This is a genomic window from Massilimicrobiota sp. An134 (assembly GCF_002160815.1).
GTDB classification, from domain to species: Bacteria; Bacillota_I; Bacilli_A; order Erysipelotrichales; family Coprobacillaceae; genus Allocoprobacillus; species Allocoprobacillus merdigallinarum.
This window is the reverse complement of sequence record NZ_NFLH01000019.1, coordinates 1-46206: the sequence shown is the minus strand read 5'-3', so window position 1 is coordinate 46206 and position 46206 is coordinate 1. Positions and strand designations below refer to the sequence as shown.

Sequence of the window (46206 nt, the reverse complement as noted above, 5' to 3'; positions counted from 1 at the left end):
TCTTCACCTCGATATAAGTATAGCACTGATGAAAATATCATGTTTTATTTTAAAGGGCTTTAACACCGTTTTTATGGAGTTAAAATCAATTACCAACATTTAACTGAAGTTAAATTTTTTATAAAAAAGATTAGCAGTTACTAATGAATAAAAGTTTTAATTGAGATATCTTGATGATTTGGTAAAATTATTTTATAATATTTCAATCTCGTTAATTGTAATAAAATATCAAATATAATATATTAAATTGACAGGAACATTTAATAAAAATGAGTATGATGTCAGTCATATTCTTTTTAAAAAGAGAGTTTACAAAATTTTTTTAAAATAAATGAATAATTTTGTCACCTTGACACAAACTAATTGTGTCAGGAGGTGAAAGCAATGAACTCAAAAAATTCAAAAAATAGATTAGTTGTTCCTGGTGCTCAAAATGCAATTGATCAAATGAAATACGAAATCGCTAATGAATTTGGTGTTAATCTTGGACCTGATGCAACATCTCGTGCTAACGGATCTGTTGGTGGTGAAATCACTAAGAGATTAGTTGAAATGGGACAAAATCAGATGGCAGGTAGACAATCTCAAAATCGTTAAGCTATTATAAAAAATCCTAGTCATAATCTTTATTATGAGTAGGGTTTTTTCATTTTTGATAAAAAGTGTATTCGCTTTCAAATTTTTGTTGAGTTTATTCTACAATTTATGTACAATAAATATATGTTATGTATTGTAGGAGGAATAAAAATATGACAAAAATTATGGCAGTCAATGCAGGAAGTTCATCTTTAAAATTTCAATTATTTGAAATGCCTGAAGAAACAGTCATTACATCAGGAATTGTAGAAAGAATTGGGATGGATGATGGTATTTTTACAATAAAATATAATGGAGAAAAAAAGACAACGACATGTCCGATTCCTGATCATCAGGTCGCTGTAGAAATGCTTTTAAAAGCATTGGTTGATGAAGGAGTCGTGACAGAATTAAAAGAAATAGATGCTGTTGGACATCGTATTGTTCATGGTGGAGAATATTTTAGTGATAGTGCTGTTGTTGATGATGATGTTGTCGCAAAGGTTGAAGAACTTTGTGAATTAGCGCCTTTACATAATCCAGCACATCTAATTGGATATCGTGCATTTAAAGCAGAATTACCTAATGTACAGCATGTCTTTACTTTTGATACAGCTTTTCATCAAAGTTTAGATAAAGAAAGATATTTATATCCATTACCATTAGAATATTACACAGATTTAAAAGTGAGACGTTATGGAGCACATGGAACAAGCCATAAATATGTTTCTGAACAAGTGATTGATATGTTAGGAAATCCAACTGAATCACGTGTTATTGTTTGTCATTTAGGTAATGGTGCAAGTATTTCAGCAGTATTAAATGGAAAATGTATTGATACATCTATGGGATTCACACCACTTGCAGGAGTTATGATGGGAACACGTTGTGGAGATGTTGATCCATCTATTATGCCTTATTTATGCAAGAAATTAAATAAAACACCAGATGAAGTCTTAGAAATTTATAATAAGAAATCTGGTATGCTTGGTATTTCAGGAATTTCATCAGATTCTCGTGATATTGAAAATGCTTTATTTAAAGAAGGTGATGATAGAGCATTATTAACAAGTTTATTGTATGCAAGAATTGTTTCTAAATATATTGGAGCTTATTATGCTGAACTTGGTGGATGCGATGCGATTGCCTTTACAGCTGGTGTAGGTGAAAATGCAGCTTATTTAAGACGTTTGATTATTGATGATGTTTCAAAAGCTTTTGGTGTCTTCTTGGATGAAAAACTAAATGCTGTGAGAAGTGATGAAAATAGAGTGATTTCTCATCAGTTCTCACAAATTAAAGTTATGGTTATTCCAACAAATGAAGAAGTTATGATTGCAAGAGATACAGTCAGATTATTAGGGCTATAAGAGAGTTGAATGATCAACTCTTTTTTATTATGGTTATTTTGATATAGAAGAATAAATCTTTTATAAGTTCATATTTATGTGATAATATGGTATTATGATAAACAAAGGTGATGAGAAATGGATAAAATATTAAGAATTAGAAAAGAGTTTGATCAGGTTATTATATATAGACATGTGAATCCTGATTTAGATGCATTTGGTTCACAACTGGGAATGTATTGGACATTAAAATCAATCTATCCACAAAAAAATATTGTTTTAGCTGGTGAAATGAACAGTGATTTATTAAAGTATTATCCTTCTTTTGAAATGGGTGAAATCAAAAAAGGTTATACTTTAGGAATTGTTTTAGATACAGCCAATCGTGAACGTATTGATGGGGATATATCTGTGTGTGATCAGATACTAAAGATTGATCATCATATAGTTGTTGATTCATATGGTGATATTAATATTGAAGATGAAAAAGCATCTTCATGTAGTGAAATTGTGACTTTATTAATGAAACGTGGGAAAGCTCAAATCCCATTAGAAGCTGCCAATGCTTTGTATTTAGGAATTATTGGAGATAGCAATCGCTTTTTATATCATTCGACATCTCAAAAAACTTTTGAAGCAGCTTCTTATCTATTGGATATGGGAATTGATATTGAAAAATTATATCAGAAGCTTTATATGCGTACAAAACAGGATTTAGAAATTACAAAATTTATTTATAATCATTATCAGGAAGATGGTCATATAGCATGGTATTATTTGAGTGATGAAAATTTAAAAGCATTACAGATGAGTCGAGAACAAGGATCTTCTTATGTTAATGTGTTAGCTAATTTTGAAGAGTATGCTGTATGGATGGCTGTGACTCAAAATAAAAAAGACAACAACTATCGTGTAAGTATCAGAAGTCGTGGTATTCCTGTTAATGAAGTGGCAGCGCTTTTCCATGGTGGTGGACATGCTTATGCTGCTGGAGCAACCCTTCAATCATTAGATGAATTGGAAGAACTTATTGAAAAATTAAAGGAGAAAATCAATGGAAAATATATTTGAAAAGTTTTTTACAAGAATGACAGAAAATAGGCAACGTCAATTTTTTCAACAACGTCAGCCCCAAAAAGGCGGGACAATAAAGGCATTGGTCATTGTTTTGATTGTTTTTTTGATTGTTGAATACTTTGTTTTGATTCCTATTAATTTGAGATCGCCTGATTTTGTTTTCTTTTTCAGTATTCTGCTTGTTATTTTTATAGCATTAAGAAGTTTATTTCAGGCTTCATTTGATAAAGTAAATAAGATACTTAGTGTAGTGATTGCGTTATTGCTAGTTTATGTCTTTGCTGGACAATTAATCAGTTCACCTATCTTTTTTGCATCAAGTTATCAAAAACAATTAGATGTTGATAAAAATGCTGATTTCTATAAAGATAATCCTAAAGTGAATTATCAGTCAATTCCTGTTGTTGATAAAGAGAGTGCTGAACGTTTAGGAGATCGTAAAATGGGTGAAATTGTCGATTACGTTTCACAATTTGAAGTTGATAATGATTATGTTCAAATCAATTATCAGGATAAACCTTACAGAGTCACAACATTATCATATAGTGATTTGATTAAATGGTTTACGAATCATCGTGAGGGATTACCTGCCTATATTCGCGTAGATATGGTGACACAGGAAAGTGAAGTTGTTCGTTTAGATGAAGGAATGAAATACTCACATTCTGATTTATTCTTTAGAAATATTGATCGTCATTTACGTGTTCACTATCCAACTAAAATGTTTGAAACACCTTCATTTGAAATTGATGATGATGGACATCCATATTGGGTAGCACCGACTTATACTTATAAAATTGGTTTATTTGGTGGTAAAGATATCACAGGTGCAGTGTTAGTTGATGCTGTGAGTGGTGACTGTCAATATTATGATATTCAAGATGTTCCAACATGGATTGATCGTGTTTATCCTTCTGAATTGTTAATAGAACAGCTTAATAACTGGGGAAAATATACACACGGTTTCTTTAATACGATTTTCTCTCAAAAAGGTGTTTTAAAACCAACAGACGGATATAATTATATAGCTTTAAATGATGATGTTTATTTATATACAGGTTTAACATCAGTATCTAATGATGCTTCCAATGTAGGATTTGCATTGATTAATATGCGTACGAAAGAAGCCAAATATTATGCGATTAGTGGAGCAGAAGAATTTTCAGCAATGTCTTCTGCTGAAGGAAAAGTTACAGATTTAAAATATACGGCAACATTCCCTATTTTGATTAATGCTGGAGGAGAACCAACATATTTTATGTCTTTAAAAGATAGTGCAGGTCTTGTTAAAAAATATGCGTTTGTCAGTGTTGAAAATTATCAGATTGTTTCAGTTGGTGATAGCGTTGCCGAAGCAGAAAAAGAATATTATGCATTGTTGAAAGATAATGGTAAAACAAATGTTGATTATGATACAGAAAAATTAACAGCTGTTGTCAGTGATATTCATGAAGTTGTTGTTAATGGAAATTCACAATATTATTTCCAGCTTCAAGATTCGAATCAAGTCTTTATTGCACCTATTTCATTAAATGCTCAGTTGCCTTTTGTCAAAGCGGGTGATACAGTGACGATTGAATATGTCAATGATGAATCGACTTCACAAACTGTTTCTTCAATTACGATTCAATAAGGAGGAAGATTATGGGTGAATTATTTCAACGTTTAAAAATGTATGAACCTCTATTTGGGAAATGGAAAATAGATTTTATTGCCATCACTTATACAGATATGGCATGGGTCTATTTGAAAGATGATTATGGCAATGATGCTTTAATGAAAGTGAAAACTTTATTTTGCTTAGAAGAAGATGTGGAAAATGAAGTTTATGAATTGATGAATAAATATGACATCTTGGATTTTCCTGATTTAACACATTCACCTTATTTAGAAGAAGAACATTATTATATTGAAGATGGATCTGAAGTCAAAGGTGTTGATATCTGTTTGTTATCTAGATATTCACTAGAGGAAGATAACGATCAGCTTTTATCTACCAATGAATTGTTTCAATTAGGTCTACAATATATGAATGGACAGGATAGAGTTCAGGATGAATATCGTGCTTATCAATTGTTTGAAAAAGCAGCTTATCATTCACATGCCAAAGCTATTTGTTCACTTGGATATATGAATGAAGTGGGGTTAGGAACAAAAGTCAATAAGGAACAGGCAGTTGCTTTTTATCAGCAGGCTGCTGATTTAGGTGATAGTCTGGCAGCCTGTAATTATGCTTATTGCTGTTTAAAGGGGATAGGCTGTCAAAGCAACTTACAGCAGGCTTTTGAATATTTTGAAAAGTCTGCCCAAGATCAATATCCTCGAGCTGTTTATTATTTAGGAGAATGCTATTGCTTTGGTTATGGAACGCTCAAAGATGAAATGAAAGCTATGACTTATTATAAACAGGCAGTAGATTTAGGATATACACAAGCTAAATATAGCATTGGATATTGTTATGAATATGGTATAGGTGTCGCTAAAGATCTTGAAAAAGCTTTTTTATGGTATTTGGATGGTGCCAAAGATGGTCTGCCTGTTGCACAGGTTCAAGTTGGTTTTGCCTATGAAGTTGGTGAAGGTGTTAAACAGGATAGTGAACAGGCTGTGTATTGGTATCAGCAGGCTTCGTCACAAAATTATGCACCTGCTCATTGTTATCTGGCATATTGCTATGAAATGGGAATTGGAACTCCTGTTGACTTAAAAAAAGCAAAAGAACTGTATTTACTTAGTGCGAATATGGGATATCCTCGTGCTATGATGGCTTATGGACATATGATTGAAGATGAACATCCTGCATTAGCTTTGGATTATCTTAAGCGTAGTGCGGATTATGGCTATTATCCAGCTATCAATAAGTATGCCTATTATCTGGAAAAAGGAATAGGTATAGAAAAAAATGAAAAACTGGCATTTGAATATATTCAAAAAGCTGCCAATGATCAAGATGCTCAAGCGATGTGTACTTTAGGATACTACTATGAAATGGGCGTAGGAACAAAAAAAGATACAGCCAAAGCTTTTGAATATTATCGTCAATCTGCCAAGGCAGGTCATTTACATGGTATGACAAACTGGGGTTATTGTTATGAAGCTGGTATTGGAACTGAGCAGGATTTGTCAAAGGCTATAGAGATTTATCAACAAGCTGCTGATTTAGGTTATGATGTGGCGCAATGTAATTTAGGATATTGCTATGAAGTGGGAATTGGGGTAGAACCTGATTTACAAAAAGCCAAAACCTTTTATTTGTTAGCTGCAAAACAAGGACATTTAAGAGCTATGTGTAACTTGGCTTATTTATATGAACAGGGCGTTGACGGTCAACCTGATTATCAGGAAGCTAGAAAATGGTATGAGCAGGCTGCTCAATATCAATATCCTCGTGCACTTTGTTGTTTAGGTTATTTCTATGATGAAGGATTAGGCGTTGATGTTGATTTAGAAAAATCATTTGATTATTATCAACAGGCAGCTAATTTACATGATGGAGCCGCTTTGTGTACTTTAGGCTACTATTATGAAAACGGGATTGGCTGTCAAAAAGATGAACAACAGGCTGTAGAGTGTTATCAAAAATCGGCGGAATCTGGAAACTTGCGTGGTTTAACAAATTTAGGTTGCTGTTATGAACTCGGTATTGGTGTTGAAAAAGATTTATCTCAGGCTATTTCCTGTTATCAACAGGCAGCTGATTTAGGATTTGATGTTGCCCAATGGCGTTTAGGATACTGTTATGAAGATGGTATAGGTGTAGAACAGGATATGTCTAAGGCTATTCAATACTATCAGGAGGCTGCTAAACAAAATAATCCACGTGCTTTATGTGGCTTAGGTCTTATTTATGAAGAAGGTCGAGGAGTGCCGGTTGATTTAACGAAAGCTTTTGAATATTATCAACAAGGTGCACAACTGAATGATGAAGTCTGTCAATGTAATTTAGCTTTTTGTTATGAACATGGAATCGGTGTCGAGCAGGATTTTGCTCAGACCAAATATTATTATGAATTATCAGCTCAAAAAGGATATCCAAGAGCTTTATGTAATTTGGGTGTCATGTATGAACTGGGACTAGGATGTCAAAAGGATGAAGAAAAAGCTTTACAGCTTTATCATCAAAGTGCAAAGTTTAATTATTCGCCTGCCATTTGCAATGAAGCCTCATGTTATGAAAATGGTATAGGGACAAAGGTCGATTTATCACATGCTTTTGAATTATATTTAAAAGCAGCCAAAAATCAATGGGCTCGAGCTATGTATCATGTTGGTCGTTTCTATGAAGATGGCTTAGGAATTGAAGTGGACATAGAAAAAGCTGTACAATATTATGAATTGGCTGGTCAAAATGGTATAGCAGATGGATATGTCGAAATGGGGAGAATGTATGAATGGGGCATATTGAAACAATCTAATGATCAAGCTATAGAATATTATCAAAAGGCGCTTGATATGCAATCACCACGCGCTTATTATGCACTTGGAAATATGTATAAAGATGGAAAAGGTGTTCAACAGGATTATTCAAAAGCGATTGATTATTTTCAACATGCCGCCAAGATGAATCATGCTTCATCGCTTTATAATCTGGCTGTGCTATATGATTTTGAAGCTGGTAAAGAGTTTGAAGATAAACAAAAAGCAATCACCTATTATCAGCAGGCTGTTGATTGTGGACATGCAGGGGCCATGAATAATCTGGCAGTTTGTTATAAAGAAGGAGATGGCGTCAGCAAAGATTTAAAAAAGGCTTTTGAATTATTTTTAAAAGCTGCCAACCTTAATAATGGACACGCTTATCTCAATCTTGCGAGAGCATATACGTATGGACAAGGAACACAGGTTTCTTTAAAAGATGCTAAATACTGGTGTCAAAAAGCACTGGATGCTCATATTGAGGGTGCTAATGATTTAATGAAGGTGATTAAAAGAAAGTCATTTTTGCATCCTAAAAAGATAAAATAAGGACAACACAGATGTGTTGTTTTTATTATGGAATAAAGTTTGGTATATTTCATAAGGGAATAACAATAAATATAGGAATTCACGCATAATTATGATATAATTACAAAATGAATTGAGGTGGAAAGATTATGAAATCAAAGATTTTAATAGTTGATGATGAAGAACATATTAGAGAATTGATCCGTTTTTATTTAGATAAAGAGGGATTCTCAGTGGTTCAGGCTGCTAGTGGAGAGGAAGCTTTACATCTTTTAGAAAATGAATATATTGATTTAGCAATTGTTGATATTATGATGCCAGTGATGGATGGATTTCAATTGGTAGAGGAAATGAAGGAAATGAAAGACATTCCCGTTATTATGTTAACTGCCAAATCACAGTCAGCAGATAAATTAAGAGGTTTTTCATTAGGAATAGATGATTACGTGACAAAACCATTTGATCCTGATGAACTTTTAGCAAGAGTGAAAACAATTTTAAAAAGATATAGTATCAATAGTCAGAATATTGTGACTTTACATGATGTGGTTTTTGATGGTGATAAATATGAAATCAGATATAAAGATCAAACAATTCATTTGCCTTTAAAACAGTTTGAATTGGCCTTTGAATTAGCGAAAAATCCTAATCAGATTTTTACTCGTGAACAGTTAATTGAAAAAATTTGGGGAATGGATTATGATGGATTTGATCGTACTGTAGATGTTCATATTAAACGTATTCGTGAAAATTTAGGACATTTGCCTGGATTTAAAGTGGTGACAGTCAGGGGATTAGGATATAAGATTGAGGTTAAACCATGAAATCCATTTATGGGAAGCTGATTATTGGATTTTTAGTCAGTATTTTATTTAGTTTTTCAATTGCTGGATATTTTTCATTGCGTAAAAATGCAAATGAACTGGGGTTACTGGCTGTTGAAGAACTTAAAAATTCAACAGAACTTATAGAAGATTTTATTCAATTAATCGACCGAGATGATTTAGATAAAATATTACAGGGTTATGCCTCAACTTCAGAAGTGAGTTTTTATATTGAAAGTAATGGTCAAAAAAAGACTTATGGAAATATCAAAGGAGAACATCTCTCTCATGAAGAAACAGATGTTTTAAGAGAAAATATAGGACAAAGTATTATTTTACAAGATTCATCTATACGTATTTATGCAAAATCTTTTGAAGTCAAAAATCAAAATTATATTGTCTATGTTCAAAAAGATATGAGTAAAAGGGAAATGATTTTCCTGGATTCTGCTTTAATAGCTGTCTTTTGTATGCTTGTTGCTGGAAGTATCACATTTTTAGTCATTGCTGATATTATTGTTAAACCTATTTCACGTTTAACTAAAGCAACAAATGAATTATCAAAAGGAAATTATCGTGTTCGTGTTAATTATACTGGTAAGGATGAAATTGCACGTTTAAATCGCAGTTTTAATCAAATGGCTCAACAGCTTGCCAAGCAGGATGAAACACGTCAACAGTTCATATCTGATGTTTCACATGAGTTTCAAACGCCTTTAACGGCTATTCAAGGTTTTGCGACAATCTTAAAGAATGAAAAATTAACTGATGAGCAACGTCAAAAATATGCAGATATCATTTTATTTCATAGTAAACGTTTATCTACACTTTCTAAAAATATGTTACAGTTAACTTTATTGGAAGGTGAAGATGTTAAATTAGAAATCAGTGAGTTCTCGTTAATTGAACAGTTAAATCGTGTTATTGAAACACAAGATAATTTTGCGTTAAGTAAAAATATTGAAATAGAATTTGAAATACCTAAAAATGATATTCGTATTGAAGCAGATGAATCACGTTTAGAACAAGTGTGGATTAATTTGATCAACAATGCGATTAAATACACACAAGATAATGGAGTTGTCATGGTACATGTCAAGAAAACATCTAAAGAAGTGGAAGTCAGTATCGAGGATACGGGTGTTGGTATGAGCAAAGAAGCTATATCACATATTTTTGAACGTTTTTATCGTCAAGATAAATCACGAAGTGTAGAAGGCAATGGATTAGGGTTATCTATTGTAAAAAGAATTGTTGATTTACATAAGGGACGTATTGATGTTATATCAAGAGAAGAAGGAGGCAGTCGCTTTACCGTTCATTTGCCTCAGAATAAATCATTTCATATTAGTGAAAGACTTATAAAAAAAGAAAATCATGGTTAGAAAGGAATTGATTTATGTATTTAAAAAGAATTGAATTACATGGTTTTAAATCATTTGCCGATAAATCAGTCATTGAATTTCAACCAGGAATTACTGGGATAGTTGGTCCTAATGGTTGTGGAAAATCGAATATCAGCGATGCTGTCAGATGGGTATTAGGTGAACAGTCAGTGAAATCATTACGTGGTTCTAATATGTCCGATGTTATTTTTAATGGTAGTGAAGACCGTAAGGCACAAAATGTTGCTGAAGTGACACTTGTATTTGATAATGAAGATCGTTTTATGAATGTTGATTATAATGAAGTAGAAATAACAAGACGCTTATATCGTCAAAATAATGAGGCAGAATATTTAATTAATAAGGAACCATGTCGTTTAAAAGATATTGTTGATTTAATTATGGATACAGGTTTAGGAAGAGATTCACTTTCCATCATTTCACAGGGGAATATTTCTTCATTCGCTGATAGTAAGCCTGAAGAAAGAAGAGGAATGTTTGAAGAAGCGGCAGGTGTAGCGAAGTATAAAAAAAGAAAGCTTGAATCGATTCGAAAATTAGAAAGAACAAAGGATAATTTGGATCGTGTTGAAGATATTTGTTTGGAATTAGAAAAACAGATTTCACCATTAAAACGTCAAAAGGAAAAAGCTGAAATTTACTTGGATTTAAAAGAACAGTTACAGTCTATTGAAGTAAGTGTACTGGTAAAAGGAATTGAAACTTTATCTCAATCTTTACAGGATTTAAATCAATCTTTAGATTTACTGGATAAAGAAAAAGTGACAATTGAAGGACAAATCTTAATTAATGAACAACAAAATGAAAGCTTAAAGAAAAAGATGTTTGATTTGGATCAGGAAGTCAATGGACTTCAAGGCCAACTTTTAACAGCTATGAATAATGTTAATCAATTAGAAACACAAAAAGTTGAGATTGATGCTAATCGTAAACATATTTTAGAGACAACTAACAAAGAAGATTTACAGGCACGTATGGAACAGTTAAAAGCCATTTTACAAGATGCTATTAGTGAATATAATGATCGTGTTAATCGTTATAATGAAACAAAGGAAGAAAAATTAACTTTGGAAGCTTCTCAGGAAAAAAATCGTGCTCAGATGAATGCTTTAAGACAGGATATTGAAAATCTTAATTTAAAATTGCATCAAGACCGTCACCGTAGAGAGCAGCTGGTTGATTTGGTAGAAAACAAATCTGGGTATAGTTATGGTGTACGTTCTATTATAAAAGCTAAAGATTCCATGAATGGAATTGTAGGTGTACTTGGAGATTTATTGGAAACTCAAGAAGAATATGAAACAGCTTTAGCAGTTGCTTTAGGAAATGCAGTGCAGTTTATTGTGACTGATAGTGATGAAGATGCGAGACATGCTATTCATTTTTTAAAGAATAATAAATCAGGACGTGCAACATTTTTACCTATCACAACAATGAAGGAAAGACATTTGCGAGAAGAACATTTACTGGTATGTCAAAATACACAAGGATTTTTGGGTGTTATGAGTGATTTTGTGAGATATCCTGATAAAATTAAAACGATTGTTTTGAATCAATTAGGACATGTGATTGTAGCTGATACATTAGAAAATGCATCTCTTTTATCAAAAGCAACATATGCCAGATATAAAATTGTAACTTTGGCTGGTGAAGTCATCAATGTGGGTGGTTCATTAACTGGAGGAAGTTTTAAACAATCTTCATCACTTTTAACAAATAAACGTGAATTAGAATTGTTACAGGAAACCATTCGTCAAAGTGAACAAGATATCACAATGAAGAAAGCCAAACTTAATGAATTAGATAATTTAGCAAGAGAAATTTCTCATAATCTTCTACAAAAACAGATGTCATTTGCTAAATTGGAGTTGGTTGTCACAAATAAGAAAAGTGAATTACAGATTGCCAAAAGTGAATATGAAAGTTTAACACATCAAAGCGTTGAATTATCAGAGATTGAAAAAGGAACGCAAGATAATCAATTGCTTCAAGAGCTAAATGAAGCTAAAAAAAGAAGAGATCGTTTAACTGAAAGTATTCAGGCTAAGCGAGAATTGCGTATGAGTTTTGTTAATGAAAATGATCAGCTGGAAGATACTTTGAAAGTCACACGAGCTCATTTAAGACAAATTCAAAACGATATGACACAAAAGCAGGTTGATAAAGCCAAACAGGAAACAGAACTGCAAAATCATTTACAGCGTTTAAATGAAGAATATAAGATGACATATGAATTTGCCAGTGAAGAATATGCTCGTGATATTGATATGCAAAAATCCAAAGAAGAAGTACGTTTATTAAGACATCAGATTGATTCTTTGGGACATGTCAACTTACAGGCTATTGAAGATTATGAAGAAGTGTCTACACGTTATGAAACTTTAAATCACCAACGTTTAGATCTTATTCATGCTCAGGATAGTATTTTAAAAGCTATTGATGAAATGGATGAAATCATGGTTTCACGTTTTAGTGAAACATTTGAAAAGATTAATCATGAATTTAATATTGTGTTTAGAAATCTTTTTGGTGGTGGAAAAGCGGAATTGAAATATAGTGATCCTGATAATATTTTAGAAACAGGAATTGACATTGACGTACAGCCACCAGGAAAAGCAGTCCAGAATATTACTTTATTCTCGGGAGGAGAAAAAGCATTGATTGCCATCTCATGTCTATTTGCTATTTTACGTGTGCGACCAGTGCCAATGTGTATTTTAGACGAGGTTGAAGCCGCTTTGGATGTTGCGAATGTAGAACGTTTTGCCAAATATTTAAGAGAGTTTTCTCATCAGACACAATTTATTGTTGTCACTCATCGTGAGGGAACAATGGAAGAATGTGATTTGTTATATGGAGCTACTATGCAACAAAAAGGTGTGACAAAACTTGTGAGTGTGAAATTAAAGGATGCTATTGATTTGGCACAAACGGCATCATAGATGAAAAAATATTGACATATCATCAAGAAGTGTTATCTTTATGATATGTCAATCAGTTTGAGGAGGATGTTTATGGGCTTTTTTAGTAAAATCAAAGAAACATTAGTAGGAAAGTCAGCGAAACAAAATGATAAATATGTAGCTGGTTTGGATAAGTCTAATTCTTCATTTTCATCAAAAATTAATGAATTAGCAGCACGTTATCGTGAAATAGATGATGATTATTTTGAAGAACTGGAAAATATTTTGATTATGAGTGATGTTGGTGTCAATATGGTTATGACAATTGTAGATGAAATTAAAAAAGAAGTTCGTCTTCAAAACATCAAAGATCCTAAAGAAATTAATGAAATTATTATTGATAAGATGTTTGTCATTTATGCCAATGATTCCTATATGACTACAAAAATCAATTATGATGATGAAGATTTAACAGTTATTTTAATGATTGGTGTTAATGGTGCAGGGAAAACAACAACGATTGCTAAGTTGGCTCATATGATGCTAAATGAAGGTAAGACAGTCATGGTTGCTGCAGGTGATACTTTTAGAGCTGGGGCCATTGATCAGCTAGATGTCTGGGCTAAACGTCTAGGTATTGAATGTGTGAAAGGTAAAGAAGGTGGAGATCCGTCTTCAGTTGTCTTTGATGCTTTAAAACGTGCAAAAGAACAAAAAGTGGATGTTTTGATTTGTGATACAGCCGGACGTTTACAAAATAAAGTGAATCTCATGAACGAATTAGAAAAGATGAATCGTATCATAAAGCGTGTTGTACCACAGGGACCACAGGAAACTCTTTTGGTTATTGATGCGACAACAGGACAGAATGGAGTTTCACAGGCACAGGAATTTTCTAAAATCACAGATATTACAGGTCTTGTTTTAACAAAGATGGATGGAACTGCTAAAGGTGGTATTGTTTTATCTATTAAAGATGCTTTAAATATTCCAGTTAAATTTGTTGGTTTAGGTGAACAAATGGATGATTTACAGGAATTTGATCTTGAACAATATATCTATGGTTTATGCAAAGGATTATTGGAGAAATAATATGACATCACATTTAGAAAAGACACAACGTGTGAATTTGTTGATGGATTGTTATGGTGATTTATTGACAGATAAACAAAGACAATATTTATCGTTATATTATGAAGAAGATTTTTCTTTGTCTGAAATTGCTGAAGACCTGATGGTTTCTCGTAATGCTGTATATGATCAGCTAAAACGAGCAGTAGCTTCATTGGAAGAATATGAGTCAAAGCTTCATTTAATGGAAAAGCATATTGAGCGTATGGCTTTGATTCAAAAAATTGAAAATCAGCAAATTGATAATCAACAAATGCAAGATTATTTAGAAATGTTAAAGAAGATATAGGAGGATAAAATATGGCTTTTGAATCGCTTTCTGAAAGATTGCAGGAGAGTTTAAAAAAGATTAGAGGACAAGCAACTTTAACAGAAGAAAATATGGACGAGATGCTTCGAGAAATTAGATTGGCTTTATTAGAAGCAGACGTGAATTTTCAAGTTGTTAAAGAATTTATTGCGAATACGAAACAAAAAGCTTTGGGACAGGATGTCTTAGGTTCATTAAAACCTGGACAGGTCGTTGTCAAGATTGTTCATGATGAGTTGGTTGAATTATTAGGAACAACAGTCAGTGAACTAGATTTATCAAAAAAACCAACAGTTATTATGATGGTTGGATTGCAAGGTTCTGGGAAAACAACAACTTCTGGAAAGATTGCAAAATTATTATCTAAAAAATATAGTAAAAATCCATTATTGGTTGCGGCAGATATTTATCGTCCAGCTGCAGTTGATCAGTTAAAGACGCTTGGGGAACAATTAGATATTCCAGTCTTTGAAAAAGGAACAGATGTGAAAGCAGAACAAATTGTCAGTGAGGCTATGAATTATGCTTATGCGAATCATCATGATGTTGTTCTTATTGATACTGCTGGGCGTTTACATATTGATGAACCTTTAATGAATGAATTACAGAATATTAAAGATATTGTTCATCCTAGTGAAATCTTATTAGTTGTTGATGCTTTGACAGGACAAGACATTGTCAATGTTGCTCAATCATTCCATGATCATTTACAAATTACAGGTGCTGTTTTAACAAAATTAGATGGTGATTCACGAGGTGGGGGAGCACTATCTATTCGTCATATTACACATGTACCGATTAAGTTCATTGGGACTGGTGAAAAATTAGATGCGATTGATTTATTCTATCCAGATCGTATGGCAGATCGTATTTTAGGAATGGGTGATGTCGTTTCATTAGTTGAAAAAGTTCAAGATGTTTATGATGAAAAAGAAACAATGAAAACATTTGAACGTATGAAACGTGGTACTTTTGGTTTGGATGATATGCTTGAACAAATGCATCAAGTTAGAAAATTAGGACCTTTATCTGGTATTTTAAAGATGATTCCAGGTATGCCAAAAATGCCTCAAATCAATGATGAAGATACTGATAAAAAATTAAAATTAACAGAATCCATTATATATTCCATGACATTAGAAGAAAGACGTGATCCATCTATTTTAAATGCTAAACGTAAAGAAAGAATTGCAAAAGGATGTGGACGTAGTGTGGCTGATGTCAATCGTTTGATAAAACAGTTTGAAGCTTCTAAACAAATGATGAAACAGATGGGAAATTTAGATCCAACAACGGGTATGCCTACGCAAAGGCCACAAAATCGTATGAATTTTAATCCTAATCGTAAAAAGGAAAGACATAAGAAGAAAAAGAAAAGATAGCCAAAAGTCCTTATTGATGATATAATCAATAAGGCTTTTGCATGTTGTGAAGCTATGTAAAAAAATATAAAATAAAAGAATTTATACAGAAAGTATGATAGTATTATAGGAAAATAAATGATTGGAGATAGTAAAATGGATCAAAAACAAATTAAAGGATTAACTCATGGTGAAGTGCTACAACGTCAGCAACGTGGTGAAGTTAATCGACAACAAAAAACAATTAGTAAAAGTTATAGTCAGATATTTCGCGAAAATATTTGTACATTATTTAATTTATTAAATGTTTTAATTGCGATTGCTTTAGCGCTTGTTGGAGCTTGGTCAAATCTTGTTTTTATTGTGATTATCATTGCTAATGTCTGTATAGGAATTATTCAAGAGATACACGCTAAAAAGCTGGTTGATGAGTTATCATTGCTGATGATTCCTCATGTTAAAGTTTTAAGAGATCAGCAACAAGTGACAATTCATGTTGATGAAATCGTAATGGATGATATTATGATTTTAGAAGCAGGAGATCAGATTTGTTGTGACAGTGTTGTTATTGATGGTGAAATTGAAGCTAATGAATCTTTATTAACTGGAGAATCTGATCCTATTCATAAAAATCAAGAAAGTGATTTGCTTTCAGGAAGTAGTGTTATTAGTGGGAAATGTTATGCAAAAGTTATTCATGTTGGTGAAGATAACTATACATCACGTTTAACAAATGAAGTCAAAAAAGCAAAAGAATTACAATCAGAATTATTAAATTCAATGCGTAAAGTGACAAAAGTAACAAGTTTTATGATTGTTCCTTTAGGAATTATTTTATTTCTTGAAGCTTATTTTCTTAGACAAGATGCTTTGTCACAGGCTGTGATCAGTAGTTCTGCAGGTTTATTAGGAATGTTGCCAAAAGGGCTTGTTCTATTGATGAGTGTAAGTTTGGCAGCAGGGGTCACAAAACTTGCCAAGCAGAAAATTTTAATTCAGGATATTTATTCTTTAGAAACACTTGCTCATGTTGATACATTATGTTTGGATAAAACAGGAACAATAACAAATGGAAAAATGAAAGTTGAAAAGGTAGAGTTTTTATCTTCTTTATCATCTGATACATTTACAGAATATTTTGGTTCTTATTTGCATTATAGTGATGATAACAATGCAACTTATCAAGCGATATGTGATCATTTTACACTGAATGAAAAACATGTTCCAAGTCAAAAGGTTGCCTTTTCATCACAACGAAAATGGAGTGCCATGACATTTGATGATTATGGAAGTATTGTTATGGGAGCGCCTGAACGTTTAATGAAGAATCTTCCAGCATCTTTAATGCAGCAGATTGAAAATGGTAAACGTGTGATTATTATTGCCTATACTCAAAATAAGCTTGATGTTAAAGCTCCACTTCCTGAAGTGACACCCGTTTTGGCTATTGTTTTAACTGATATGATACGTAAAGATGTTGAAAAAACATTGCAGTATTTTGATAGTCAGGGTGTAGATGTGAAAGTTATTTCAGGAGATCATGTTTTGGCTGTCTCTAAGATTGCTCAAATGGCAGGATTGAAAAATTATGATAAGTATATTGATTTAAGTGAAGTTCAAAATAGTGAAAGTCAAATGGATGAACTTGTGAATCAATATTCAGTTTTTGGTAGAGTGACACCTCAACAGAAAAAATGGCTTGTTGAAGCATTAAAAAGACAAGGTCATACAGTCGCAATGACAGGTGATGGGGTGAATGATATGTTGGCTTTAAAAGAGGCAGATTGTAGTATTGCGATTGCTGAAGGGAGTGAAGCAGTTAAACAGTTATCTCAAATTGTTTTATTGAATTCAGAGTTTTCATGTTTGCCTGAAGTTGTTTTAGAAGGACGTCGAGTTGTTAATAACTTAACAAGAGTTGCTAGTGTTTTCTTTATTAAAACAATTTATTCTATTATTTTAACAATAGCATGTGCAATCTGTAATATTCCATTCCCATTTATTCCTATTCAAATTACTTTAATTGACTTTGCAATTGAAGCTTGGCCATCATTTTTAACATTGTTAGAACCACAAACACAAAAAATCAAAGGTCAGTTCTTACCAACAGTATTAAAAAATACATTCCCTCATGCTTGTGGTGTCTTATTATGTTTTTTACTTGTTTATACAGGTCGACCATTATTCCATATTCCTATGGAACAAAGTGTCACAATGATGTATTTGGCACTTGCATGTATAAGTATGCAGGCTGTCATTGTTTCAAGTTTCCCAATGACGAAATTACGTTTATTTGTCTGTGTAACTATGGTTTTAGGATTTATTTTGGCTATCCTTTTATTCCATCAATTATTACACATCACAATGCTTACATATTCTCAAATCATTCTCACAATCATTATTACTTGCATTGGATTACTCTTTAAAGAGGTTGTTAGACATATTATTGCTTTCAAAACAAAAGATGTTAAGTAAAAATACTTGACACATTTCAAATATATGTTATACTAGGAAAGCAAAATCAATAAATGGAGGAAAGATTATGGCAGTAAAAATTAGATTAAAAAGAATGGGTGCAAAAAAATCACCATTTTATAGAATTGTAGCGGCAGATTCAAGAATGCCTAGAGATGGACGTTTCTTAGAACAATTAGGAACTTATGATCCTAGACAAGATCCAGCTGTTGTCACAATCAAAGAAGAAGAAGTTTTAGCATGGTTAAATAAAGGTGCTCAACCTTCTGATACAGTAAGAAATATCTTAAGCCAAAAAGGTATTATGAAAAAATTTGCTGATTCAAAAGCAAAAAAATAAGCTGGTGATATAAAGTGGATTACGTCAAAACTTTACAGGAACTTGCAAGTGAACTTGTTATTGAAAAAGATAAATTAGAAGTCAGACAGATGCCTTCATTAGATGAAGATACAATCGTTTTATATGTCTATGCTTCAAAAAGTGATATTGCAAGATTAATCGGTAGAAAAGGAATGATGGCTAATTCTATACGTCAACTTATGTCTGTAAGTGGACGTTTAAATCATCAAAAATTAGACATCAAATTTGAATCTTATGGAGAATAGATGTGGTTCCACATCTATTTTTTATTCAAGGAGGACATTATGAATCAAGTCATTGTTGGAAAAATCGTGAATACACATGGCATTAAAGGAGAATTGAAAGTAAAAGCATCAACAGATTTTATTGAAGAAAGATTTCAAAAAGGGGCTACACTTTATCTGGAATATCAGGGCCAAACTATAGAAATGACAGTTGCTTCACACCGTTTTCATAAAGGACATGTGTTAGTGACTTTTGAAAACCACCGTGATATTAATTTAGTGGAAAAATATAAAGGATGTTTACTTTATGCTTGTAAAGATGAAAACTTATTAGGTGATGATGAATATTATGTCAGTGATATTATTGGCTGTCAGGTTTATAATGATGGTCAGTTGATTGGTGTTGTACAAGATGTTCAACTCTATGATCATCATGATATTTTAGTTGTTAAGGGAAAAGAAAAAATTATGATTCCTTATGTTGATGCTTTTATTGTTGATGAAGATATAGAAAATAAGCGTATAGACGTACATTTAATAGAGGGATTTTTATAATGAAAATTGATATTTTATCATTGTTTCCTGAAATGTTTAATGGTTTCTTAGAAACTTCTATTATCAAAAGAGCTATAGATGCACAGGTTGTGGAAGTTCACGTTCATGATTTTAGAGAATTTGCTGATAATAAACATAAAAAAGTAGACGATTATCCTTATGGTGGGGGACAAGGTATGGTTTTAATGTGTCAGCCTATTATTGATTGTTTAAAGACACTGACGACTCCTGACAGTCTTGTCATCTTAATGTCGCCACAGGGACAGACATTTCATCAGCAATTAAGTTATCAATTATCTTTAGAAAAACATTTGATTTTTATATGTGGACATTACGAAGGATTTGATGAACGTATTCGTGACTATGTGGATATGGAACTTTCCATTGGTGATTATGTCTTAACAGGTGGAGAACTTGCCAGTATGGTATGTTGTGATGCAATTATTCGTTTATTGGAAGGCGCTATTCGTGAATCTTCTCATGAAGATGATTCTTTTAGTCAAGGATTGTTAGAATATCCACAATACACACGTCCTTATGAATATGATGGAAACTGTGTTCCTGATGTTTTGATGAGTGGTCATCATGAAAAAATTAGACAATGGCGTTTGGAACAATCTTTAAAGAAAACTTATTTGAAACGCCCTGATTTGTTAAAAACTAGAAACTTTACTGATGAAGAATTAAAAATATTAGAAAAAATCACAAAAAAAGATTGATTTTTATAATAAAAAATGATAATATTTCTTAGTCTTTGGACGCAGAAGCTCCGCTGGTTAAATAACGTATGAACTTCGAAGATAAATTTTGTGAAGGAGGAAGTCATATCATGAATATGCAATTAGTACAAGAAATTACTAAAAAACAATTAAGAAACGACATTCCAGATTTCAAACCTGGAGATACTTTAAAAGTTTATGTAAAAATTCAAGAAGGAGATAAAACACGTATTCAGTTATTTGAAGGTGTTTGTATTGCTAGAAAAGGTGGAGGAATTTCTGAAACTTTTACTGTTAGAAAAATTTCTTACCAAGTTGGTGTAGAAAGAGTTTTCCCACTTCATTCACCAATCATTGATAGAATTGAAGTTGCTAAAATTGGTAAAGTACGTAGAGCTAAATTACATTACTTACGTGGATTATCAGGAAAAGCTGCAAGAATTAAAGAAATTCGTAAATAAAAAGTATGGGATGGTCCCATACTTTTTTTCTAGTCTTTTGAGCCTATTAAATGTATAATAAAAAGGTACATAGAAAAGGAGCGATGAGAATGAACAAAAAGAAACTCTATGTTTCTATTGTAGAAATTATAGTTGTGATTGCTGTGACTATCGGTATTTTTAAATTTGTTGTAATACCAGTAAGAATTGAAGGCATTTCAATGGAAAATACATTACATGATCATAGTATAGCTATGATTAATGCCATGGGAATTCAAGAAGATAATATCCATCGTTTTGATATTGTAGTGATTGATAGTCAGCAGCTTAATGAAAAGATTATTAAACGTGTTATAGGATTACCTAATGAAACAGTACGTTTTGAAAATGATGAATTATATATAAATGATGAGCTTGTTCAACAAGATTTTTTAGATCAGGATTTTGTTGAAGAATCAAAATTAACTTATAATGTTGAACAATTTACAGATGACTTTGAAGTCACTTTACAAGATGGTGAATATTTTGTGATGGGAGATAATCGTTTGCGTTCCACTGATTCTCGAGAGTTGGGACCATTTACTATTGATGATTTTGTTGGAATGAAAGGACTTGTGATCTATCCATTTACTCATATTCAATGGATTGATTAAAAAGGATGGTGATGAAAATGGCTAATCAAGGATCAAAAATGAATATTCATTGGTTTCCTGGACATATGGCTAAAGCCAGAAGAGAAATAACAGAAAAAATAAAAGTTATTGATATTGTCATTGAATTGGTAGATGCACGTGCTCCTTATTCATCAAAAAATCCAATGATTAATGAGATAACAAAAAATAAGCCTCGTCTTATTGTTTTAACAAAGAAGGATATGGCAGATGACCAGTATACCAAACAGTGGGTTCAATATTATGAAAAATGTGGCTATCAGGCTATGAGCGTGAATCTAAAGAATTTCAATGAATACCAGAAAGTTATTGAAAAATGCCGTGTTGTTTTGAAAGATAAAATGGAAAAGGAAAAAGCCAGAGGTCTCAAACCACGTGCTATTCGTGCTATGGTTTTGGGAATTCCAAATGTCGGGAAGTCAACTTTTATTAATAAACTGGCAAATCGTAAAGCTACAGTGACGGGAAATAAACCAGGTGTGACTAAGGCTCAACAAATTATTCGCATTGCTAAAGATTTTGAATTATTTGATACACCAGGTGTATTATGGCCAAAACTTGATGATGAACATGTGGCCAAAAATATAGCATTATTGGGATCAATCAAACAAAGTATTTTACCTTTAGATGATTTGTTTATTGAAGCTATGCGTTATTTGTCTAAGCATTATCCGGAACTTTTAAAAGAACGTTATCAATTAGAAATTGATGAAAATGATCCTGATTGGATTATTCATACATTTGATCATATTGCAAAAATAAGAAAAATAAAACCATTACGTGGGGAAACGGATTATGATCGTGTTATGGAACTTTTCTTTAGTGAAGTCAATGATGGTAGCATTGGAAAAATCACATGGGAGGATCCAACATGTGTGAACGACTAAAATATGAGCAAATGGCTTATGATTTAGGAAAACATTATATTGTGGGACTTGACGAAGCTGGTCGTGGTCCAATGGCTGGTCCATTGGTTGTAGGAGCTGTTATTTTCCCTCGAGATTATTATGATGAAAGAATTAATGATTCTAAAAAATTAACTGAAAAAAAACGTGAAGAACTTTATCGTATTATTATTGAAAATGCATTAGCTTATCAAATTGAAATTATTGATGTTGAAGATGTCGATCGTTTAAACGTTTATCAGGCTAGTAAAAAAGGAATGCTGGACGCTATTGAACATATATCTATTCGCCCAGATTATGCATTGACAGATGCTATGCCTTTAGGTGATAGTATTGAACATCAGTCTATTATAAAAGGGGATGGATTATCTTTAAGTATTGGTGCAGCGAGTATTTTGGCTAAAGTGACACGTGATCGTATCATGCAGGATTATGCTAAGATATACCCTGAATATGGTTTTGATAAGCATAAGGGTTATCCCACAAAGCAACATAAAGAAGCTCTCAAAAAATATGGTGTTACACCTATTCATAGACGTTCTTTTCAGCCAGTTATTGAAATGTTAAATCAACAATTAAGTTTATTTGATGAATAAAGACATCATCAGATTCTATGTTTTTACTACAAAGTAAAAAATATTAAAATTATTATATCTTACGTTCTGTGAAGTGCATTTTTCTCAATCCGTTGATCAAAGCAATCAATAGAAAAATTGATTGTTTTTTATTTTTTGAAAAAAATTCATGGAAAAAAAGAAAAATGACAATTTTTTGCGTATATAAATAATAGGAGGATAATTATATGGAAGAATTAGTATTGTATTTTTCTTTAAAGTATGAAGGGGATTTTCAAAAAATCTATAAAGCTTTAATGAATAAAGAAAGAGTTGATGAAGAATTAAAAGTAGAATTAATGAAAAGGATGAATTGTCGTTACATAACAATTTTTAGTGATGAATATCCAGAATTGCTGAAACAGATTAACTGTCCACCATTTGTTTTGTATTATTATGGGGATTTATCATTGTTGAAAACAAAAACGATTGGTGTTGTGGGAATGCGTAATATGAGTGAATATGGGAAACGAGCAACACATTTGTTTGTGAAAGATTTAGTTCAAAATGGGTATACCATTGTCAGTGGGATGGCAAGAGGTATTGATACTGTAGCTCATCAAAATGCAATTGCCTATGGTGGACGTACCATTGCTGTACTTGGAACAGGGATTGAATACTGTTATCCTAAAGAGAATAGACTATTATATGAGGAGCTGAAAGAACATCAGTTGGTATTAAGTGAATATCCTTTTTTAACTGCTCCTCAAAAACGTCTGTTTCCATTTCGTAATCGTATAATTGCGGGTTTATCTTATAGTATATTAATAAGTGAGGCAAAACAAAAAAGTGGAACCATGATTACAGCTGGCTATGCTTTAGAACAAGGAAAAGACATTTATTGTATTCCAGGACGTTTTGATGATTATCAGGGGTGTAATGAGCTTATTAAACAGGGAGCTAAACTTGTTTTAAGTGCTCAGGATATTATGGAAGATGAAGATTATGGTTGACAAATCAAAAAAAAGACTTAATAATAGAAAACACGTAGGAGGTAATATGATGGGTAAGAATTTAGTGATTGTTGAGTCGCCATCAAAATCAAAAACAATTCAAAAGTATTTAGGTGCAGATTTTGAAGTGACTTCATCAAAAGGGCATATTAGGGACTTGGCAACTACTGGAAAAGGTGGTTTAGGAGTCGATGTGGAAAATAATTTCAAGCCTAATTATGTTATTAATAAAGACAAAAAAGATGTTGTGAAAGAGTTGAAAAAATGCGTGAAGGAAGCTGATTATGTTTATTTGGCTACTGACCCTGACCGTGAAGGTGAAGCAATCTCATGGCATCTTGCAGAAGTGTTGGGATTAGATGAAAATTCAACAAATCGTATTGTTTTTAATGAGATTACACGTGATGCTGTTATCAATGCATTGAAAAATCCTCGTACAATTGATCAAAATCTTGTTAAATCACAAGAAACGAGAAGAGTTTTAGATCGTATTATTGGATTTAAGCTTTCTAAGCTTCTACAAAAAAAGATTAAATCGAAATCAGCTGGTCGTGTTCAGTCAGTTGCATTGAGATTGATTTGTGAAAGAGAAAAAGAAATTGAAGCTTTTATTCCTGAAGAATATTGGAAAGTCAAAGCTCAATTTGAAAAAGATGATGTGACATTTGAAGCAGAGCTTGCTAAATATCACAATAAAAAAATTGAACTTCATAATGAAGAAGAAACAAATACTGTTTATGAGGCTTTAAATAAAGAGTTTCGTGTTTCTGATGTGAAGAAAACACAGAAGAAACGTGCTTCAAAACCACCATTTATTACATCTACATTACAGCAGGAAGCATCTTCAAAGTTGAATTTTAAAGCAAAACGTACAATGATGATTGCTCAAAAACTTTATGAAGGTGTCGATATTGGTAATGAAACTGTCGGTCTTATTACGTATATGAGAACGGATTCGATTCGTTTATCTGAAGGATTTATTCATGAAGCTAAGCAATATATTGGTGAAAAGTTTGGTCAAGACTATGTCGGTAGTGTAAAGGTGTCAAAGAAAAAAGACAATGTTCAGGATGCTCATGAAGGTATTCGACCAACAAGTATTATGCGTACTCCAGAAAGTGTGAAAGAGTATTTAAGTCGTGATGAATATAAGTTATATTCTTTAATTTATGCTAGAGCAATTGCTTCATTAATGGCTCCAGCTAAATTGAATGCTACAACACTTTCATTGGATAATAATGGTTATGAATTTAAAGCGAGTGGTTCAGTTATTTGCTTTGATGGATATTTAAGAGTTTATGGCGCTTATGAAAAACAAACTGATGAAATTCTACCTGAAGTGACAGTTGATGAAAAATTATTAAGTCAGGATATTCAAAAAACACAGCATTTTACAAAACCACCAGCTCGTTATAGTGAAGCAAAATTAATTAAGGAACTTGAAGATTTAGGAATTGGTAGACCAAGTACTTATGCAAGTATTATTGATACAATTGTAACAAGACAATATGTTGAACTTGTTGATAAAGCATTTAAACCAACGGAGTCAGGTTTATTAACAAATGAAAAGCTGGTTGAATTCTTTGATAGTATTATCAATGTTGAATATACAGCTCAAATGGAAAAAGAACTTGATGAAATTGCTGAAGGACATGATGATTATGTTCATGCTTTAACAACATTTGAAGATAAGTTTGAACCTTTGTTAGAAAATGCTTATGATAAGATGGAGCAGATTCAACCACAAAAAACAGGGGAAACATGTCCTGAATGTGGTGGTGATCTAGTGATTCGTAAAGGAAAATATGGATCATTTGTTGCTTGTTCTAACTATCCAACATGTAAATATATTAAAAAGGAACCTGAAACGATTGAGTATACAGGAGAAACATGTCCAAAATGTGGTAGTCCAATGATTTATAAGACAGGACGTTATGGGAAGTTTGAAGCATGTTCAAATTATCCTGAGTGTAAATATATTAAAAATGAACGAAAAAAAGCTGAACCAGTGATGACAGATGAAGTTTGTCCAAAATGTGGTAGTCCAATTGTCATTAAAAAGGGACGATTTGGTGAATTTAAAGCTTGTTCAGCTTATCCAAAATGTAAAACAATTATTAAATAAAAGTCCCATATGGGACTTTTTAGAAAGGAAAAACAAATGGAAAGAGTCAACATTATAGGGGGCGGATTAGCAGGAGTAGAAGCTGCTCATCAGTTGATTTTACGCAATATTCCTGTGCGTCTATATGAAATGCGTCCACATCAGACAACTGGTGCTCATAAAACTGAATACTTTGCTGAATTGGTTTGTTCTAATTCATTAAGAGCAGATGGACTTCATAATGCTGTAGGTGTATTAAAAAAAGAAATGGAAATGAATCACAGTTTAATTATGAAATTTGCCAGAGAACATCAAGTTCCTGCTGGAGGTTCATTAGCTGTTGATCGTTTTGGGTTTTCAAAAGCAATTAGTGAATACATCGAATCTCAGCCATTAATTGAAGTTGTACGACAAGAAGTGACTCGGATTCCTGAAGGTCCAACAATTATTGCTTCAGGCCCACTGACAAGCTCAGCTTTATCACAAGATATTCAACAATTGTTGCAGAAAGATTATTTTTATTTTTATGATGCAGCAGCACCTATCATAGAAAAAGAAAGTATTGATTTTTCAAAAGCTTATCTCAAATCAAGATATGATAAAGGAGATGCTGAATATATTAACTGTCCGATGAATGAAGAACAATTTGAAGCTTTTTATAAAGCTTTAATTGAAGCTGAAGTTGTTAAACCAAAAGATTTTGAAGAAAAGTTTTTTGAAGGCTGCATGCCTTTTGAAGAAATTGCCAGAAGAGGAAAACAGACTTTACTTTTCGGACCGATGAAACCTGTTGGATTAGAAAAGGATGGTCAAAGACCATATGCGGTTGTTCAATTAAGACAAGACAATGCTGTTGGTTCACTTTATAATATTGTTGGATTCCAGACACATTTAAAATGGGGAGAACAGGAACGTATTATTCATATGATTCCTGGTTTAGAAAATGCTAAAATTGTACGATATGGTGTTATGCATCGAAACTGTTTTATCTGTTCGCCTCGCTATCTGAAACCAACATATCAGTTTATAAATCGTGATGATCTGTTTTTTGCTGGACAAATGACAGGTGTTGAAGGATATGTGGAGTCAGCTCAAAGTGGCATAGTGGCTGGTATTAATATGGCAAGATATTTACAAGATCAGGAATTACTGATTTTTCCTAGAGAGACAGTGATGGGCTCTTTGGCATATTATATTACTCATGGTAGTGAAGATGATTTTCAGCCAATGAAAGCTAATTTTGGGATTTTACCTGATTTAGCTGTGCGTGTGAAGAAAAAAGAACGTAAGGATGCTTATGCCAAACGTGCTATTGAAACGATGGAGGATTTTATTTCAAATGTCTGATTTTTATAAGACGATGAAAGAATATTTACATTATTTGCAGTATTTTAAAAACTATTCATCTTTAACAATCAAAGGATATCAAAGAGATATTGAAGAGTTTATTCAATACTGTCAGCGTGAGAATATTTCTTGTTTTGAAACAGTAAAGTATTCTTTTTTAAGAGGCTATTTGGCTTATTTACATACTAAGAATTTATCACCTAAAACGATTAATCATCATATGAGTAGTCTAAGAGGACTTTATCGCTATCTACAAAAAGAAGAACGCATTGATGATAATCCGTTTCTACTTATTGAATCGTTGAAAGAACCACAACGTCAACCAGATTTTTTATATATTGATGAAATGTTAGATTTGTTAGATAGTATTGATACACATACATCATTAGGACGTCGTAATAAAGCAATGCTTGAATTGATGTATGCCTCAGGACTACGTTGTTCAGAAGTTGTAGAGCTGCAGTTATCACAAATTGATTTTTCTAGACAACTGCTGTTGATTCACGGAAAAGGTGGTAAAGATCGTTACGTTCCGTTTCATGATTATGCGGCTTCATGGTTAAAAGATTATATTGAAAACGATCGCCAAGAGATAATGTCAAAATCACAACAGGATCATTATTTTGTATTTATTAATAAGTTTGGTAAACCTTTAACAAATCGTGGTGTGGAAGATATTGTCAATCGTGTGGTCAAAGCATATGATCCCACTAAGAAAATTCATCCTCATACCATTCGTCATTCGTTTGCAACGCATTTATTAGAACAGGGTATTGATTTACGTGTTGTTCAGGAGCTATTAGGACATGCTCATTTATCAACAACACAGGTTTATACACACATTACAAAACAGCATTTAAAAGAAATTTATGATCACTCACATCCAAGAAATCAACAAAATCATTAAGAAGTGAGAATATTTGAAAAAAATGTTGACGATAAGATGATAAAATGATAATATACAAATGTTGTAGACCTCTAGCTACAACCGCACATACAAGGTATTAAAGCTTAGCTGCCTTGATTGGCGAGTCTGAGATTATTATAAAAAGAAGGAGGTACATCATGTACGCAATTATTGAAACTGGTGGAAAACAATTAAAAGTTGAAGTTGGAGATTCTATTTTTGTTGAAAAATTAGATGTTGCTGAAGGAGAAGAAGTTGTTTTAGATAAAGTTTTATTTATTGGAGATAAAACAAATAAAATCGGTAATCCTTATATTAAAGGAGCTACTGTCACTGCTCAAGTTGAAAAACAAGGTAAAGAAAAGAAAGTTTTAATCTATAAATATAATCCTAAAAAGCATTATCATAAAAAACAAGGTCATAGACAACCTTATACAAAATTAGTGATCAAAGATATTAAAAAAACTGCTAGAAAAGCAGCTCCAAAAAGCGAAACTGCAGAAGCTGCTGAATAATGATTGAAGCTGTTATTAAAAAGCATAAACAATCCATTATTCAAATAACGGTTTCTGGACATGCTCAAAGTGCTGAATATGGCAAAGATTTAGTATGTGCTGGAGTAAGTACTGCTTGCATAGGAATTGCAAATGCATTGGTGCATTATCAGTTTTTATCACAAGAGTTAGGTACGATTGAGATTAATGATGGATATATTGATATTAAGGTTCAACATACGAATGAGCAGATTCAAGTGGTGCTAGGGACATTTGAAGTCATGCTGGAAACAATTGAAGAATCTTATTCAAAATACATGAAAATCAAAAAGATGGAGGTATGAAACCATGATGTTTAAGTTAGATTTACAATTATTCGCTTCTAAAAAAGGTGTTGGTTCAACAAAAAATGGTCGTGATTCTGAATCAAAAAGATTAGGAGCTAAATTATCTGATGGGCAATTCTGTACTGCTGGTTCTATCATTTACAGACAAAGAGGAACTAAAATCCATCCAGGTGTAAATGTTGGAAAAGGTGGAGATGACACTTTATTTGCAAAAGTAGATGGTGTTGTGAAATTTGAAAGAGACGGAAGAACAAGAAAAAAAGTTTCTGTTTATCCAGCTGCTTAATAGGAACCCCTTATATGGGGTTCTTTTTTTGAAAAAGACGGTAAAGAAGGTGAAAAGATGAAGTTTATTGATAAAGTACATATTTATGTTGAAGCAGGTAAAGGTGGCGACGGTGTTGTGGCCTTTCGTCGTGAAGCCTATGTACCTAAAGGTGGACCTGCTGGAGGTGATGGTGGAAAAGGTGGTAGTATTATTTTTGAAGCTACAACATCACTTTCCACTCTATTAGACTTTAGATATCATCGTGAATATAAAGCAAAAAGCGGTGGTCAGGGAATGGCTAAAAAGATGCATGGTGCAGATGGTGCTGATATGATTTTAAAAGTTCCTGTTGGAACTGTCATTTATGATGAAGATAGTGGGCGTGTTTTAGCTGATTTAACTCATGATAAGCAAAGAGCGGTGATTGCTAAAGGTGGACGTGGTGGACGTGGAAATGCACGATTCGCAACAAGTCGTAATCCTGCTCCAACTATTTGCGAACGCGGAGAACCTGGTGAAAAATATAATTTGATTTGTGAATTAAAATTACTTGCGGATGTTGGGTTGGTTGGATTCCCATCAGTGGGGAAATCAACGTTATTATCAGTTGTAACACGTGCAAAGCCAGAGATTGCTGATTATCATTTCACAACAATTGTTCCTAATTTAGGAGTGGCTCAATCTAAAGATGGACGTTCATTTGTTATGGCTGATTTACCTGGTTTAATAGAAGGAGCCAGTCAAGGAAAAGGATTAGGGCATCAGTTCTTACGTCATATTGAAAGATGTCGTGTTATTGTTCATGTTATTGATATGGGTGGTACTGAAGGTCGTGATCCTTATGAAGATTATTTGGCTATTAATAAAGAGCTTGGTGAATATAAATATCGTTTATTAGATAGACCACAAATCATTGTTGCTAATAAGATGGATGAACCTGCAGCTGAGGAAAATCTTGAACGTTTTAAAGCTCAATTGAATGAAGATATTCCTGTTTTTCCTGTTATTGCTTTGATTCAAGAAGGTGTAGATATGGTTCTTTATGCAATTGCGGACTTATTGGATCGTACACCATCATTTGCCAGTGAAGAGGAAGAAACAGAAAACAGTGTTCTCTATACATATGAAAAACCAGATGAAATTGGATTTGAAATTCATAATATGGGTAATGGGCAATGGCACGTTACTGGTGAAAGAGTGGAAAAAATTGTTCAAATGGCATCGCTTGGTAGTGATGATGGTGTCAAACGTTTTGCACAGAAAATGCGTAATATTGGTTTGGATGATGCTTTGCGTGTGGCAGGTGTTCAAGCTGGAGACACAGTTTCAATTTTAGATTTTGAATTTGAGTTTTATGAATAAACCAATTCCATAATAGATGAAAAAATGAGAAAATTGCTTCTCATTTTTTTATTTATGTTAAAAGTGTGCTATAATGATGTGGATATTATGAAATGGGAGTTGTCACATGTATAGTTATATTAAAGGTGTTATTGTCGATATGTGTAAAGATCATATCGTGGTAGATAATCAAGGAATTGGTTATTTGATTTATGTTTCTAATCCTTATCAGTTTACAAAAGGAAAAGAAACATTAGTTTATGTGTATCAACAGGTCAGAGAAGATGGTATTATTTTGTTTGGTTTTTTAACCAAAGAAGAAAAAGATTTATTTTTAAAGTTGATACTTGTCAAGGGAATTGGTTGTAAAACGGCTATTGGTATTTTGGCTACTGGTGATGTTCAAGCAATTATTTCAGCAATTGAATCCAAAAATATTACCTATTTAAGAAAAATTCCAGGTATAGGACCTAAGGCCGCTCAACAGATTGTATTAGATTTACAAGGCAAATTTGATATGCCATCATCACAAATTGTTTTAACATCAGTAGAATTTGATGAAGCTGTAGAAGTTTTGATAGCTTTAGGATATAAACGTCAGGATGTTGATCGTGTGATGAATACACTTTCTCATGAATCGCTAGATACAAATGGGTATGTAAAAAAAGCTCTAGGTTTATTAGTCAAGATATAGGAGGGTGACTATGGATTTAAATCATGATGTTTTAGATATCAATGAACATATAGAAGATGAAGAAAATCAATTAAGACCTGAATCTTTTGATGAATATATTGGACAAAGTCATTTGAAGAAGAATTTAAAAGTTTTTGTTGGGGCGGCTAAACTAAGAAATGAAACATTGGATCATGTTTTATTGTATGGGCCACCTGGTTTAGGAAAAACAACTATGTCCATGATTATTGCTAATGAAATGGGAACGCATTTAAAAGCAACAACTGGACCAAGTATTGAAAAAACTGGTGATTTGGTTGCTATTTTAACATCACTTGAACCTGGAGATGTCTTATTTATTGATGAAATTCATCGTTTGAATAAAGTAGTAGAAGAAATTTTATATCCAGCAATGGAAGATTTCTATGTAGATGTTGTTATTGGAAAAGAAGCTTCAACACGTTCTATTCGCATTGATTTGCCACCTTTTACACTTGTTGGAGCGACAACACGTGCTGGTGATTTATCAGCACCATTAAGAGATCGTTTTGGTATTGTTTCTAAACTTGAATATTACAATGTTGAAGAATTAACATCTATTATTAATCGTACCAGCCAGGTTTATCATATTGAAATGGATGATGAAGCTAAAATTGAATTAGCCAAAAGATCACGTGGAACACCAAGAATTGCCAATCGTTTATTTAGACGAGTGAGAGATTTTGCCCAATATAATGGTGATGATGTTATTACAAAAGAAAGAACAGTGGAAGCTTTACAATCGTTAAAAGTAGATGAATTAGGTTTAGATGATGTTGATCATAAATATCTATTAGGTATTATTCAACGTTTTCGTGGTGGGCCAGTTGGCTTAGAGGCTATTGCTGCAAGCATTGGTGAAGAACCATTGACTTTAGAAGATGTTTATGAACCTTATTTATTGCAGACAGGATTGATTAAAAGAACGCCTAGAGGGCGTGTTGTTACTGAATTAGCATATCAGCATTTTCACATTTTAAAAGAATCTTAGGATTCTTTTTTATTTGAGGAGGTATTTATGAAAAAGAAATATCAAGTGTTAGGTCTGATTATTTTAATGATATGTTCTATTGTATATGATTTTCAAAAACCAGATGTTCAAAAAGAAGAGACGATTTCTTTGTCTTATGTTATTTTAGAAGGGGAATTTTTAAAAACAGGAAAGTATGAATTTGAAGGTGAAAAAACAATTCAGGATATTATTGATGAGGTTGGCGTTTCTGATCAGGCTAATTTAAACTCTGTAAAGGGTGATAAGATTGTTGAAGATGAAAGTCGTTTATATATACCACCCCAACAAGAGCATGCGATTTCTTTAAATAATGCTTGCCAAGAGGAACTTATGAGTTTGCAGGGAGTAGGCGAAAAAACAGCGTTAAAAATTATTGATTATCGTCAACAACATCCTTTTGAAACAATTGAGGATATTATGAATATCAGTGGAATTGGAGAAAAAACATATTTAAGGCTTAGGGAACATCTATGCTTATAAGATATCATTGTTTCTATTATGCATTAGGACTTCTATGTCTGACATTGGGAAAAGTTCTTCATCCACTTTTTTATTTGTTATTAGGGGTTTATGCTATTTTTGTTTATCGACGATTATCTTTATATCATTTATGTTTGATGATACTTTTATGTATCATTTTTTATTTACAGCCACATTATATTTTACAATTACCTTCAGTGATTGAAGGTGAAGTCGTCAAAGCAAGTGAAAAATATTGTTATTTGAAAATAGATATAGGGACCGTTAAGCTTTATCATCAGGAAGCTATTGAATATGGTGATGTGATTAAAGCAAAAGTTGCACCACTAGAGCTTTATGAAAATACAAATGATTATGCTTTCTGTGAAAAAGATTATCTTTATGGACAAAAGATTTTTCATAAAGCTTATTTACAGACATTACTCAAGCAACAGCATCATCCTACATTTTATCACTGGCTGGAACAGCGTTTATCAGACCATCAGGATATAAATGATTATCAGAAATTATTTATTTTAGGTGAAAGAAATGAAAGTATTCATGATGATTATCAGGTTTTGACAGATTTATCTTTAGTCCATATGTTTGCTTTATCAGGTATGCATATTCATATTTTGTATGCTCTCATCAAAAATGTTCTTGGTTTATTTCTGCCACGTTCTTTGTCTCGATTGATAACCTATTTATTGATTGGTTTTTATATTTTTTCTATCCCAATGCTTGTGTCTTTATATCGTGCTTTTTTTGTTTTATTGTTGTATGATTTATTGAAAAAGTGGCTGAATAAATTAGATGTTTTTGCTATTTTGATTATGGCATCTTTATTTTATAATCCTTATATCATTTTTAATATTTCTTTTGTTTTTTCTTATTTTGTTTATTTTATTGTTTTATTGACACAACATATGCGTTATTCTTCATTTTGGATTTATTTATCTTCTTTACCTATTATTCTCACACTTAATGCTCAAATTCCACTGATTGCTTTTTTTGTTAGTGATATTTTGAATCTTTTTATTGAATATTTTTATAGTTTATGTATTTTTTCAATTATTTTTCCTGCTTTAGAAATTATTTTAAAATATTATGTAAGTGTTTTTCAAAGTATTTTATCATTTTTAGAAACAATCAATCATTTTATTGTTTTTTCAAAACCTACATTAGCATGGCTTGTCTTGTTTTATTTCTTTTATTTTCGACTTTTATTACGTCAGGAGATCCAGCATCGCTATCGCCATGATATATGTGCTTTAGTTTCATTAATGCTAGTGTTAAATGTATGGAGTCAATATAAGATTTATGGAGAAGTGACAATGATTGATGTTGGACAAGGAGATTGTACTTTGATTCGTTTACCAATGAATCAGGGGCATATTTTAATTGATACTGGAGGTCATCAGGAATATGATTTGGCTACACAAACAATTATTCCCTATTTAAAGTCAGTTGGAATTTCACATTTAGATTATGTTTATATTTCTCATGATGATTTTGATCATTGTGGAGCATTAGATTCTTTGCTGGAACATTTTTCAGTTGGACAAGTGATTGATAGTTTTGAAGAGAGTCGACAAATTGGATGTGCTCATATTCAAATGTTAAAAAGTGACAAAATTTATAGTGATTCAAATGACCAGTCTTTACTCATGTATGTGACTTTACCAGCTATGAATATCCTGTTCATGGGGGATGCTTCTGTTGCTGTTGAAAAGGATGTTGAAAAACAGCTTCAAGACTTAGATGTTGATGTTCTTAAAGTATCTCATCATGGAAGTGCAACGGCTACATCAGCCACTTTTTTATCACAAATTCATCCTGAAATTGCAATGATTGGTGTCAAGAAGGGTAATATGTATCATCATCCATCATTAGAAGTGATTGAACGATTGCAAAGAAAAGGAATCACAATTTTACGTACTGATCAAGATGGGATGTTTCATATTCGATTTTATGGAAAAGAGCGTTACATTTTAAGGTGATTCATGTATAATGATAGGCGTGGGGTGATTCTATGAATTTTGTTATTTATGGTGAAGATAAATTATTAATGGAACAAAGATTGAAGACATTAAAGAAAAAATATCATATTCAGGAAGATGATATGAATATTGTGACATATTGGTGTCAGGACACACCGTTATCATCTATCATAGAAGATGCTTTAACACCACCTTTTTTAAGTGAGTATAAAATGATTGTTGTGAAAAACCCCGTTTTTTTGACAACTCAAAAACAAAAAATAGCAAGTGATGAAGATATTCAAAAATTTATGGATTATTTAAAACTAGACAATCCTACTACAGTTCTTGTCATCTATCATGATCAAAGAAATTTTGATGAAAGAAAAAAAGTTGTTAAAGAGTTGCGTAAAAATGCTCATTTTTATGATATTGAAAAAATGGATGAACATCAATTATATAAAGCCACACATCAGGCTATTAAAAGTCGTGGCTGTGAGATTGATGAAGAAGCTTTAAGGTTGTTTTTATCACGTATGCCAAATAATTTATTAGAAATTTCTCAGGAAGTTCAAAAACTTTGTTTATATACAAAGCATATTACAACACAGACAGTTGATTTGTTAGTGAGTAAACAGATTGAAGAAAATGTGTTTGAATTAACTCAAGCTATTTTAAATAAGGAAACAGCGAGAAGTTTTCGTATTTATAAAGATCTTATTATGAATAATGAAGAACCAGTGAAATTGATTGTGTTGATTGGAAATGCTATGCGTTTATTATATCAGGTGAAATTGTTGGATAGAAAAGGCTATAATGATAAAGAGATAGCCCAAATGTTATCTATTAAATCTGGCCGTTTGTGGTATATTAGACGAGATAGTCGAAATTTTGATTTGAAAGAATTATTGGTTTGTATTGATGAATTATCACAACTTGATATTGCGATAAAAACAGGAAAAATTGATAAATACAAGGGTTTAGAACTCTTTTTAATGCGAATGGGAGGAAATGGAAAATGGAATCAATGAGAGAATTATTTAAAATTGGTGTTGGGCCCTCTTCATCACATACGATGGGACCTCAAAGGGCAGCCTTAAAAATAAGTGAAATGTATCCTGAAGCCACACATTTTCATGTTGATTTACATGGTTCATTGGCTTTAACAGGGAAGGGACATTTAACTGATTATATAATTGAAAAGACTTTTGCGCCAAAACCTGTTCAATTTTCTTTTAAAAGTGAAGAATTACCTTTTCATCCTAATGGCATGATTGTTCATGTTTATAAGGATGATGTAGAAATGAAAACGGTAGAAGTTTATTCTATTGGTGGTGGTTCCATCCTATTTAAAGGAGATTTGGCTCAAGATCCAGTTCAGGTATATCAACAAAATACAATGAAAGAAATACTTGACTATGTAGATGTTCATGGTATTTCTTTATATGATTATGTTTTAGAAAATGAAGGTGAAGATTTTGATCATTTTCTTTCTGATATATTGGAAGCTATGTTTGAAAGTGTTGAAAATGGTTTGAAAAAAGAAGGAGTCATTCAAGGAAAGCTAAAATTAAAAAGAGTAGCAAAATCAATGTTTCAACAGGCGCAAAATACGCGACGTGAAGCTGATCGTGAAAGACTATTTATTTCTAGTTATGCTTATGCTGTGTCAGAAGAAAATGCTGATGGTGGACAGATTGTGACAGCACCAACATGTGGGGCGAGTGGTATTATGCCAGCTATTCTTTATTATTGTTATAAGCAATTACATATTGAAAAGAAAGATTTGATTAAAGCTTTAGCTATTGGCGGTTTATTTGGTAATGTTGTTAAAACAAATGGTACAATTTCTGGTGCTGATGGTGGTTGTCAGGCAGAAGTAGGAACGGCCTGTGCAATGGCGGCTGCTACAATGGCTTGGATATATGAACTTAATAATTCGTTAATAGAGTATGCTGCTGAAATGGGATTAGAACACAATCTAGGATTGACTTGTGATCCTGTAGGTGGTTATGTTCAAATTCCATGTATTGAGCGTAATGGATATGGATCATTACGTGCATTAGATGCAGCAATGTTAGCTAAACAGTTAGGTTATTTAAGAAAAAACAAAGTGTCTTTTGATACTATTGTCAAAGTCATGAAAGAAACGGGTAAAGATTTATCTAGTGATTATAAAGAAACCTCTCTAGGTGGATTGGCGAAAGAATTTGGTTTATCATGAGTGCTTTATATGTTCATGTTCCATTCTGTCAGCATATTTGTAGTTATTGTGATTTTTGTAAAGTCTTTTATGATGAAAAATGGGCCTGGGATTATTTAAAAGCTTTATCTTTTGAAATAAAAGATAAAGCTTTATCAACATCTTATGATAGTATCTATATTGGTGGTGGAACACCAACTGCTCTTACTTATCAGCAGCTTCAATACTTATTTGAATTATTAAAACCTTTTTCCAAACAAGTTCAAGAATATAGTATCGAAGTCAATCCAGAAACAATGGATCAAGAAAAATTAGAGCTTTGTTTTCAAAATGGTGTCAATCGTTTAAGCATTGGTGTCCAGACCTTTCGTGATGATTTATTAAAAAAGATTGGTAGAGTTCATACCTCTAAACAAGTTTTAGAACTCATAAAAGATGCTCAAACAATAGGCTTTCAAGATATTAATATTGACTTGATGTATGGTTTACCAGATCAGACATTAGAAGATGTTCAAGCAGATATTCAACAATTATGTCAATTAGACATAGGACATGTTTCCTATTATGCGTTGATTTTAGAGGATCATACAATCTTAAAAAATATGAATTATCAGCCTTTGGATGATGAAGAAGATGCCAAGTGGTATCATTTTATACGTCAGGAATTAAAAAAATATGGTTTCCATCAATATGAAGTGAGTAATTATTATCGTTATAAACCATCGTTACATAATCTTGTATATTGGCATTATCAGGATTATGAGGGGATTGGTCTTTCTGCACATTCGTTAAAAAAACATCATCGTTATGAAAATACAAAATCTTTGACACGTTATTTGAATCATCATTATTTAGAAAATGATATTCCATTGTCTATGGAGGATTGCTTGTTTGAAAAAATAATGATGGGTTTACGTTTGAATGAAGGGATTTCTCTTGAGGAAATGAATAGATTATTTGATATTGATTTTCAAGTGAAATATCAAGATGTCATTACTAAATATCAAAATATGAATTTTTTAGAAATAACGAATGGATATTTAAAAACAACATCTTTAGGGATGGATTATCTCAATAATATTTTAATAGATTTTTTAGAAGATGAACAGGGATGACCTGTTTTTCATTCTTTTTTAGCACAAAAGTGTTGACAGTGCTAAAAAGATGAGTATAATGTAATTAGCACAAGAGGAAAAGGAGTGCTAAAGGAGGCTATGATATGCTGACAGCTAGGCAATTACTGATTTTAAAATGTATTGTTGAAGAATTTGTGGAAACGGCTGAGCCAGTAGGATCAAAAACCTTAATGACGAAATATCAGCTTCCTTATTCGAGTGCAACAATTAGAAATGAAATGTCGTTTCTAGAAGAACACGGTTACTTAGAGAAGACGCATACGTCTTCAGGGCGTGTCCCATCAACAAAAGGATATCGTTTTTATGTCGATACCTTGATGCAACCTAGTGTAGATGACGAGGTGAAAAATCAGGTTTCAACAATTTTGGGAGATCGACATCGCTCTTTAAATGAAATTATTAAAGAGAGTTGCCAAATTTTAAGTCAATTGACTCATTTGACAACAGTCGCATTAGGACCAAATGCAATTTATGAACATTTACAGAATATTACACTTGTTCCTTTATCTGAACATACTGTGACAGCCATTATCGTCACAGATAAAGGACATGTTGAAAATCGAAACTTCAATATTAAAAATAATGCTTATATGGAAGATTTAACGAGTTGTGTCAATGTCATGAATGAATTGCTTGATGGAACACCAATGAATCAAGTCGTTTATCATTTAGAAAGAGATGTCAAACCTATATTAAGTGCTCGTATTAAAGAACATGAAGTTCTATTCAATGCTTTCTTGGAAGCATTTATGAAGTTTGCGAATAACAATGTTTATTTTTCTGGAAAAGAGAATATGTTATATCAGCCAGAATATAACGATGTGAATAAATTACGTCGTTTAGTAACTGCATTTGAAAATTCACAATCTTGGAAAAGTTTGGAACCGATTGCTTTGGAAGATGGTGTAACGGTCAGAATTGGAAGTGATTCACCAATAAAGGATTTAAATGATGTTTCGGTGATTTCAGCTTCGTTTAAAACAGGGAATGAGTCTAAAGGATCTATTTCAGTCATTGGGCCAACACGTATGCCTTATGAGAAAGTCGTTTCTTTAGTTGAGTATATTTCAAAGAGCTTAGAAGAAGTTCTTGTAAGTCAAAATGATGAAGATGATGAATAGAGGTGAAACAATGGCAAAGGAAAAGGAAACTGAAAAAGAAGAAGTGACAGAAGAAGTTGTAGATGAACAAACAAATGAAAATGAAGAAAAGCAAGATGAGAATACAACAGAAAGCTTAGAAAAGCAAATGAAAAAATTGGAAGAAGAAGTCAATACATGGAAAACGGATTATTATAAAGTTTTTGCAGATATGGAAAACTTAAAAAGACGTTTAGAAAAAGAACATCAAAATTCATTAAAATTTATGATGCAGTCATTTATTGAAGAATTGCTTCCAGTAGTGGATAATTTTGAACGTTCGTTGAATGTGCAAAATCCAAGTGAAGAAGTTCAAACTTTCTTGAAAGGTTATCAGATGATCTTTGATCAGTTGATGAACATTTTAAAGAAAAATGGTGTAGAAGTGATTGAAGCTCAAGGTAAAGAATTTGATCCAAATCTACATCAGGCAGTAATGACAACACAAGATGAAAATTTTGATCACAATGTTGTTGTAGAAGAACTTCAAAAAGGTTACAAATTGAAAGATCGCGTTATTCGTGCGTCTTTAGTCAAAGTCAATGAATAAATTTTAGGAGGATGATCATTATGGGTAATAAAATTATTGGTATTGATTTAGGAACAACAAACTCATGTGTAAGTGTGATGGAAAATGGTGAAGCAAAAGTTATTGCAAATCCTGAAGGATTAAGAACAACCCCATCTGTTGTTGCTTTCAAAAATGGAGAAATTATTGTTGGTGAAGCTGCTAAACGTCAAGCAGTTACAAACAAAGAAACTGTTATGTCAATTAAAAGACATATGGGTACAAACTATAAAGAACATGTTAATGGTAAAGATTATACACCTCAAGAAATTTCAGCTATGATTTTACAAAACTTAAAAGCAACTGCTGAATCTTATTTAGGTGAATCAGTTAATCGTGCTGTTATTACAGTACCTGCATATTTCAATGATGCTCAACGTCAGGCAACAAAAGATGCTGGTAAAATTGCTGGATTAGAAGTTGAACGTATTATCAACGAACCAACTGCAGCAGCATTAGCATTTGGTGTTGATAAATTAGATAAAGAACAAAAAGTTTTAGTTTATGACTTAGGTGGAGGAACATTTGACGTTTCTATCCTTGATTTAGCTGATGGTATGTTTGAAGTTTTAGCTACTGCTGGTGATAACCATTTAGGTGGAGATGACTTTGACCAAGCTATCATGAACTGGATTGTTGCTGAATTCAAAAAAGAACAAGGTGTTGACTTAAGCAACGATAAAATGGCTATGCAACGTGTAAAAGAAGCTGCAGAAAAAGCGAAAAAAGATGTTTCTGGTATGATGCAAACTCAAATTTCATTACCATTCATTTCGGCTGGTCCAGCTGGTCCATTACATCTTGAATTAACACTAACAAGAGCTAAATTTGATGAATTAACACATGATTTAGTTATGCGTACAGAAGGACCTGTAAGACAAGCATTAAGTGATGCAGGTATGTCTCCAAGTGATATTGATCAAGTTTTATTAGTTGGTGGTTCTACACGTATTATTGCAGTTCAAGAATCAGTAAAGAGATTACTTGGAAAAGAACCTAACAAATCAGTAAACCCTGATGAAGTTGTTTCTATGGGTGCTGCAATCCAAGGTGGAGTTATTGCTGGAGATGTTAAAGACATTGTCTTACTAGATGTAACACCATTATCATTAGGTATTGAAACAATGGGTGGAGTTATGACTGTCTTAATTGAAAGAAATACAACTATCCCAACAACTAAATCACAAATCTTCTCTACTGCTGCTGATAATCAACCTGCTGTTGATATCAACGTATTACAAGGTGAAAGAACAATGGCTAAAGATAATAAACAATTAGGTTTATTTAAATTAGATGGTATTGAACCTGCACCTAGAGGAGTACCTCAAATTGAAGTAACTTTCAGCATTGATGTTAACGGTATTGTTAATGTTAAAGCAAAAGATATGAAAACACAAAAAGAACAATCTATCACTATTCAAAACTCAACTGGTTTAAGTGATGAAGAAATTGATAGAATGGTTAAAGAAGCTGAAGCAAATAAAGCTGATGACGAAAAGAAACGTAAAGATATTGAAACAAGAAATAAAGCTGAACAAATGATTAATGAAATCGATAAAGCTTTAGCTGAACAAGGCGATAAGATTGATGATAATCAAAAAGCTCAAGCTACTGCTTTAAGAGATGAATTAAAGAAAGCATTAGATGCTAACGATATGGCTACACTTGAAGCAAAAATGAGTGAATTAGAACAAGTTGCTCAACAAATGGCAGCATATCAATATCAACAATCACAACAAGGAGCTAATCCAACAGGTGATGCTTCAAATACAGCAACTCAAGATGATGATGTTGTTGATGCAGATTTTACAGAAAAAAATTAAAATAAAGCCAAGGCTTTGCCTTGGTTTTATCTAGTCAAGAGGTGAGATTATGGCTGAAAAAAGAGATTATTATGAAGTGCTAGGTATATCAAAGAGTGCCAGTGCTGATGAAATAAAAAGAGCATATCGTAAAATGGCTAAAAAATATCACCCTGATGTCAATAAGGAACCTGGAGCAGAAGAAAAGTTTAAAGAAGTTCAGGAAGCCTATGATGTTTTATCTGATGACAATAAAAAAGCTGCCTACGATCGTTATGGTCATGCTGCATTTGATCAAGCTGGTGGATTCGGTGGAGGAGCCGGAGGCTTTGGCGGATTTGGTGGCTTTGAAGATGTTGACTTAGGAGATATTTTTGGTTCATTCTTTGGTGGTGGAGGATCACGTCAAAGAAAAAGTGGACCTATGCGTGGTGAAGACCGCTTTGTTCAATTAGAAATTGATTTTATGGATGCTATTAAAGGTAAGAAGGCAGAAATTAAAATCAATTATGATGAACAATGTTCACATTGTCATGGAACTGGTGCGAAAACACCTAACGATTATCAGACATGTTCTAGATGTGGTGGAACAGGTACGATTCGTACACAACAACGTTCACCTTTTGGAACATTTGTAAATCAAACAACATGTCCTGATTGCCATGGTACAGGTAAAGTGGTTAAAGAAAAATGTCCTCACTGTCATGGTAATGGATATGTCAATAAAAATATAACAGTTGAATTAAATATACCAGCTGGTATTAATACACACCAACAGTTACGTGTTCAAGGTAAAGGACGTCGTGGTACAAATGGTGGACCTAATGGTGATTTATATGTTGAAATCTATGTCAAACCACATCAACACTTCCAACGTGATGGTAGAAACATTTATATTTCTATTCCAATTTCAGCAGTTGATGCCACTCTAGGTTGTGAAGTAGATGTCCCAACGGTTTATGGTGATGTGACATTAAAAGTTCCAGAAGGAACACAACCAGGTACAACATTACGTTTAAAGGGTAAAGGTGTGAAGGATTTACGTAGTGATAATTATGGAGATCAATTTGTTAAAATTGATGTTAAGATTCCTACAAAATTATCTCGTGAAGAAAAAGATCTTTATCATAAGTTAAAAAAAGCCGCAAAAAAAGAATCAATCTTTGATCAATTCAAAAAAGGTTTTAGAAGATAGCATGAATTTGTTATCTTCTTTTTTCATATGATAGGGTATAATGATTGAATAAAAGGGTATAAAAAAAGCATCCAGGAAGGATGCAATCTTTATCATTAAGCACTTTTTCTAAGAGTTCTTAATTCTCTTGCTGAAATTTTTACTTTTTTTGGTTTACCATTGACTAAAATAGTAGCTTTTTGTAAGTTAACATTCCATTTTCTCTTAGTTGCATTTAATGCATGAGAACGAGAATTACCAGACATAGGTCCTTTTCCGCTCACTTCACATTTTCTAGCCATTATATTCACCATCCTTTACAAAGTGTCATTCACATACCTAAGTATAATATCATTAATAAAAAGAAAATGCAAATACTTTTTTATATAAACATAAAAAATATTTTGTATTTGAACGTAAATATAATATATGAAAAATATGAATATTTCAATATTTTTTTAAATTTTATTTACAAGATAATATAAGTGGGTTATAATGCGTATGCATTGTTATGAAATAATTGTCAACAATTTAAAAATAAGATATAATATAGTTAACTATTTATGAATTTATGATAAGAACGGAGGAATAGTTATGATAACAAAAACAACTGATTTAGGAGATATTCATCTTTCATTAGATGTCGTTGCTAGCATTACTGGGGGTGCTGCAACTGAATGCTATGGAGTTGTTGGAATGGCAAGCCAAAAGATTATGAAAGATGGTTTTTATGATCTTTTAGGTAAAGATAATTATGCTAAAGGGATTGTCGTAGAAGATGGGGAAACAGGAATCATTTTAAATGTCTATATTATCGTTGGATATGGTGTCAAAATTTCTGAGGTTGTTTATGAAGTTCAAAAGAAAGTGAAATATGTTTTAGAAACAACTTTAGATATTGATATTGAAGCAGTGAATGTTTTTGTACAAAGCATTCGTGTAACAGATTAGTGGAGGGTTAACATGAGAATCATTGATGGTAAACAGTTTAAAGAGATGGTTATAACAGGTGCGACTGTTTTGCATAATAATCATCCAGAAATTGATGCACTAAATGTTTTTCCTGTGCCTGATGGAGATACAGGTACAAATATGTCTTTAACATTTAGTTCTGGGGCAGATGAGATTGAAAAGTTAGATTCTAACGATATATATGAAATTTCAAAAAAATTATCTAAAGGTTTATTGATGGGAGCAAGGGGAAACTCTGGTGTTATTTTATCACAGATCTTTAGAGGTATTTCTATGGCTTTTGAGGGAAAATCTCAAGTGGATGCTGTAGAATTAGCACAAGCTTTACAAAATGGAGCAAAAGTAGCTTATAAAGCTGTTATGCGTCCTGTTGAAGGTACAATTTTAACTGTCATAAGAGAATCAAGTGAAGCTGTTGTAAAATATGCAAAACCTGGTATGGAAATCGAAGATGTTTTTTCTTACTTTGTAAAAGAAGCTGAAGAATCATTGGAAAGAACACCAGAACTTTTACCTGTATTAAAAGAAGTTGGTGTTGTTGATAGTGGTGGTGCTGGTCTCTTATTGATTTTAACAGGGTTTATGGCTGCTTTAGCTGGTGAAGAAATTGAACGTGTAGACATTAATAACGATAATGCAAAAGAAGCACTTGTTGATGTTGAATCTGATAGTGAAGATGCATATGGTTATTGTACAGAATTTATTTTTAGATTGGATCCAGCAAAAATAAAAGTTTTTAAAGAAGAAAACTTACGTAATGAACTAGAAAGATTACCTGGTAATAGTATTGTTGTTGTTCAGGATGAAGATATCGTTAAAGTTCATGTGCATACATTAAAACCAGGAAATGCTTTAAATGTGGCACAAAGATACGGTGAGTTTATTAAATTAAAGATTGAAAATATGCAAGAACAGCATAATTCTATTTTAGAAGCTAATAGTACACCTGCTGCTAATGCAAAAGCTACATTAACAGCACCAAAGGAAGAACCTAAGGATGTGTCTATTATTAGTGTGGCTGCTGGTGACGGTATTAAAGATATGTTCTTAGAATTGCATTGTGATTATGTTGTCAGTGGTGGGCAAACAATGAATCCTTCTGCTGAAGATATCGTTCAAGCTATTCGTGATGTTAATGCAAAACATGTCATTATATTACCAAATAACTCAAACATTGTGATGACAGCACAACAGGCAGCTATTATTTTAGAAGATGAAGTAGATGTTCATGTGATTCCTTCTAAAACAATTCCACAAGGTTTATCAGCATGTATTATGTTTAATCCAGAAGTGTCTTTAGAAGACAATTTAAATGAAATGAATGAAGCTATTGCAAATGTGAAAACAGGACAAGTGACTTTTGCGATTAAAGATACAAATATTGATGGTGTGGATATTAAGGCTAACCAATATATGGCATTATGTGAAAAAGAGATTATTGCCTGTGTTCCAAATAAAGTAGAAGCTTTAAAAGAAACTTTAAATGGATTGGTTGATGAAGATTCAGAAATTATTACTTTAATTTATGGTGAAGATGTAACTGAAGACGAAGTTGAAGATATTGAAAGTTATGTTGAAGATCACTTTGAAGCTGAAATCGAATGTGTAAATGGAAAACAACCAGTATATTCATTTATTGTAGGTGTTGAATAGAATATTACGAAAGACAGGATAATATTTAAAAATATTTATTATAGAATACGGAAGGCTCGATTTTATCGAGCTCAATGGAGTCAACTTAGTATATTAGACTAGGTGACTCTTTTTTTATTTCTGTAATTCTTGTGGTATGACTATATGTACTCTTTATTATTATGCAAAAAAAAGCGCATAAAGCCCCTGTTGATTTTTTTCGTTTTTTAAAATTTTATCCCATTAAATTTATGATACAATATAATTGTATTCTTAACTACGGGGATATTGTCATAAGCACTGATTTGTATCGTCTGACTTTTGGATTGTTTCTTCCATCAAGTCTGAAGCGATAGCTTGGTGGTGAAATCATGACTCGTCCCCATCGTTGGTAGTGCCTGTTTGGGCGAACAGGCACTTTTATTTTGTCTAGCATCTTCTCTATCTGTTCTATCTTCTTTTTTAGCTGTCTTTTTTTACCATTGATCATTGAAAGCAGAATGTTGACATCATGTATGATTTCATGTAGCTGTGCTATGTTGACAACATACTGTCTATTTGACTCTTTCATTTCAAGTGAACGATTCAACTCTTTTCTCATGATTCCTGCAATATTATGAAACAGTACCTTTGCATATATATCATTTCGTGCAACATCACCATCACTGCTTATATGCCTTTCTATCTCCTGGCCTGTTTTGAGTGTCTTGTATGAAACTTCGATATCCCATCTATATGTATATAGCTCAATGATTTCCTGAGCAGAGAATTCCTCTCCTAGGTTGGTAAAGAAAATAAGCTCTTTCTGACAC

At 32.4% G+C, this 46206-nt stretch carries 43 protein-coding genes and 1 other annotated feature; of the genes, 41 read left to right on the top strand and 2 right to left on the bottom strand.

Going from position 1 to position 46206, the window contains the following annotated elements; genetic code table 11:
• The first annotated feature begins 384 nt into the window (after positions 1–384).
• The 39 genes from B5E79_RS08665 (at position 385) to dnaJ (ending at position 42811) form a co-directional block, all read left to right on the top strand.
• The gene (locus B5E79_RS08665; protein ID WP_087242931.1) at positions 385–597 is read left to right on the top strand and encodes an alpha/beta-type small acid-soluble spore protein; all 213 of its coding nucleotides are present in this window, start codon (positions 385–387) and stop codon (positions 595–597) included.
• Positions 598–749: 152 nt separating this feature from the next.
• Positions 750–1946 carry an acetate/propionate family kinase gene (locus tag B5E79_RS08660; RefSeq protein ID WP_087297704.1) on the top strand — a complete coding sequence of 399 codons (1197 nt, stop codon included), beginning with the start codon at positions 750–752 and terminating at the stop codon, positions 1944–1946.
• 117 nt (positions 1947–2063) lie between these two features.
• Positions 2064–2996 carry a DHH family phosphoesterase gene (locus tag B5E79_RS08655; RefSeq protein ID WP_087297703.1) on the top strand — a complete coding sequence of 311 codons (933 nt, stop codon included), beginning with the start codon at positions 2064–2066 and terminating at the stop codon, positions 2994–2996.
• A complete protein-coding gene (locus B5E79_RS08650) occupies positions 2980–4635 on the top strand; it encodes a hypothetical protein (RefSeq protein WP_087297702.1) in 1656 nt (551 codons plus the stop codon). The genes B5E79_RS08655 and B5E79_RS08650 overlap by 17 nt, the downstream gene beginning before the upstream one ends.
• Positions 4636–4646: 11 nt before the next feature.
• A complete protein-coding gene (locus tag B5E79_RS08645) occupies positions 4647–7967 on the top strand; it encodes an SEL1-like repeat protein (protein ID WP_087297701.1) in 3321 nt (1106 codons plus the stop codon).
• Positions 7968–8095: 128 nt separating this feature from the next.
• The gene (locus tag B5E79_RS08640; RefSeq protein WP_087297700.1) at positions 8096–8770 is read left to right on the top strand and encodes a response regulator transcription factor; all 675 of its coding nucleotides are present in this window, start codon (positions 8096–8098) and stop codon (positions 8768–8770) included.
• Positions 8767–10155 (top strand): sensor histidine kinase, encoded by a 1389-nt coding sequence (locus tag B5E79_RS08635; protein WP_087297699.1) that lies wholly within the window; start codon positions 8767–8769, stop codon positions 10153–10155. The genes B5E79_RS08640 and B5E79_RS08635 overlap by 4 nt, the downstream gene beginning before the upstream one ends.
• A 14-nt stretch (positions 10156–10169) precedes the next feature.
• Complete coding sequence (locus B5E79_RS08630) at positions 10170–13118, top strand: chromosome segregation protein SMC (protein ID WP_087297698.1); 2949 nt, start codon at positions 10170–10172, stop codon at positions 13116–13118.
• Between the two features lie 72 nt (positions 13119–13190).
• The gene (gene ftsY / locus B5E79_RS08625) at positions 13191–14171 is read left to right on the top strand and encodes a signal recognition particle-docking protein FtsY (RefSeq protein ID WP_087242917.1); all 981 of its coding nucleotides are present in this window, start codon (positions 13191–13193) and stop codon (positions 14169–14171) included.
• A 1-nt stretch (position 14172) separates the two neighbouring features.
• Positions 14173–14499, top strand: coding sequence for a YlxM family DNA-binding protein (ylxM, locus tag B5E79_RS08620; RefSeq protein ID WP_087242915.1), 327 nt, complete (start codon positions 14173–14175; stop codon positions 14497–14499).
• An 11-nt stretch (positions 14500–14510) separates the two neighbouring features.
• On the top strand, positions 14511–15902 hold the full coding sequence (gene ffh / locus B5E79_RS08615) for a signal recognition particle protein (RefSeq protein ID WP_087297697.1): 1392 nt from the start codon (positions 14511–14513) through the stop codon (positions 15900–15902).
• Positions 15903–16037: 135 nt separating this feature from the next.
• A complete protein-coding gene (locus tag B5E79_RS08610) occupies positions 16038–18356 on the top strand; it encodes a cation-translocating P-type ATPase (RefSeq protein ID WP_087297696.1) in 2319 nt (772 codons plus the stop codon).
• A gap of 67 nt (positions 18357–18423) precedes the next feature.
• Positions 18424–18696: a 30S ribosomal protein S16 gene (gene rpsP / locus B5E79_RS08605; RefSeq protein ID WP_087242909.1), complete on the top strand. Its 273-nt coding sequence runs from the start codon at positions 18424–18426 to the stop codon at positions 18694–18696.
• A 14-nt stretch (positions 18697–18710) separates the two neighbouring features.
• On the top strand, positions 18711–18962 hold the full coding sequence (locus B5E79_RS08600; RefSeq protein ID WP_087242907.1) for a KH domain-containing protein: 252 nt from the start codon (positions 18711–18713) through the stop codon (positions 18960–18962).
• A 39-nt stretch (positions 18963–19001) separates the two neighbouring features.
• Positions 19002–19496, top strand: a complete 495-nt coding sequence (gene rimM, locus B5E79_RS08595) for a ribosome maturation factor RimM (protein WP_224762536.1) — start codon at positions 19002–19004, stop codon at positions 19494–19496.
• Positions 19496–20215, top strand: coding sequence for a tRNA (guanosine(37)-N1)-methyltransferase TrmD (trmD, locus tag B5E79_RS08590; RefSeq protein WP_087242905.1), 720 nt, complete (start codon positions 19496–19498; stop codon positions 20213–20215). Before rimM ends, trmD begins: the two co-directional genes overlap by 1 nt.
• A gap of 110 nt (positions 20216–20325) precedes the next feature.
• The gene (rplS, locus tag B5E79_RS08585; RefSeq protein WP_087297695.1) at positions 20326–20676 is read left to right on the top strand and encodes a 50S ribosomal protein L19; all 351 of its coding nucleotides are present in this window, start codon (positions 20326–20328) and stop codon (positions 20674–20676) included.
• An 89-nt stretch (positions 20677–20765) separates the two neighbouring features.
• The gene (lepB, locus tag B5E79_RS08580) at positions 20766–21308 is read left to right on the top strand and encodes a signal peptidase I (protein ID WP_241147476.1); all 543 of its coding nucleotides are present in this window, start codon (positions 20766–20768) and stop codon (positions 21306–21308) included.
• Between the two features lie 17 nt (positions 21309–21325).
• The gene (gene ylqF / locus B5E79_RS08575) at positions 21326–22213 is read left to right on the top strand and encodes a ribosome biogenesis GTPase YlqF (protein WP_224759470.1); all 888 of its coding nucleotides are present in this window, start codon (positions 21326–21328) and stop codon (positions 22211–22213) included.
• Positions 22198–22827: a ribonuclease HII gene (locus tag B5E79_RS08570; RefSeq protein ID WP_087242899.1), complete on the top strand. Its 630-nt coding sequence runs from the start codon at positions 22198–22200 to the stop codon at positions 22825–22827. Before ylqF ends, B5E79_RS08570 begins: the two co-directional genes overlap by 16 nt.
• Positions 22828–23033: 206 nt before the next feature.
• Positions 23034–23798, top strand: a complete 765-nt coding sequence (gene dprA / locus B5E79_RS08565; protein ID WP_087242897.1) for a DNA-processing protein DprA — start codon at positions 23034–23036, stop codon at positions 23796–23798.
• Positions 23799–23847: 49 nt separating this feature from the next.
• Complete coding sequence (gene topA, locus B5E79_RS08560; protein ID WP_087297693.1) at positions 23848–25923, top strand: type I DNA topoisomerase; 2076 nt, start codon at positions 23848–23850, stop codon at positions 25921–25923.
• 36 nt (positions 25924–25959) lie between these two features.
• Positions 25960–27249 carry a methylenetetrahydrofolate--tRNA-(uracil(54)-C(5))-methyltransferase (FADH(2)-oxidizing) TrmFO gene (gene trmFO, locus B5E79_RS08555; RefSeq protein WP_087297692.1) on the top strand — a complete coding sequence of 430 codons (1290 nt, stop codon included), beginning with the start codon at positions 25960–25962 and terminating at the stop codon, positions 27247–27249.
• A complete protein-coding gene (gene xerA / locus B5E79_RS08550) occupies positions 27242–28156 on the top strand; it encodes a site-specific tyrosine recombinase/integron integrase (RefSeq protein ID WP_087242891.1) in 915 nt (304 codons plus the stop codon). The genes trmFO and xerA overlap by 8 nt, the downstream gene beginning before the upstream one ends.
• A 69-nt stretch (positions 28157–28225) precedes the next feature.
• Positions 28226–28294: a sequence feature (ribosomal protein L21 leader region), on the top strand.
• 20 nt (positions 28295–28314) lie between these two features.
• Positions 28315–28671, top strand: a complete 357-nt coding sequence (rplU, locus tag B5E79_RS08545) for a 50S ribosomal protein L21 (RefSeq protein ID WP_087242889.1) — start codon at positions 28315–28317, stop codon at positions 28669–28671.
• Positions 28671–28994: a ribosomal-processing cysteine protease Prp gene (locus B5E79_RS08540; protein WP_087242887.1), complete on the top strand. Its 324-nt coding sequence runs from the start codon at positions 28671–28673 to the stop codon at positions 28992–28994. Before rplU ends, B5E79_RS08540 begins: the two co-directional genes overlap by 1 nt.
• A 4-nt stretch (positions 28995–28998) precedes the next feature.
• Positions 28999–29283 (top strand): 50S ribosomal protein L27, encoded by a 285-nt coding sequence (gene rpmA / locus B5E79_RS08535; protein WP_087242885.1) that lies wholly within the window; start codon positions 28999–29001, stop codon positions 29281–29283.
• A 57-nt stretch (positions 29284–29340) separates the two neighbouring features.
• The gene (gene obgE, locus B5E79_RS08530) at positions 29341–30627 is read left to right on the top strand and encodes a GTPase ObgE (protein ID WP_087242882.1); all 1287 of its coding nucleotides are present in this window, start codon (positions 29341–29343) and stop codon (positions 30625–30627) included.
• A gap of 106 nt (positions 30628–30733) precedes the next feature.
• Positions 30734–31300 carry a Holliday junction branch migration protein RuvA gene (gene ruvA / locus B5E79_RS08525; RefSeq protein ID WP_087297691.1) on the top strand — a complete coding sequence of 189 codons (567 nt, stop codon included), beginning with the start codon at positions 30734–30736 and terminating at the stop codon, positions 31298–31300.
• A 10-nt stretch (positions 31301–31310) separates the two neighbouring features.
• On the top strand, positions 31311–32309 hold the full coding sequence (gene ruvB, locus B5E79_RS08520) for a Holliday junction branch migration DNA helicase RuvB (RefSeq protein WP_087297690.1): 999 nt from the start codon (positions 31311–31313) through the stop codon (positions 32307–32309).
• A 27-nt stretch (positions 32310–32336) separates the two neighbouring features.
• Complete coding sequence (locus tag B5E79_RS08515) at positions 32337–32810, top strand: ComEA family DNA-binding protein (protein WP_087297689.1); 474 nt, start codon at positions 32337–32339, stop codon at positions 32808–32810.
• A complete protein-coding gene (locus B5E79_RS08510; RefSeq protein ID WP_087297688.1) occupies positions 32801–34789 on the top strand; it encodes a DNA internalization-related competence protein ComEC/Rec2 in 1989 nt (662 codons plus the stop codon). The genes B5E79_RS08515 and B5E79_RS08510 overlap by 10 nt, the downstream gene beginning before the upstream one ends.
• 32 nt (positions 34790–34821) lie before the next feature.
• On the top strand, positions 34822–35799 hold the full coding sequence (holA, locus tag B5E79_RS08505; RefSeq protein WP_087242870.1) for a DNA polymerase III subunit delta: 978 nt from the start codon (positions 34822–34824) through the stop codon (positions 35797–35799).
• Positions 35787–36992 carry an L-serine ammonia-lyase, iron-sulfur-dependent, subunit alpha gene (locus tag B5E79_RS08500; protein WP_087297687.1) on the top strand — a complete coding sequence of 402 codons (1206 nt, stop codon included), beginning with the start codon at positions 35787–35789 and terminating at the stop codon, positions 36990–36992. Before holA ends, B5E79_RS08500 begins: the two co-directional genes overlap by 13 nt.
• Entirely contained in the window at positions 36989–38086 is a 1098-nt protein-coding gene (gene hemW, locus B5E79_RS08495) for a radical SAM family heme chaperone HemW (protein WP_087297686.1), read from the top strand. Before B5E79_RS08500 ends, hemW begins: the two co-directional genes overlap by 4 nt.
• 104 nt (positions 38087–38190) lie before the next feature.
• Positions 38191–39228 carry a heat-inducible transcriptional repressor HrcA gene (hrcA, locus tag B5E79_RS08490; protein ID WP_087242864.1) on the top strand — a complete coding sequence of 346 codons (1038 nt, stop codon included), beginning with the start codon at positions 38191–38193 and terminating at the stop codon, positions 39226–39228.
• Between the two features lie 10 nt (positions 39229–39238).
• Positions 39239–39796: a nucleotide exchange factor GrpE gene (gene grpE, locus B5E79_RS08485; protein ID WP_241146898.1), complete on the top strand. Its 558-nt coding sequence runs from the start codon at positions 39239–39241 to the stop codon at positions 39794–39796.
• Between the two features lie 20 nt (positions 39797–39816).
• Positions 39817–41637: a molecular chaperone DnaK gene (gene dnaK / locus B5E79_RS08480; protein ID WP_087297685.1), complete on the top strand. Its 1821-nt coding sequence runs from the start codon at positions 39817–39819 to the stop codon at positions 41635–41637.
• Between the two features lie 49 nt (positions 41638–41686).
• Positions 41687–42811 carry a molecular chaperone DnaJ gene (gene dnaJ / locus B5E79_RS08475; protein WP_087297684.1) on the top strand — a complete coding sequence of 375 codons (1125 nt, stop codon included), beginning with the start codon at positions 41687–41689 and terminating at the stop codon, positions 42809–42811.
• A gap of 95 nt (positions 42812–42906) precedes the next feature.
• On the opposite strand, the gene rpmB is transcribed toward dnaJ, so the two are convergent.
• Positions 42907–43092: a 50S ribosomal protein L28 gene (gene rpmB / locus B5E79_RS08470; protein ID WP_087242858.1), complete on the bottom strand. Its 186-nt coding sequence runs from the start codon at positions 43090–43092 to the stop codon at positions 42907–42909.
• A 292-nt stretch (positions 43093–43384) separates the two neighbouring features.
• On the opposite strand from rpmB, the gene B5E79_RS08465 reads away from it, so the two are divergent.
• The gene (locus tag B5E79_RS08465; protein WP_087242856.1) at positions 43385–43741 is read left to right on the top strand and encodes an Asp23/Gls24 family envelope stress response protein; all 357 of its coding nucleotides are present in this window, start codon (positions 43385–43387) and stop codon (positions 43739–43741) included.
• A gap of 12 nt (positions 43742–43753) precedes the next feature.
• Positions 43754–45415 carry a DAK2 domain-containing protein gene (locus tag B5E79_RS08460; protein WP_087297683.1) on the top strand — a complete coding sequence of 554 codons (1662 nt, stop codon included), beginning with the start codon at positions 43754–43756 and terminating at the stop codon, positions 45413–45415.
• A gap of 256 nt (positions 45416–45671) precedes the next feature.
• Here B5E79_RS08460 and B5E79_RS08455 read toward each other — a convergent pair.
• The coding region (locus tag B5E79_RS08455; RefSeq protein WP_241147475.1) for a transposase at positions 45672–46206 on the bottom strand (535 nt) is incomplete at its 5' end.

Coding starts and splice junctions, on each gene's coding strand:
- B5E79_RS08665 (WP_087242931.1), top strand. CDS start 385: ATGAACTCAAAAAATTCAAAAAATAGATTAGTTGTTCCTGGTGCTCAA.
- B5E79_RS08660 (WP_087297704.1), top strand. CDS start 750: ATGACAAAAATTATGGCAGTCAATGCAGGAAGTTCATCTTTAAAATTT.
- B5E79_RS08655 (WP_087297703.1), top strand. CDS start 2,064: ATGGATAAAATATTAAGAATTAGAAAAGAGTTTGATCAGGTTATTATA.
- B5E79_RS08650 (WP_087297702.1), top strand. CDS start 2,980: ATGGAAAATATATTTGAAAAGTTTTTTACAAGAATGACAGAAAATAGG.
- B5E79_RS08645 (WP_087297701.1), top strand. CDS start 4,647: ATGGGTGAATTATTTCAACGTTTAAAAATGTATGAACCTCTATTTGGG.
- B5E79_RS08640 (WP_087297700.1), top strand. CDS start 8,096: ATGAAATCAAAGATTTTAATAGTTGATGATGAAGAACATATTAGAGAA.
- B5E79_RS08635 (WP_087297699.1), top strand. CDS start 8,767: ATGAAATCCATTTATGGGAAGCTGATTATTGGATTTTTAGTCAGTATT.
- B5E79_RS08630 (WP_087297698.1), top strand. CDS start 10,170: ATGTATTTAAAAAGAATTGAATTACATGGTTTTAAATCATTTGCCGAT.
- ftsY (WP_087242917.1), top strand. CDS start 13,191: ATGGGCTTTTTTAGTAAAATCAAAGAAACATTAGTAGGAAAGTCAGCG.
- ylxM (WP_087242915.1), top strand. CDS start 14,173: ATGACATCACATTTAGAAAAGACACAACGTGTGAATTTGTTGATGGAT.
- ffh (WP_087297697.1), top strand. CDS start 14,511: ATGGCTTTTGAATCGCTTTCTGAAAGATTGCAGGAGAGTTTAAAAAAG.
- B5E79_RS08610 (WP_087297696.1), top strand. CDS start 16,038: ATGGATCAAAAACAAATTAAAGGATTAACTCATGGTGAAGTGCTACAA.
- rpsP (WP_087242909.1), top strand. CDS start 18,424: ATGGCAGTAAAAATTAGATTAAAAAGAATGGGTGCAAAAAAATCACCA.
- rimM (WP_224762536.1), top strand. CDS start 19,002: ATGAATCAAGTCATTGTTGGAAAAATCGTGAATACACATGGCATTAAA.
- trmD (WP_087242905.1), top strand. CDS start 19,496: ATGAAAATTGATATTTTATCATTGTTTCCTGAAATGTTTAATGGTTTC.
- rplS (WP_087297695.1), top strand. CDS start 20,326: ATGAATATGCAATTAGTACAAGAAATTACTAAAAAACAATTAAGAAAC.
- lepB (WP_241147476.1), top strand. CDS start 20,766: ATGAACAAAAAGAAACTCTATGTTTCTATTGTAGAAATTATAGTTGTG.
- ylqF (WP_224759470.1), top strand. CDS start 21,326: ATGGCTAATCAAGGATCAAAAATGAATATTCATTGGTTTCCTGGACAT.
- B5E79_RS08570 (WP_087242899.1), top strand. CDS start 22,198: ATGTGTGAACGACTAAAATATGAGCAAATGGCTTATGATTTAGGAAAA.
- dprA (WP_087242897.1), top strand. CDS start 23,034: ATGGAAGAATTAGTATTGTATTTTTCTTTAAAGTATGAAGGGGATTTT.
- topA (WP_087297693.1), top strand. CDS start 23,848: ATGGGTAAGAATTTAGTGATTGTTGAGTCGCCATCAAAATCAAAAACA.
- trmFO (WP_087297692.1), top strand. CDS start 25,960: ATGGAAAGAGTCAACATTATAGGGGGCGGATTAGCAGGAGTAGAAGCT.
- xerA (WP_087242891.1), top strand. CDS start 27,242: ATGTCTGATTTTTATAAGACGATGAAAGAATATTTACATTATTTGCAG.
- rplU (WP_087242889.1), top strand. CDS start 28,315: ATGTACGCAATTATTGAAACTGGTGGAAAACAATTAAAAGTTGAAGTT.
- B5E79_RS08540 (WP_087242887.1), top strand. CDS start 28,671: ATGATTGAAGCTGTTATTAAAAAGCATAAACAATCCATTATTCAAATA.
- rpmA (WP_087242885.1), top strand. CDS start 28,999: ATGATGTTTAAGTTAGATTTACAATTATTCGCTTCTAAAAAAGGTGTT.
- obgE (WP_087242882.1), top strand. CDS start 29,341: ATGAAGTTTATTGATAAAGTACATATTTATGTTGAAGCAGGTAAAGGT.
- ruvA (WP_087297691.1), top strand. CDS start 30,734: ATGTATAGTTATATTAAAGGTGTTATTGTCGATATGTGTAAAGATCAT.
- ruvB (WP_087297690.1), top strand. CDS start 31,311: ATGGATTTAAATCATGATGTTTTAGATATCAATGAACATATAGAAGAT.
- B5E79_RS08515 (WP_087297689.1), top strand. CDS start 32,337: ATGAAAAAGAAATATCAAGTGTTAGGTCTGATTATTTTAATGATATGT.
- B5E79_RS08510 (WP_087297688.1), top strand. CDS start 32,801: ATGCTTATAAGATATCATTGTTTCTATTATGCATTAGGACTTCTATGT.
- holA (WP_087242870.1), top strand. CDS start 34,822: ATGAATTTTGTTATTTATGGTGAAGATAAATTATTAATGGAACAAAGA.
- B5E79_RS08500 (WP_087297687.1), top strand. CDS start 35,787: ATGGAATCAATGAGAGAATTATTTAAAATTGGTGTTGGGCCCTCTTCA.
- hemW (WP_087297686.1), top strand. CDS start 36,989: ATGAGTGCTTTATATGTTCATGTTCCATTCTGTCAGCATATTTGTAGT.
- hrcA (WP_087242864.1), top strand. CDS start 38,191: ATGCTGACAGCTAGGCAATTACTGATTTTAAAATGTATTGTTGAAGAA.
- grpE (WP_241146898.1), top strand. CDS start 39,239: ATGGCAAAGGAAAAGGAAACTGAAAAAGAAGAAGTGACAGAAGAAGTT.
- dnaK (WP_087297685.1), top strand. CDS start 39,817: ATGGGTAATAAAATTATTGGTATTGATTTAGGAACAACAAACTCATGT.
- dnaJ (WP_087297684.1), top strand. CDS start 41,687: ATGGCTGAAAAAAGAGATTATTATGAAGTGCTAGGTATATCAAAGAGT.
- rpmB (WP_087242858.1), bottom strand. CDS start 43,092: ATGGCTAGAAAATGTGAAGTGAGCGGAAAAGGACCTATGTCTGGTAAT.
- B5E79_RS08465 (WP_087242856.1), top strand. CDS start 43,385: ATGATAACAAAAACAACTGATTTAGGAGATATTCATCTTTCATTAGAT.
- B5E79_RS08460 (WP_087297683.1), top strand. CDS start 43,754: ATGAGAATCATTGATGGTAAACAGTTTAAAGAGATGGTTATAACAGGT.